Here is a 57,671-nt window from a genome sequence, read left to right on the forward strand (position 1 = left end):
TCGGTAATGACACTTAATACATTTCCTAAGTGATTGCTTAATTCATAACGCTTATCTCCTACTTCATTGGTAAACATTTCTGCTAGTGCAGTCTCTTCATCAGTAGTTTTAATACGTTTTTCCTCTAATCCTAATCGGCTGCTACCGTAAATATGATGCTCTGTTAAGAATACGCCTTCTTCATTACCTACCATTCCTTCTACGGGTGCAATCTTTGCTACGATATCTGCTCCAGACTTCAAATGCGTATTAGGTCGTAAAGTAATACCATTTCCTGCCGTGTAACTTACCATAGCTGTTGCTTCTACCACCACTTCTTCAGCCTCTGTACCCACAGTGATCATATCTACTGCTCTGTACTCTTGGTTATCTGCAATATTCTCACCTTTTTGTTCTAGCTCTATTGGATTTACTTCTGGATTTGGTATCCCATCAGAATAAGTATCGTACACAGCCATCGTATTTCCTTGTGCGTCTCTTACATAAAGCGTAGTCTTATTCTCTGGCATCACGGTTTTAGAAATACGGTTTCCTAATCCGTCATATCCAAAACTAATGGTAGTTCCATCATTCTTGGTTACCTTCCTTACTTTACCATCTACACGCCATTCTATTACAAGACCTTCTGCCTTATCTTCTATCAATTGTCCGATCTCGTCATAGATATAATTATCTAGTTCCTGTCCGCTATCGATATCTTTATCATATACTGCATCTATGCTCGGATCATCATATACAGAGCGTAACTGATTGGATAGTTTGTATTTTTTCTTGGTAACAGGATCTACAGTAGCCTCTTCATTGTAATTGTATGTAAAATTATCCATCACCGCACCTGTGTGATCCGTACGCATTAATTTTTCTAAATTTCCATTATTATCGTAGTCATACGTAGTATTATAATTTTCATTGCCACTACCATCATACCCTTGCATTTGTTTGATACGGTTAAGCTGATCGTATTCATATTCATTACGCTGTAATCCCAGCATGGACTCATCATTATCAATCAAACTGGTAATCATCTGTTTGATATTACCATTGTATAGATTCTTACCTGCAGTATTGCCATTGGCAAAAGCTGTAGTACTTGTGTTTCCTACAGAGGTATAATCTCCAGGCCTTGTTGAATCTGTAGCTCCGTAATAGCTAAGAGAGAATCCCATTGCATCTTTGGCAACTTTAGATCCGGCTGCACCATCATTACCCAGATCATAATCCGGAGAAAGGGTTTCTGAGTTTACTCCTTTTAACCAACCTTGTAAGGTGTAGGCGTAATCCATACCTTGTACTTTGGCATTACCCAGTTCGGTTCTGGCTAATGGTCCGTGTGCAAAATACTGATAGGACGCATCTTTCTCCCAGATCATATTATCATCAGAGGTCTGTACGTTAACGATACGATTATCAGCATCATATTCATATTTATGGATGAACTGATCCGGTTTTCCTTTTTGATAAATCACGCGCTGTACATTGCCACTAATCAGGTCATATTCATATTCAAGATTCTTTATTCCGGATATGCTATTTGTAGGGTCTATAGCCATTTGCTTGTTATGCTGTACTACCTCTTTTACATTCCCATGGATATCATACGCATAGAAAATCGCGTTATTATATTGCCTGGTTAAGGTCCCTGGTTCAACAGCATCAAAATAGTAGATACCGGTTACCCTGTTTCTGGAATTATCAACCAGATCATCGTTAGCGTCTGCAACCGTATTAAAAATAGCAGCTGCATTAAAAACCGGTGTGCTATAGATGGTTCTGGTTACCTCTACCTGGTTATCAGAAATATTTTTTGGATAATTATCCTCCAGTCTATTAAGAACCCTTTCATTTTCATCAGTGTTCATTAGTATCCCCGTGCTTTCTTCTATAGCCAAATTAACTTTTGGAATCATTTCTCCTGCTTCGGTAATACGTCCTAACCCATCATAGGTTGTATAACTAAAGGTATTATCTTCTTTTTGTCTTGCATTTTGTGAGGCAATAATTCTACCCAGATCGTCATAGGCAAAACGAGTTATTCCACCATCAGGAGTGTATTGCCATACTAATTGATTAAGTGAGTTGTACTTATACTCGGTTACCAAACGGTGGTTAGGCAATAACGCTGGATTTTCTGTAGCATTGTTTAAAGCTCGGTGCTCATTAATCTGTGCGTGAATCCCGTTTGCATCGAGTTCGTCTTTGGTAAAACGATCGATTCCTGCAGGTGGTACTGTCTGTGTCAAATTACCTGACTGGTCATAATAGTATAAGGTATATTGATACTCCTTATCAAAATAACGCATAGTGAATGCCTCATTAACATTTTTTAAAGCAGCTTTTAGATATGCTTTTTTAAAGGCCAATCGTTTGGCATCCAGAAAATTATTATAGCTATCTGCATTATAAGTTTCGCTTACATTAAGAATAAATTCCTCACAGTCATTTTCATTATCAATAATATCCACCTCTACATCAGGAATTACGGTGATCACTGCAGGCTGACAAGGCAGTTCGTTCTCTGTTAAGTACTCTCCTACAAAATCTACCCAGCTATCTGCATTATCCCCATTTAGCCTTACCTCATCGAAATATGCATCAATCACTCTTTGCGTTGCACTACTTCCAAAATTAAGTCCAGAAGAGGCAAATTCTGCGATAGTCAGAAATTGTAAACTCTCGATCGTGTCGATTTCCAATCTATCAATATAGTATTTATAATCTTCGGTAATTACAGCATATCTGATATCACAGAAATACTCTTGTGTATATAGTTCTGGTAAGGTATAGTCCTGTATACCATTAGCCACGCTTTGTAATACTTGATACGCATCTGTACAACTTACCGGTGCTACGGTTTCAGGAATACACGGTAGACAAGATCCTGGTTCATCTTCGTCTCCTAAGGCTTTTGTACTAAAAGCGAAAGATCTGGATAAAGATTGTTCTTCTGGACATTCTGGAGCAAAAAATCTAGCGGAAGCACCAGCCCCAAAAGGCACTGTTCTTTTGTATTCAGTAGAAATTCTAATTTCTACAGTTCTAATATCATTTGAGTTAGAAATAGGGGTGTATTCTAAATTAAATCTACTTGGGTTACTAAAAGAGCTTGTTCTATTTATGAAATTATAACTATCATTTAATATACCAGAATCAACTGTAAATCTAATACTTAAATTATTTCCTTCATTATCAATATCGTTTATTCTTAGATAATAAAAATCTATCTGGGATGGACTTTTAAACCAGTATACTTGAGATCTATCTAAATATCTTTTTATTGTTTCTGTATTATAAAATTCACAACTATTGGTTGAAGCACAATAATTTATCATGCTCTCATATATGTATTGTTGAAGAAATTCGTTATACTCATTATAAGAAGATAAGTTTACTGGTGTTTCGCTATTAAAATCTCCTCTTGACATTAATTCGTTCAAAAATGGTATCCAATTGTCAATAAAACCATCCAAAAGAGTATTATTACTATTATCACAGTATAAATCTAAAATATCTGGTTCTTCCTCCAAGATATCGAAAAGATCACACTCGAAATAAGTTGGTTGGTTGAAACTATTATCGGCATCTTCTAACAATAATGCTAAAGAATCATAAATTAGAGTGCTATTATCCAATTTAGTAAAATTGGCATCTAATTGACCTAAGGCAGCTCCTCCTCTGGGATCATTTTCATCCTTAAACTTTAATGAATTTAGCGTATTTATAGTATTAAGACCTTCAGTAGTTTCATTAATAAAGTAGACCAATCTGAAATCATAACTTCCTAAACTTATAGTTTGTACCCCTCCGTCTGAATTTAGTCTAGAACCATTCCAAGTGACCAAGGATAAATCGCGGAAATCCACGTCCGAAATTCCACTTGAAACACAATCATTTGTTCGACAATAGGTTCTTAAATTTGCAGTAATGAAATTTTGTAAAAATTGATTGTATTCAGGATATCCTGATAAACTTACATCATCCCTGTAAAAATCTCCTCTGGACAATAATGCATTCATTAAATTTTTAAAATGGAATGCTACTTCAGGTTTTAAAGTAGTTGCTCCTTCTTCACAAGTTAAGAAGTCATTAGGGTCTGTAGGATCTCCACTATCATCTATAACTCCACAACAGGAGAAATTTAGTAGTGTTTTGGCTTCTTTAAAAATTCTACCTTCTATTTTAACCTTAGAAAAGTTAGCATCCAGATAAGTTAAATTAGCAACATTAGATAATCCGCTAAAATTATTAATTGTTTCTCCTATAAATACCCCACTAATCAAATAATCTGATCCAGAAGGTAAATTACCATCCAATATGTAGGTGAGATAGGTCTCTGAATCTGTTTCTATATAACAAGTATTACCAACTGCTCTCCAGTATACATTCTGACCATTAGGAATCTCAAAGAACTCCGGTAGATAGCTGTTTTTATATTCGCTCAAATTCGTGATTTCGTATTCAGAATTTCCGATATTTCCGTTCTGTACCAATGCATTCATCAGTTTTATTAATGCCGATTTAAAACGAGGTTGCTTATCACAATCATTAAACACAGAAGTACCATCTGCTCCGGATCCTAAATCCTGACCAATATCATTACCAGAATTATTAATGGAACATTGTCCTATTCTAGCCTGTGTAGTACCAGATAGCACTATTTCTTCAAAAGAACCGTCGGTGGCATTCGAAGCTTGTACTCTTGCCAAAATTTGGAAACCAAAGGTCTCAGTAGTTGCATTATATGAACCATCCACGTAATACATATTAGTCATACTGGTAATAAACCATTGGTTATTGTATCCATATCCACTCCAAGAATAATTCGAAGAGTTTGCTGTTGCTATTGTTAAGGTTATCGGAGTTCCATTATCGAAAGTTAAGGACAAGGTATTACCATTTGTAGTTCCAGCTACATCAAACGCACCCACCGGAAGTGTACCACCCAAATCTTCAAACAAATCCTTACTTAAATACTGCCCTTTATACGGACGAGTACCTACTAAAGAAACCGGCTCCTGGTTATCATCTAATTCTGTAGCTAATCCATTAAGATATAATTCCATGTCTCTAGCCATTGGGCATAGACCTGTATTGATATAATATTCATAATTGGCCTGATTAATAGTTTCTTGCACCACATCTGCTGTATCTTGCCCCGAATTGTATAAATCATCGATTGGCGGAAAGCGTTTTTCTTTCTCCAAGTACAAATCATTTCCGTTCGAATTACACAAATTATTAGATGGTTGGTTAAACAATCCATTTATAGCACCTGACTGAGGATAATCTGAAATTACAGCCACTAATGATGCAGGCGCCTCATCAACACCAATACAGGTATTGTAGAACCCATTATTATATGCATACAAAGAAGATAAAACGAACTGAATCTTTTGTTTTAATGCCAGATAGTAGGATCTATAGGTCTGCCATACTCTATTTTTATCTTCTGGCGAAAGCTTAGAACCAGATAAAAAATCTCTTAAATCATTAAATCTAGTGAAATCATTAGTACAATCTGACACACTGTTACATACCGCCGTGTTATAAGCCACCTGAAGCATAAAGGTTCCAAAATTATCATAATCATTATTTAATGCGTGCTCCATTAAAGCATTTCGATTGACATAACTCGAACTGGAATTATTCTCATCGATAGCTTGAATTGATCGTTTAAAATAAGGATCGTTGTTAACCAGAATGTACGGTCCTGCAAAAATATCAAATCCTGTTCTTGTTGCTTCTTCATAAGTTTGTAGCCCCATGATGTAATTATTAAAACCATCACTATTCATTCTGGCACTACCGATAGCACCAATCTCTGCACAAACCGCAAAAGAATATTCCAGATAAGTATATTCTGGATGATATATGATCAACGATTCTCCCCAGGAATCTTGCCAATAACTTCTTAATTCATTTATATCCGTGAAAGCAATAAATTGGGGTTCTACATTGTAATAACCTTCTTGCCCTGTAGGTTCTAAATCAAAATCTATTTCTGGATTATCGATTAATGCGGGTTCAAAAACATTATCTCCTAAATCTTTTACTCGGATATAACTGATAAAACCATTTTCATCATAAAAGTGCCCTTTATCAGATCCTAGATCCTTTTCATAGTGAAATGGATTTCTCCAGCTATTTCCATTAGCACTGAATAATATGTTATCTTCTTTGAAAATGCTTAAAGGTTCTAAATTTTCCCAGGTTTGTAGTGTTTCATCTTCTAATACATCTTCGATAAACTGCATTCCGTATTGACCGGCAATACTCATATCTTTTATGAGTCCATCTTTATCATTACTACACGATATTGAGTTTTTGATGACCTCATCTTGATCTCCAGTTCCATCGGTACTAATACCATCAGTTCCAAAGGTTTCTTCACAAGCGGCCAACAATAAATCAAATTCTCTTGTAAAACGCTGTTCTAATAAATCAAGTTCCTCATTGCTGGAGAAGTTTTCGTAGGCTTTTAACTGTTGTTCTACATACGTATTTCTGGCATCAACGACTGTTTCTCCATTCAATATTGCGTTAATACAACTTTCTTTATCTTCTATCGAACATCCTTCTAAGCTTGCTTCCGGAGAAAATGGGGATGGGTCAATATAACATTCCAGATTATTCTCATCAGTAATTCTGGCAATATAATCCTCTGCATATTCTTCTAACTTTTCTTTGTTTATTTTTAACAACTTTGCAATACCAAAAGAACCAGCTTCCATATCTTCTACCTCTTCTTCTAGAGAGAATAATGATAATCCGTTTTCAGTGGATACGGTCTCATTAATTGAATTTGCTAACAGAGACTCTCCTATATCATTCATTACATCTAACTGTAGATCATACACATAAGAATATCCATTAGTACCGTCTGCGCACTCATCGGTGAATTTTAATTCTTTTACATCCAACGTATACTTAAAGAAATAATCTGTAAAATCCGCCGCATTTACCTGTTGGGTTGCATAGAACTTAGCATCCTCTAACGCTCCAAAATTTCCTGTAACGTAGTTGGAGTTACTTTTGGGATCTTCAAAAAGATCAAATGTGATTTGTTCGTGCAGATCATTATTAGTTTCATCAAACAGGGGAATCAAACTTGGAGGACTTCCTCCGGCTAATGCAGTGGCAATTGTTCTCCCCTGCGGATCTATATAACTAATACTTGACTGTCCGTTAGGATCGATAACCACATTTTTCTTATAATGAATCTCATTACCTACGTTATAACCAAAAAGTCTATTTAACTCTTTTTGTTTTGGTTTTCCGTAATAGTAACGCATTTCGTGCTTCGTTCCTAACTGATGATCTGCTCCGACTCCTCCTTTTCTTTTGATACGTCCTGTATTATCAGAAATATACTCAATTTGCGAAAATGGTTTTCCGCTTGCCTGAGCGATACGATCTCTAAAAATAGTGGCAATATCATTATTTATTGAGTAATATTTACTCGCTCCCGAAGCATCGGACATACGGGTTGTCTTAACTTCATTAGGAGATATTTTATCTTCAGTATCAAAATCCTGATAACTATATGGTGCATTGGTTTCGTTTAAGTTGAAATTATCATAATAGCGTATTTCATTTTCATTTACCGGAACTGGTAAAACTTCTATCGCCGGTCTTCCCTGAGCATCATAGATTACCTCTCCGATAATTGCATGGTCATCACTATTGATTTTAGTTACTGTTTGCCGGTTCCTTAGGGTACCATCAAAGTAACTTACCACTTCTTTCTTCTTCCCTTCTTCCGCATAACTGGCCTGAAACTGCCAGTTTTTATTATTCTCATGATCCTGAGTCACTTCTACCACATGTGGCCATTGATCAACTTTTTGTTTTTCATCCAGTCCGCTACTCCACTGACCATACTTATATTTTGAAATATCTTCAAGATATTTACCTACAGCACGAACTCTGAAAATGATATAACCTTTTGAATAAATAAGCGGAATGGAATACGTTGTTTCATCCGTTTGTATTCTAGTATTATCTAATTCGAAATCTCTATTGGATAAATCAATTTGGTCCGGACGTAGAGGGGTAGTAAAATCTTTTGAATAACTATCTACCCAAGTCCATTCTACATCATAACCTACAGCACCAGTTACCGGAAACCAGCTTATCTTAATTTCTTTATCAGTGGCAATATCTTGTGCCGTCGGTAAAGAAACTTGTGGAGTATTTGTAGGATCTAGGTTATAGTAACGATCAGCATTAAAACCAACAGTTAGTGATACATTTTCGGGTATTGAAACATCGGTTTGTAGAGCACTATCTGTATCAATATTTTTATATGTTGTTTTCGTAATTCTCACGGTTGCTCCGTAAACATCTCTTAACAAATGTTTATTTACATTCGTAAAACTTCCTCCAGAGCCAGGTATATTGCTACTTTCTACTTCTAAAACTACTGTTTTAGCCGGTTCTCCTTCGGGAAATAAGGGAGTGATTTCTAATTCCATAGAAAACTTAAACCAAGATGCAACACCTAATTGCTCGTTGACATTTAGTGCTATATATGTCCTAGGATTTACATCCTTGATATCATCATTAGGTAATACAGATTCCTCGAAAACAAATGTTGCATTAGAATTATCTATAATATCGTTAAGCTGACCTGCTGTATACACATCTTCATTCTGAGCGTAACCAATACTGCCGATTGCCAATAACAGTAATAATAATGCTTTATGTAAATTCTTAGTATTCATATTGTTGTATAGTGAGAATTACTATTTATATTTTATTTATTAGATAGGTTTACTACCTTATATCCTTTATATTTTTTGACAGAAGTCATATTGCTTCCAGACCCTTGTACATAATTACTTACTTTATCATTCACCTTGTCTGACATAGTAAGATCGTGTGTAAAGGTTATCTCCAATCTTCCAAAATCTTGTTCTGTTTTTCCATCTTCTATCTTAAAAGGTAATTCCCTGCTAAGAAATAACACTTGTTTTTCCACAAAATGATAATCTTTATTGATATATAATAGGATCTTATCACAAGGAACAAAGGTTGCAGAAGGCTTCACAATTAATTCACAAATCCATTGTTTTTCATTGCTTTTTAAAGAAGCACCTTCATAATATTTCAGAAATCCATTGATATCAATCGGAGTAGATACACCTCTTGAAATTTTATTATATTCAATGGCTTTACTATCGTGGTCAATTACTAAACGAACCTCAGAGAATTCAACAACTTCAGAATTTAATAATTCAAGTTTGGAATACCTTTTATCTTTTGTAAAGTTTCCGCTGTAGCTTTCTGATATATTGTTTCCTGTTTTTCCTCTTAATAGCGTTTGTTTTATTGCTACATTATACCTCGATGTAGTATCGTAAAAACTTGTTACTTTCTCCAAAATTGGTTTTATATCGTTTTTCTCTTGTCCGAAAAAGACCAAAGGAGTTAACAGTATAAAAAAGACTAAATAATATGTTTTCGTTCTATTCATAACAATACAGCTACTAATTATTATTTAATTTAGAATTCCCTGATCTGGTTTCCTGGATTGTATATACTCCTCTTTCTGTTTCTTTCTTCACCCGAATTAGACCACCTTCTTTATCGTATTCGTAAAAAGTAGCGTAATTATTCTCATCCAGTTCTGACTGTAAACGTTGTGTCTCAGGATCATACACAAAAGTTTTCATATTACTATCAAATGGGTGGAATCTAATATCATCAAAGTATACATTCAGATTGGTATCTTCACTTTGAAGAGAAATAGTCATAAATTCTGCATTATTTGGTATTCTAAAATCTGCGGAAATACGTTGCCAACCATCAATGATATTTCCTTTTGGCCTAAAACTTATAGAAGCCCCATCTGGTAATTCTTTTCCTTCTCTATCCGTATAGGTAATGTTTAATAAAGAATTGGCATACGTCATAGCCTGATAATCAGGATCAGGAACGTATGTATTGAAGTCTACAGATTCTTTTAAAACATTAGAAACCGGAATACTCTGAGTATAATTTATGCTTATGGGAATAATCACTATTACAGTGTTATAAGTGAAGTTAGTATTTACACATAAACCTTCTGTACACGTCTGTACACCGGTAAAATCAATACTTATAGTATCTTCATTTCCAATAATTGGAAAACTATAGTAGATATTATTGGATGTAAAACTATTTAAGGGAGTTTTATATGAAAAAGTAGTTTCACCTTCTTCATCAAAGGAAAACGAAAAACCTACCGTTCTTACAAACCCACCTTGATCCTCTTTGACCGGTTTCAGATTATAAATCGTAAGGTTATCAATACCTGTAGTTTTAATATAAGGAACTAAGTCATCATAGGTTCTGTCCTCCGGAGAAGGTATGTAAACCGGCGGAACCGGAGTCTGAGTAACAATAATATCCTTTAGTTCATTTAGAAGCTTTGCAAAAAGCTCACTTATCTCAGAATAATTTTTTGTTTCTGTAGAAGCTATAGTAACTCCATTTTCTCTTACCCATCCACTCACTACATATTTATCACCGGGTTGCGGTCTAAATTTCTCACAACTGAAATATTGCGGTGGTAATTCAGGAAGGATTCGTACACGTACGACTAAACGGTCAATACTTCTACAAGTTCCAGAAACACTAGTTTGATCTGCATAGTATATACCTCCATCTTCCAAAGGTTCATCAAGAGATAGTTGAACTCCATTACCATCATACCATATAACACCAGTACCGATTGCTACAAGATTTCTAACCGTTGCTCCATCGTTAGTATAGATTGTTTGTTCTGAAGCTCCAATAGGAGCTGATACAGATATAAGAGAAACATATACAGAGATTCTCTCCGAAACTGAGTTGTCACCAGTATTCTGGCTTACATAATAAAATCCAGAATTCTCTATTCTGGTATCTTCACTTAAAGCAGTATCCGAATCTATTGAATCGTACCAACTGATAGTGTATGAAGGATCTGAAGGAATAGCGACTAAATCACCTATTGTTGGTGAATCAGAAGCACATAAAACTTGTATTCCGTCTACATCAAGAGGACTTAATTTTATTTCTACTTCAACTGCTAATCTACAATCTAATCCATTGTGACCTGCATAATATGTATAGCCATTAATTAATTCTACATTCTCCTGCAATGGTATTTGATCCATTGGAGAAGAAAACCATTGCACATTATTACCTGTTACTTCTAAATCTGCAACAGTAGGATTATTTGAAACATCAAAAACCTGGAGGGTATTTCCTGAAGGGATTCCTTCATTTATAATTACACGTACGGGTTTTCTTCCTGTAAATTGAGAACTTTCTGCCCAGTATACATTTGTTGAAGGAATTCCGTTTCCGCCAACCAAAAGAATATCTTCTGGAGAGTATTGATACCCATTCACCTCACTACTATACCATAAAACATCTGTTGCTCCCTCTGGTGGCAATAAATCACCAACCGTGGGATCATCAAACATACTACAAAAACTTTGCGTATCATAAACTATGTCATCCGGACATCCTGTATCATTACCAGTTAATTGTGATAGTTTAATCCCATCAATTAACATATACACATATGTAGTAGATTTCGTCTTATTTGTAGAAGAAGCATTAAACTCTAGTTTAGCTTCTGTGGTGTTAGCAATAAAATCTAATGTCGATTTCTGCCATACAGGATTTTCTGTAACCACCATATATGCAGAATATTGAATTTGATCTCCAAAAATTACTTTCCATCTTGCTTCTTCAAGTCCTTCTGTGGCATTAAAATTACCAGTCACATTAGATTGATAAAACTCAATTCTATATGTTTCTCCTATATTAAGTCCATTAAGATTAGTATAAAAAGATTCTAACTCATTAGTATTTAAAGATTTTGCAATTGCACCCGCAGCAACTCCGTTATCCGGAGAAGGTTGAAGATTCTTTGCAATACCACTATGCGATGCGTTAAATGGAAACTTCCAGGTATCAGCAGAACCTTTTCCATTAATCCATTGTCCACAGGTAACATTGCTGTTATGCCCATAAGTACTGGCTATAGATTCGCAATTTTCAAAAGATCCATCAACATACTGATCGAGTATATTACAATCCGTAACCACACCTTCGATTCTTACTGCTACACGGAGTCTACATTTACTATTTCCATTTGCTGCGTAGTAATATGTATTATGTACTAAAGGTGTATCATTAGATAGAGTAACTTCACCATTTTCCGAAAGATACCATTGGATATTAAGTCCTGTTACTTGTAAGTCCGCTACTGTAGGCGCATCTGCTTCATCAAAAATCTGAATTGTATCTCCTGTTGGTACTTGATCATCCAAAATTATACTTACCGGTACTCTTGGAAGTGATGGATTGGCATCTGATTGCGCCCACCATATTGCGGATTCCAGAATTACATATTCTGGAAACACAAGTGCCTTATCCAATTCGGTCCTATGCCAGGAGGCCGTACTTCCTAGAAATGGTGATTGTAAATCTCCAATAGTTACATCACCGTTGAGTATACAGAAACGTTGGATTGCTATATCATCACATTTTTCTTTGATAATAATCTGCACCGCTACTCTTGGGTTTGAAGAGCTTCCTTCTGCCCAAAGTGTAACAGTTTCGGTAATCTGCATTGCAGATGGTAACGGAGCACCACCCGTTTCATTTTCAAACCAAGCAATAGAATTTGGGAAAGGAGACTCTAGGTCATTAATGGTAACAATACCATTTTCTATACAAAATTCCTGAATTAAATTATCAAGACAATCGGCTCCTTCTTTAATAACAATTCTAACTTCTACACGAGGGTTCGAAGAGCTTCCTTCTGCCCAAAGTGTCACAGTTTCAGTAATCTCCATTGCAGATGGTAGCGGAGCGCCACCAGTTTCATTTTCAAACCAGGCAATAGAATTTGGGAAAGGAGACTCTAAATCATTAATTGTCGGTACTCCCTCAGAAAGACAAAATTCTTGTATTAATGGATCAATAGGATCACAATTCTGTTTGATTACTTTGATTCCATCAATTAAAAGATTATAATAAAATACATTCTCTACAACATTTATTAAAGATCCAAATGATGAAAAACTTAACTCTTGTTGTGTAGCTGTAGGGACAAATGTAATCTCTTGTTTCTCCCATACCAAAGGAACCGAAATAGCAGAAATTGACTGGATCGGAATTAAATCACTACTTTTTGTTTCACTTCCAAAACTTACATTCCATTGTGCTAAAATATTTTCTGAATTTGGAACGGTTGTATTCCCTAAAACATCAAAACTACCTCCTTGTGACTGGTAAAAACTTATGGTATATGTCTTACCAATTTCAAGATTATTTAATGTGGTTTTAAAACCTTGTCTTTTGGTTAAGTTTGATGTTCCTCTTCCATGAGTAACTAATGCTGATGCAAAGATTCCTCCATCAGGTGACTGTCTTGCATGGGATGTCATTACTGGATTTAGATCACTTACCGGATCGCTCAAATCTACAATCCAAGTACTTGGTGAAGAAAGACTGTTGATCGGTTCCCATCCACTGCACTCAATATTATTATTGTAACCAGATTGTGTGGATCCAGATACTAAAGCACAATCTTGGAAACTTCCATCTACAACACCCTCTAATACATCACAATCTCCATCTTCCGATGTATCAATAGTTACCAAAACCTTTAGCCTACAAATGCTACTGCCTTCTGCAGCATAATAAGAGGCGTTACTGATTAGTTCAGTACTACTAGCCAAAGGAATCTCTCCTGATTCTGAAGAATACCACTGAATATTAGAACCTGTAGCTTGTAAATCAGCTACTGTTGGATTATTAACAGCATTAAATATCTGAGTAGATGGACCCGCTGGAGTTCCACTTTCTAAAATCACCTTCACTCCAGCTCGTGGTAATAAAGGATTATTGTTAGAGCGTGCCCAATAAACAAAATCATTAACCAATGGTTCGTCTGGTAAAAATGCCGCATCACTATTTTCTCCGGTAAACCAGGTAACTGTAGTATTAGGTATTGGAGATATTAAATCGGCAACAGTAGCTGGTGTTTCGTTGTCTGCACAAAAACGTTGTTCTGTTATATCATTGGTACAATCTCCACCAACTTTAGTAACTTTTATACCATCAATTAATATATGGTAAAGTACTTGGGTATCAAAATTCCCTAATTCTGTAGCTTTTGATGGGAAGAAATCAATCTCTTCATTTGTTCCGGTTGCTGTGAAGCTCATCTTTATTAGATCCCATTTAGGAGCAACATCGATTTTTTCCATATCTTCAATTATCATCAAAGGAGCCGCTTTAGCAGTGCCACTTAAGCCTCCCCATCGAACCGCCCACGAATTACTGACCAAAGAAGTACCAGCACCCTTGCTACCTCCATTAGACTGGTAAAATGAAACCTCATACTCAGCTCCTATCTCTAAATTCTGCAAGGTCGTTTTTAGACCTGACAGGTATCCAACAGGACTGTTTTCTGTTATGTTTATTCTAAACGATGCAAAAGCAGCGCCATTTGGAGAAGGTTCTAATAAATTAGTTATTTCAACATTTTGATTAGAATCAACCAGCGGGCTTATTTTCCAAGTAGAAAGTAAATTATTTAAATTAATGGGATTCCAATTGCTACAGTCTACAGTATAATTAGGCTCTTCGTAATTTGTTACGGAGGCCACGCCGAAGCAGCTTTCAAAACTTCCATCAGCAACACCTTCTAATACATCACAATCTCCGTCGTCGACTGTATTAATAGTTACTAAAATCTGTAACCTACAAATGCTACTACCTTCTGCGGCATAATAAGAGGTATTACTGATTAGTTCAGTACTACTAGCCAAAGGAATCTCTCCTGATTCTGAAGAATACCACTGAATATTAGAACCTGTAGCTTGTAAATCAGCTACTGTTGGATTATTAACAGCATTAAATATCTGAGTAGATGGACCCGCTGGAGTTCCACTTTCTAAAATCACCTTCACTCCAGCTCGTGGTAATAAAGGATTATTGTTAGAGCGTGCCCAATAAATAAAATCATTAACCAATGGTTCGTCTGGTAAAAAGGCCGCATCACTATTTTCTTCGGTAAACCAGGTAACTGTAGTATTAGGTATTGGAGATATTAGATCACCAACAGTAGCTGGTGCTTCATTGTCTGCGCAAAAACGTTGTTCAGTTATATCATTGGCACAATCTCCACCAACATTAGTAACTTTTATACCATCAATAAGCATATAGTATTGTGTGAAAGATTGCATGTCATTACGAGAAAAGTTAGGTGTAAATGATAAATTCAATGATGTAGTTTGAGCAGTAAATTCCATAACAACCTCTTCCCACAAAGGAGATTCTATTGGGAATAATGGATTACTATTTTTCTCTTGATTTTCAAATTTAACTGTCCACCAACCACTACCATCTGCAATTGAAGATATATATGTGGAACCATTTGCTTGATAAAAACTTATTTTATAAGTACTACCAATTTTTAAATCCGTTAATGAAGTATAAAAACCGACTGATTCCCCATTTATAATGTTCAGTATATTAGACTGCATCCCTGCAAAAACTCCTCCATTAGGAGAGCTCACCACATTAGTTGAAATTGGTCTACGATTATTTAAAGGATTTGAACTAAGTTGTACTGGTGCTATCCAGGTATTAGTTAGTCCATCTGGATCTATCCAATTACTGCAAATAACCTCATCATTACCATTATAATTCCCACCAGTGCTAGCTACACTTGCACAGCTTTCAAAACTCCCATCAGCAATGCCTTCTAATACATCACAACCATCAGGATCTGTATTTCCTAATACTAATGTTATTTTGTTTCTGGTTAAAGTTAATCCATCAATCACACTATTAGTTGCTGTAAAGTAGTATTCGCCAAGATCAGAAGCTGTAATGTTATCAATGGTGATTTGCGGTAATGTAGTTTCTATAAGTACGTCTGTACCTTTATACCAAGTATAGGTGTTGTTAATACTTGTTAATTGAGTGGTTGATAAAGTTACAGATCCTCCTAATTGTACTTCTATGGTTTGTTCCTGATCTACCTTAGCCTGGGGGGAATATGTAAAGCCTGTAAGATTATTTTTTAAAGAGACATAATATGATTCAAAATCGCTAAACACAAAATTGTTAGTATTAATTCCTAAAGAATTTAATACATCATTAGTTGCAGACAATTCTAAACCACTTGGAATGGGTCCAGATAAGTTGTTATCATTTAATACGAAAGTGACCAACTTTGGCAAATCTCCTAAAGATAAGGGTAAAGAGCCTGATAATTGATTTCTTGACAAATACAAGGCTACTAACTGTGATAGGTTACCTAAACTTTCTGGTATTTCTCCAGTAATCATATTTTCTTCAACCGATAAAAATGTTAGGTTAGATAGCTGTCCCAAAGAATCAGGAATACTACTACTTAAAGAATTTTTAGATAGATTAATAACTGTTAATTGAGAAAGGTTTCCTAATTCAGAAGGTATCGCTCCAATTAATCCATTCTGATTTAAATACAAATATCTTAAACTCCTTAATAAACCTAACTCTCCAGGAATAAAACTTGTCAAGTTATTATTTGATAAGTTCAAATAATCCAGATTAATTAATTGGCTAATTTCTACCGGAATTTCATCTTCAAAATTATTCTCTGACAAATCTAGATAGGTTAATAAAGTAAAGTAACCTATATCTACCGTATCAATTGACCCAGAAAAATTGTTTTGTCTAAGATTTAAAATTCCCAACTTTTCATTCTGAGAAATAACTCTGGATAACTCCCCAGAAAAATTATTTGCACTTAAGTTTAGAACCTCAAGATTTCTTAAAGTACCTATCTCACTTAAATCACCTTTTAAAGAATTTGTCTCTAAATTTAAATTCACTAAGCTCGATAAATCTCCAAAAATCACTGTAGAAATATCACCAAGAAGGTTATTGGATCTAAGGTCTAATTCTGTTACTTTTCCATCAACCACAGTTACTCCATACCAATCACAAACGGGTGCATCGGTTAACCAATTGGTATTATTAATCCAATTAGCACCGTCAGTACTATTATATAAATCAATTAATGCCTGCTTTTCTGCAGCCGAAACTCCACAGGTATCTTCTGTTACTGTAAGGGTGATTGGATTACGCTCTAACGTAAGTCCGGTAACTACTGTATTAGTAGCTGTAAAATGGTATACGCCAGCATCTGCCGTAGTAGCATTGGTGATCACATAATCCCTTAATCCTCCGGCATCAGTGTCAATCATAATACCATCCTTAAACCAACGATATTGATTGTTAGCACTTGTTAATGCAGTACTTGTCAATGTAATCGAACCGCCTTCGGTAACGTCCAAGGTTTCCGTTTGGTCTACTTTGGCTTGAGGGGCGTATCTAAAATCCAAATTTGAAACAGGTTGAAATAGTTCGAATTTGGGCTCAAAATTTGAAAAAACAAAACCATTATTGTGCAAGTAGAGAGCCGTTTGTAAATTACTTAAATCAAAAAGATGGCTTATTTCTCCTCTAAACTTGTTATCATTAAGTCTTAAATCTGTCAGACCAGATAAATTGAGAATTTCTTCATCAATAAATCCTTCAAAATTATTCCTACCGAGATCTATTCGCGTAATTGTAGGAATTTGAAATATTTCATTGGGTATCTCACCACTAAGAATATTACTCCTTAAATGCAAAAATTGTAAATTAACTAACTTTCTAATATTAGGTGAAATATTACCAGAAAGGCTATTGGAATAAAGCCTTAAAATTTCAAGATATTCTAAGTTATAAATTGAGTCTGAAATTTCACCTGTTAGATTATTACCATTAAGATCTAGCCAAACAATCTTAGCATCTCTAACAGTCACCCCATACCAATCACAAACCGGAGCATCTGTTAACCAATTGGTATTATTCGTCCAGTTAGCACCATCTGTACTATTATATAAATCAATTAATGCTTGTTTTTCTGATTCAGAAACACCACAAGTATCTACTACCGGTGTTACTGTGAGTGTGATTGGGTTACGTTCTAGAGTAAGATCTGCTACCACACTATTAGTCGCTGTAAAATGATACACACCTGCATCTGCTTCTGATGCATCTGTGATTACTAAATCTTTGCTGGTTGCTCCTGTGATTTCGGTAGTCGTACCATTAACAGTTTTATACCATTGGTAACTATTATTTTCACTTGTTAATGCAGTACTTGTTAAAGTAATTGTACCATTTTCTTCTACAGAAAGTGTTTCGGTTTGGTCTACTTTGGCTTGAGGTGAGTACCTGAAAGTGGTTAGTTTATTTTTTAACGCATCAAACTCGGCTTCCATTTCTTCAAAAACAAAATTGTTTTCCTGAATACTTAAAGTTTTAAAAGAAGTTACTTCTTTTAAACTTGGCGGAATAGCACCTTCCAAAAAATTACTATTAACATTTAGAGCAGTTAATCTGGGCAGAGAACCAATTTCATTGGGAATCACTCCAGTTATTCTATTATTATTTAAGTATATAAAGGTAGTTTTGAAAAAATTTCCAATAGAAACAGGTATAGTTCCTTCTAAGTTATTGTAACCTAAGTTTAGAACTATGATATTACGTAAACTACCTATATCATTTGGTATACTTCCTTCAATCTGATTTTCATGAAGATATAAATATTCTAATCTCAAAAGTGAAGTAATACTACTTGGGATTGCCCCTGTAAGATTGTTATCATTTAAATAAAAGTTAGTAAGATTTGTTAAATTCCCAATGCTCTGTGGTATCGCTCCTGTTAGTGAATTGGAGTTTAAATAAAGTTTTTTGAGATTAGATAGAGATCCTATCTCATTAGGTATCATACCATTTAGCTTGTTTAATGCTAATGATAAATATTCTATTGATGTTAAATCCTGAATAGTTGATGGAATTTGACCTACCAAGTTATTATTTCCTAACCTTAATTCTATTACCTTTCCATCTACAACCGTTACTCCATACCAATCACAAACCGGAGCATCTGTTAACCAATTGGTATTATTCGTCCAATTAGAACCATCTGTGCTATTATATAAATCAATTAATGCTTGCTTTTCTGATTCAGAAACTCCACAGGTGTTTGCATTTATTGTTATTAATGTAGATTCCTGTGTTAACGTTACACCTGGGAACGTAGGGTTAGTAATTTGTAGTTTGTAGATTCCCGCATCATCTACATCTATATTTTCTTTACTATAATCTTTGCTAGTAATCCCTGTAGTAACAAATGTAGCTCCACCATCATCCGATTTAAACCATGCGTATTGATTATTGGCTTCTAATAATCGTTCATTTGCTAAAATTGTTAAAGTATCGCCTTGTGAGATTGTTTGATCCGGTGCAGCTTCCAAAGGGGCTTGAAAGTTATACGAAAAGGCTGCATCATTATAAGATGCTTGAAAATCATCGAATACAAAATTGTTATGAAACACAAAAACCTTTGTTAAAGAACTAACCCCAAACAGAGGAAGCTTTCCAGAAAATTTGTTGTTATTTATATGAAAATCTCTCATTAAACTAGAATCAGTAAATATATCTGGAATTTGGCCTTCCAAATTATTCTCACTAAAATCTAATCTTATTAACTTTTCAAGTTTTGGCCCTACTGGTATTGAACCAAAAATTTGATTTCTTTCTATGTATAGTCTTTCAATATTCAAAAGCTTTGTAAAGCCATAAGCTGGAAATTCACCATTTAACTCATTATCTTGTACATATAAGTTTTGCAGGTTTGGCATGTATTTACCAAAATCAAAAACACCTGTTAAACCGTTATTACTTATAATCAACTTTGTTAAACTAGTATTTACATAATCAAAATCAGTAGTAAACTCTTCGGTAAGATTACAACTCCAAACTTCCAATGAACTTATATTTGGCAACTCAAACAAAAAAGAGACACCACCAGTTATACCTATATTACCACCTAAACTAAGTGCAATTATATTGGTTAAATTAGAAAATGTAGATGGTATATCCCCTTCTAATTTATTACTGGCAAGACTTAAATTATTTAAATTAGTAAGATTACCGATACTTTCTGGTAACACTCCGCTAATCTCATTACCATATAGGTAAAGTAATTTTAAATTAGACAAATTACCTATCTGATCCGGGATAGTAGAAGAGATACTATTAGTATTTAAATGTAATTGCTCTAAGTTTATTAAGTCACCAATTTCATTAGGTAATACACCTACAAGATTATTATCACCTAAAAACAACCTTGTTACTTTACAATCCTCTACTATTACCCCTGCCCACTCAGAAACTGGCTCATTAGATAACCAGTTAACATTGTTGGTCCAGTTTGCTCCGTCTGTACTATTAAATAATGCTACCAACGCCGCTTTTTCTTCCGCAGATACACAATCCGCAACACCTTCTGTAACTGTTAAGGTAATCGGATTACGTTCTAAAGTTAGATCAGTTAGGACACTATTAGTCGCGGTAAAATAATATGCTCCTGCATTCGTAGCTGATGCATTTTCAATTACTAAATCTTTGTTTGTTGCTCCAGAAATTGCAACACCATCTTTAAACCATTGATAACTATTATTTGGACTTGTAAGTTCTGCAGTTGTTAAAGTAATAGATTCTCCCGTCCTTATAGATACCGCTTCTATTTCATCTACTTTGGCTTGAGGGTTGTATGCATATGTTCGGAAAGAACTTAAATAATCTGGATGTTCACTTTCAAAATTTGAAAAAACATATTGGTTATTCTGAATCTGGAAGGATGATAAACTTGGTAAGTCTTTTATACTCTTAGGAATATCTCCGGATAATTGATTGTTATGCAAATAAAGTCCCGTTAATGTAGTAAGGTTTCCAATCTCTGTTGGCACGGATCCAGATAGCTCATTAAACGATAAAACCAATTCACTGATATTTGGTAAAGATCCTAGAGATGCCGGAATTGATCCTGAAAGCTTGTTATTATAAACATGTATTCTAATTAAAGCTGTCATTTGTCCCATTTCTGTAGGAATAGGACCAGACAGTTGATTATCTTGTATGTAAAGAGATGTCAAACTACCTAATTGCCCAATCTCTGAGGGGATTCGACCAGATAATTCATTATAAGATGCGACCATCTCTCTAAGGTTTAATAAATTACCTATAGTAGCTGGTATAGAACCAGTAAGTCGATTAGTATGAATATATAAATGAGTTAAGCTAGTCATCTGCCCTAATTCATTAGGGATTTCCCCTTCTAATTGGTTCTGATTAAGATACAACGATTCTAAACTAGATAATTGACCAAAACTTGTAGGTATTGTTCCCGTAAGTCGGTTTACACTAAAATTTAATCCTATAAGATTTTGTAAATTACCCAATTCACTAGGAATAGACCCTGTCAATGCATTATAGTTAAGATCTATTATTATTAATTTTAATAAATTACCTAAAGTAGCAGGTATTTCTCCTCCTATTGCATTTCTAAATAAGATAAGACGTTCCAGGTTACTAAGGTTACCAAGAGATGCCGGAATAGTACCTGATAATTGATTTGCGAATAAAGACAGGTTTATTAAATTCGATAAATTCCCCAAAGATGATGGAATATTGCCTGTAAAACCATTAGAACCTAAATTCAACACTTTGAGTGCTGCCATACTACCAATTGATTGCGGAATGTCTCCAGTAATGGCATTACGTTCTAACGTAAAAGTTTCAACATTTACAAGGTTGTCGAATACATCAGGAAGTGGTCCTCTGATCCTATTGATTACCATTACGATACTCTTAAGGTGAATTAGATTTCCAAAAGTCGCCGGAATCGCGCCATCAAGTCCATTATTAGAAAAACTCAATCCGGTTACCTTACCATCAACCACAGTAACTCCTGCCCAATCACAAACCGGAGCGTCTGTTAACCAGTTGGTATTATTAGTCCAGTTAGGACCATCTGTGCTATTATATAAATCAATTAATGCTTGTTTTTCTGCTTCTGATACCCCACAACCGATCTCTAACGTTATTGGATTACGTGTTAAAGTAAGATCAGTTATACCACTATTAGTAGCTGTAAAATAATATACTCCTGTATCTGTATCTTTAGCACTACTGATCACTAAATTTTTATTAGTGGCGCCTGGAATTGCTACATTATTTTTATACCATTGGTAACTATTATTAGTGCTCGTTAGATCATTACTGGACAAAGTAATAGCTTCTCCTGCTGCTATAGAGATAGTTTCAATCTCATCAACCTTAGCTTGTGTTAGGTAATTGAAAGCTGTAAGATCACTTTGATAAACAGGGAACTCTGCTTCAAAATCATTAAATACAAAATTGTTCCTGTCTAATGTTAATGTATTTAATATATCGGATGATGCCAATATTCCAAAATTAGCTGGCACTGATCCTGATAATTGATTCGTAGATAAACCTAAAGTAGTTAGTTTTGTTAAATTACCTAATTCTGCAGGAATACTACCGCTAAATTGATTTCTATACAGTTGTAAAACTTTTAAGTTTGATAGATTACCAAAGGTGTTTGGTATTTCGCCTGTAAAAGCATTACTGGATAAATCCAAAGTTTCCAAGTTTATTAAACTACCTAATTCTGGCGGAATAGTACCACTTAATGGATTACGTGCTACACTTAAGCTTGTTAAATTAGTCATCATCCCCAATTCTGAAGGAATAGATCCGGTTAACTGATTTAAGCTTAAATTAAGTGCTGTTAAATTAGCAAGGTTGCTTAATGATGCTGGAATAGTTCCCGACAACGCATTTCTAGTTAACCCTAGCTGTGTCAACGCAGTAAGGTTTCCTATTTCTGCAGGAATAGATCCATCTAGCAGATTTATTGCCAAATTCAAATAAGTAAGGGATGTCAAATTCCCTAAAGATGCAGGAATATCACCAGTAAATTTATTACTTGAAAGATCAAGCGAGGTTAAATTTGTTAAGTTACTTAGTTCTTCAGGTATTGTTCCGCTTAATCCATTACGCGCCAAACTTAAATTGGTCAAATTGGTCATTGTCGTTAGCGCAGTTGGGATGGATCCGGTTAATTGATTCAAACTTAGGTTAAGCGCTGTTAAATTTACAAGATTACTCAAGGATGCGGGAATAGATCCTGTCAAGGCATTTCTAGTTAAGCCCAATTGTGTTAAACCAACTAGATTACCAAGTTCTACAGGTATGACACCATCAAGATTATTTACTGACAGATTTAAATACGTAAGCAATGTTAAATTCCCTAAAGACGCAGGAACATCTCCAGTCAATATGTTTCCTCCAAGATCTAGAGATTGTAATTTTGTTAAATTACCAATCGTAGAAGGAATATTTCCTGATAAACCATAGCTTCGGGTAATAGTCAGGGCTGTCAGATGTACTAAATCTCCAATTGAATTAGGCAACGAACCAGCAACTCCTCCTCCAAAAAGATAGATTCTTGTCACTTTATTATCAACAACCGTCACTCCAAACCAATCACTCACCGGTGATGCAGGATCATTAACTAACCAAGGACGATCTCCTGATAAAGTATTCGCCCAATTATCACCATCCGTAGCATTGTATAAATCAATTAACGCCTGACGCTCTGCTGGAGATACCTGAGCTATTAGAGTATTGGATATCATACTCATTATACATATTAGTATGAGAATACTTTTTACTCTGTATGTAATATATGTTAAGTCTTTCATATATCTTTTTTGATGTTTTTTTCTTAGTAACATTTTTTAATTAATTGGAAGCCAAACAGGTGCAACATTTTGACAACCTGCATATCCAACCACCTTAAGATCAATAGAAGTACCTTGAATTGGTTCTAAAGTAGATTTATGAAGTAACACAAACTCTAATCTCCAGATGTTTTTTTTACTTGGATTACCATTTTTCCCTTCTGCAACATCAAAATCATATTCAATGTATTTTGTTCCTGCTGCACTTAAGACTATTTCTCTATTTTTAAAAATCAATACATCTCCTTTATTTAATCCTTCATGGGTAAATAAAAGTCTATCATTAAATCTAACTGCCATTTGTCTAAACCCCGTTTCATGCACTACAAAAGCAAAATAAACATCATCTTTAGGTGTACCATTAATGGTAAATTTAGCAGTCCTACCATGACAGGTATGGCCTGTATTTATATTACTTTTCGAGTATACACCTTTAATTATTGGTTCTGACATATCATCACACTCATCACCAATACCATCTCCATCATAATCTGCTTGATCCGGATTATAATTATATGGACAATTGTCCGCAGGATTAACTACATCATTTATAACCTCTTCTATATTTGTGATTCCATCCTCATCAGGATCCATATCCTCAACTAACTCACCTATTAAACTTGTGGTTTGATCAGCACTACCATTACTACCCTTTGGGATCAGAAGGCTGGTACGACCTGAATGGGATTTTTCCTCAGAAACAACTATCCCTCCAGCTCCATCTCTGTCAATGGCTTCACGGAAATTAAAATGATGACCTAAAGCATTTCTGAAATAAGAGTCTTCGAAATTATCCGCTCCCATATATCGATATCTACTATTAGAAGTAACAGCAGTCGGTAATGTGAAATTATATCCGTACTGAGCAGAAGAATATCTATCCAGTGCATCTTTATTCTCTATTTCTGCTCCGTAAGGACTGTATTGTGTTACCTCACTGGCAAAGGTCCATTGTTTGGAATTATCAGGTACGATCATTTTCCAAGCTCCACCTTCTAGTTTGTAAAAAGGTTCAAAACTTTTAAAATATCCTTCTCTCCTATTAAACGCTTCGTTACTCTGCCCCTCTGCTATTTTAGATCGTTCTACTAAATAGGCATATGATTTTTTTGCTCTCCATTCTCCTTTTATATTTTCGATATAAGGATTGAATGTATAATCTCTAATGTCCACTTTATCCAAATCATCCGCATGTAAACTTTTTAAATCGCCCTCGCATTGAGCATTCCAAAAGTCATCATACTCAACAGCACTTGCATTTATTATCCTAAGATTATTGGTTGAAGTGTCATCAGCTTGTATAAAATCTTCATTAGTAATAGTAGATCCAATCTTAGCTTCTATTGGATTCTTCATCATAGTAATTGATGCCATATTTGCAGATTGCTGATTACGATAACCTGATCGAATTACTTTAAAATCAATAGTTCCATTGATAGTGTCATCATCGTTTAGTAGCTCTCCTTTTCTATTCATTAAGTAAACTCCATTTGATCCATTAAAACCAACTACCCAAGCACGCATTGATTTTGATCCTGCATCAATCAATAATTCATCACCCTCAGCCATAAAATCTTTTACATTTGGATAAGTAAAAAATTCACCAGATTTTCCCAATTTACCCTTGGCTCCAATATTTCTAGAGGCTTGCGCCATATTCTTATAACTCCAATACGCTGGGAAATTGAAATTATAATATTGGTCATCATATTCATTAACCGTCTTTGTTAAAAGTACTTGACCGGTAGAGGCATCCCAAGCTTCATTTACAGTACTTACTTGTGATCCTAAATCTTTGGCAATTTTTTCCTTTAGAATTCCAGTTGTATGAATAACCTTTGTGGTCGTAGTAGTATGCAACGTAGATATAATTTCAGATCTCTCTGGTGGAGCTGTAGGAATTATCAGTGGGAAAATACCGATAAACAATGTAGCCACGTTACCCTGAATACCAAACACTGTAGATTTAGAATAATTTTCTCTAAAATCATTAATCACATCATAATGAACTCCAATTTCTCTTTTAACAACAGATCCATCTTTTGCAATGGTGACAAGGTTGTTATCTAATTTGCTTTCATCTTCACTACTCGTACTATATTTATAGTCCACTCCAGATATAAACTCGTCATACTCATTATAAACACTTTGCGATTTTGTTTTACCATTCATATCATTGGTATGAACCACAAATCCTTGTGATAACGTAAGTTCTGATTTTACAGAGACTTTCAATCCAAAAAGTCCTTTTAAAACATTAGCTACAACTTCTTTATCATTAGATTTCCAGTTAGCAGGATTGTCAATATCGGTATAATCTGCAATTGTAGGAAAGTCATTAGAGGTAAAAAACTCATTAACCACTTTACCGGTAGCATGCTGCTTTATATTTTCTGATGGATTATAGTTTTTAACCGTTACCCTACTATAGGTAATGGTTGGTGACGGAAAAAATGACTCTCCAAAAGGCTTCTCCACATAATTTACCTCTTCAGGTCTTACCTTATCACCCCTATTATAGAATGGTTCTACAAAAGGATTTTCTTTACTTCCCAAAGGTTCGTATGTGGCAACTCCACTAGACGTTCCATCTTCCGCTAATGTATAATCATATAACTGACCATATTTTTTAGCATAGCGATCAATATTGTCGTCAGTGCTACTTACGTTTAGCATTTTATCCCATTGGTCTTCTAACAATAATTGTTTTACTCTAACACCGCCCCCTAACTTTTTACCATTAGGATGCTGTAGACGTATCCAGGATTTTTCCGGAATAAAACGTCTCGAGTGTAGCTCCTGATCCCTAAGTACTCCATTTGGGCCTTTAAAAATTTCAATAATTCCTCCAAAACTTTTAATTAGTTCCTGAGCTATATCTGCAGGGTTTTGAGGATCATTAGCCAGTTTCATTCCATAGGCTAATCTATTAAGGAATTTTCTTCCAAAATACCAACCTGCTTTTGATATTGGGTTTACATTTTTTCCACTACCATTGATACCGCCTTCTAAATCAGACATTCGCATCGGAATTGCGACTTTCTTCTTCCCTGAAACACTTGATGGAAGGATGATATTATCAGTTAAAGCTTCTTGATCAATTCTAAAATATCCGGTTACATAATCAAATTCATTTTTAGAAAAAACAGGACCATTGGTAAGTCCTCCAGGTTTAGACATATTCATCATAAACTTGAAGAATACCGGTTTATCAATATACTCGCCCAAATATCTTGTTTTAAAATCATTAATGGTATTTACCTGATCATCAACTTCTACAATTAAATACTTAGCATCAGAAGTACCGTTATAAGATCCTGGAGTATACAAGGTGTCATCAATAGTTCCATTAAGCGTTTTACTTGCTCCAAGCACTTTAAACATTTGCATAGCTTTTCGCTTTTGTACATATTGATAGTCATCGGATTCATACGTCATTTGCAAACGACCACCAGATGGTAATTCTACCGAAGTTAGACTCCAAGCCTGTGCGAATAAATCCTGTTGTCCCTGATTACCTTGTTCTACATACGGAAACTCTGGCGCAGTAATGTCGTCATTTACATCACAACCGCCTTGATTGGGCTTATAATTACCCCAAATATCATAACCTTTTAAATTATAATCAGGATTAGAAGCATTATCCTGTATCCATTTACCATCTTCATTATAGGAACCTGTTCCGTAGTTAAAGGTATATGGAGTATATGTACCCATTTTAGAATCACGGTACGTGAAGTACACTTTTTTTAGTGTAAGCTTACCCTTATTTGCTAGTTCTTCTTTTTCTTCATCATAATAATCAAGTTCATTATCGTCTAATTTACCGCCAAGATTATTAGGGATTCCCTGACATTGAGAATAATCATAGATAAAATGTGCTCTCTTGATTGCTGAGGTCTCTTCTCCATACTTTATATATTCAGGTTTTGAATACAAAGAAATACTATCTATTTTTTGCATATGGGCAGAATTAGCAACATCTCCTCCTCCCTTTTCATCTTTTACACCACGACCATCTTTTCTATCTGATAAATGGAAAACTGCCACGTGAGTCTTAGTCTCAATAGTTTTAATGTATTTGATCTCTTTTTTACCATATACATAACTTCCTTTTTGATCCTCTTTATCTGAGTTTAATCCCGCATTGAAAGAAGCATCCTCATAAGGTACACGCCATTGATACTCATCTTCAGTAGTTTCGTAGTTAAATTTTGTATACGCTCCAAAATCATCATCGGTTGGTCCATCTCCTTTTCTATCTTCATAATCCGATGATAATACACTGGACAACAAGTACGTATGTGCAAAATCTGGAGTAGCAATCTTATTAAAATAATGATCCTGACCACTTCGATTATTTTTAGTATTCTCATCCCCTGTTATTGGTACACTCCCTAAAGAACAATTACCGGCTGCTCTAACAGCAAAAGAAACTTCTTCTTTATCTAGGTTGTAAGCGGTTTCTCCATAGGTATAAGTAGAACCATCAGCTTGCAGTATTTTCATACCTGCTTTGTGATGCGGTTTTGCGTGTGTATTCGCTGTAAAAGTTCCAAGACCAAATTTCTTTACATCGCTTACTGTTACCGGCTGTATAGATTGATTTCGAATTTCTCTTTTCTTTCTTTGAATAGGTTGATTAAAAACTACCTCATCATAATTATAGTTCACACCATCATTTTGGAAATTTTTAACTCTATATCGATTGGCAGCAAACTTTCCATAACTATTATTTCTTCCCAGAGTGCCTGTATTTCCTCCTGGTTGATCAATGGCCAATGCCATCGCATTATAACCTCCTAGAGTGTTTTGAAACAATTCTTTTTCCTGATCTACAGATAATTCGCCTATTGATTTAAAATATACTTTCTCATATGTTGGATTGTCTAAAGCTCTTTCTTTTAAGAATTGAGTAGCGTTTGTTTCCCAAACTCCAGTATGACTCTCAGAAGGAGAGTTTTTATAATCCAACCCAATATGAATACCTGATCCCGGTTCAATTTCACCTCCTCCGGAATTACTATTGCTTTCATCACTTACAAATTGATCATAGATATACCCGGTCTGACTTCTAAAAGGGCGAAACATTCCTCCTATTCCCTGACCGTTAATATTATATATATCATAAGAATAGTTTACCATTGGCAGAACACGCGTATTTTTGCTTACGATATCTTCTTTCTCTCTGTTAAAATCTAAAATATCATTACGAGTAGCGTTCTCTGTAAACTCATAACCATAAGCTTTTTCTACATTTTCTTTTCTTGCCAGACTTTGTTTGTTTCCATAAGCAGTTACACCTACTTCTCCATCAACTCCCCAAAGATCTCCACCCACTGAAATACCAAATGTTAATCCCGTATTTTTAAATGATGTCCTCTTAGCAGGAGTAAAAGTAGTATTCAAAAATGATACACTTCCTGATCCAGAAAGACCTGCTTTTACTCCAAAATTTTGTTTAGAGCTATTATTAGTAGCATGCTTTGTAATAGAAGCGCTCATATTAAAAGATGTTAGCCCTTGTCTGGAATTAAAAGGAACACCAAAATTTACACCTCCTGTTAGAGCTTCATTTGCATACTTATCCTTTCCTCCTTTTCCTGCACTTATACTAACATTAGGAGTCACTGTTGCTCCATCAGATGCTGAGGAAGTTAAATTCATCCCAACACTCACGTGATCTGAAACGGCAAAATTTAAACCGAATGATGGCTTAAAAGTGATCCCGTGATAGTTATTATGCTGAATGGTAAGTCCCGCTCCGCCTCTTAATGCCTCGATACCAAATATCTGAGCATTTACATCTACAGTTGCACCAATGGTAAGGTTATCTTTTAGATTGTTTTCATACCTAATTTCATCTCCGTCAAAATCATCCGGAATACCACGTACTTGTCTATTGATCTGACCAACACTAAGATTCCATCCTAACCCTACCCAAGAAGATTCCTGATCCATATTTACCCCAGAATTATAAGCTAGGTTTAATGGATATCCTCCTACATCCATTACCGGAATGTTATAATTAAAATCTCCTGAAGACAAATCCACCATATCAGAGGTCCCAATAGGTGTAAATGCATTAAATTCTGGTTGAGAAGGGCCACTGGTTAATGCAAATAATTGCATAGGTTGTGCCATCTGTACAATCATCTGAATTGCCAAATAACTCGCAATAACTTTTGTAACCTTACTTTTTCGTATCGTGTTGATCATATCACTTAGTGTGTTATAATTTTATAACTTAATAGGTGTTTCTTTGAAATTAAATTTCATTAAACCGTTACCAAACAAATTGTCCTGGTAAATCAGTTTTATATTTTCTTCTTCCGGAATATTACCAAAATGAAGTAGTAATCTCTTAAAAGGTGCCACTTTGAAATTACGCTCGAACGTTACTCCGGAGCAATTGATGGTATCGCCTGATTGTGTTACCGCCTTAAAATCCTTTTCTATATAAAAAGACATATACTTTACAGAGGATTCATAATCCCTGCTTGTATATATATCTTTCAATAAATCATCCTTATTTTCGTGCTGAAACTCTATCTCGATGATGCGCTCATTTTTAAACGACTCATAAATAGAATCTACTTTTTGTAAATCGTTATTTCCTTCATTTTTTAGAATATAATATTGTAATGGAACCAGTGTAGCCTTGTATTCTATATCCGAAAACGAGTGCGAAACTGATTTAGATTTCCAACCAGATTGCTCCAGATTATATAGCTTATATTCTGCAGCAGCTATTGGTTCCTTTTTTTCTTTTTGACAGGATAAGACCAGTAATATCCCGATCAAAAAGAAAACAAATTCCTTTTTGAGTATCATAATTCTAAAAATTGTGATTTAATTTACGGGATTACTTTTGTAGTAATTTTTCTAGCTTTTGTAAGCGTTTTTCTAACGCGTCATTTGCTTCTTTCTGCTCTTTTATCGCTTTTTCCTGTGCAATGGTGTATAATGTAAGTTCCTCTACTTTTTCTAGCAACTTCATATTCATCTCCTTCAGGTTCACACCTTGTGCTTCCATTTCTGATGCAGATGGAATATTCGGCAAGTGTCCTTCTTGATCAATATAATCCTCAACTTCTTTTAAAGTTTTCAATTTATAGTCTTCATAGAATACATAATCAGGCGCAAGGACTCCCAGAAGGTCAACTTTTACTTCCTGTACATGTACTTTACCTTTTACTGTAAGTGCGTATCCAGGATCCTCTTCTGTAGTACCGATAGCGATTCTACCATTGGTATAAATGGCGTTTTCGATCATAGCGGTTCCATCTTTAACCACTAATTTATGGCCTTGATCTAATAAATATCCTCCCCAACTTCCGATCACCATTCTTGAATCTGGTTGCACCATATGCAGCCATTTAATATCATTATCAGTCGGATTATTAGAATTATCTGGCGTAAAGTTTCCCGTTTTTAAAATTTCATCTCCTTTTGGGTCACTAACAAAAAACCTAGTTTCTTTATCAAAAGAAGATACGTAGAAAAATGGTTTTTCTCCGTTAGCTACTGATAGCTCTGCTCCTTCTGGCAAAGTAGCAGTTGCCGGAAAATCACTAAACGTTAATTTTCTTTTTTGATATCCTTCTTCATCCGTACTTGCTATCTTACCTGCGGATAGAGCCATACTATATTTGCCCCAATCTTTATAATATGTGGCATTAGTAGCAGCTTCAGTATCTAACGCTTCAAAAATTCCTCCATTAGCAAATACACTCCCATCTATACTAGCGCTTCCACCCACAGCAAAATTATATCCATCTGGAATAATATTGGTGTTAACACCTAATTGATCTGTAGCAAAGTCTCCGTAGATTAAAGGTATTTCAGAACCATCATTATGTATAAATAGTTTATTATCTCCTTGAATCGTTTCTCCTGCTCTATTACCAATATAAACATTACCGTTGCCAGTAGTATTATTAAGACCAGCACTGGCACCTACAAATACGTTATTTAAACCAGAGGTGTTATTTGTTCCGGCATCTGTCCCCACAAAAACATTACTAGGATCAATATTACCGTTTCCATTTCCATTATTACCAGTGGCATTACCGTTTCTATTACCTCGTCCATTTCCTTGTGCAACTAGCAAATTACTAGTTATAACAAATATCATTAAAAGTAGTTTTTTAATCATCCCTTTATAATTATTTTAGTTTTTGGTCTTTATTAATTCCCTTCGTATTTCGTATTAGCATATTCCAATACGGTTTCTGTAATATCGATTCCATCCTGAGCAAACATAATATTGCCGTTACCTTGTGTTCCCAAGATAATTTTATATTGATTTGCTTCTCCATATTCCTTTATATATTGATTTAATCGATTCCAAACTTGTTGACTCACTTCTTTAGAAAAATATTCATTCATTTTTCTTAGTTCCTGATCTTCCGATCTTAACTGAGTTTCTAATACGGTTGTTTTTTCTGTATTGTTCTGCTCTTTAAAGATGGAGTAAATGGTATACAGACTGTCTAGTTTTTTCTTTTGCTTTGTAATTTTATCATTATTGATTTTCCCAAGATCCTTGGACATGTTGAATCCATTAAACAATGTAACATTGTCTACATAAACAACGTTAGATTGGGATTTATTTAGAAAACAAAATGATATTAAAGAGAATACGGTAATTAAAAGCAAGACATTGCATATTACCAGCAAAGTAGTGTAATTTCTTTTCAAGATGGTTAATTTTTATTTTGGGCAGGGCAAATATATGTTAAAAAAATTAAAAAAATACGTTAATACCGTAAGTATTTATTAACAATAAATTATTCGTAAATCTTTAGTTTAAAACAGACAATTCCCTTAAATTTTTAAGTTTTTTATTCCAAATTATGCAATAGCTTCAATTAAAAATGACCTATTATTACATGTATCTATATCTTAGTGTCATAAGGAATACAAATGTTACCGTGAAAATTCATTTTTTTTTCAAAAAAATAACAATTCGTATGAAAACGCGGTCATTTTCTAATACATACCTTTATAACTAGTTCTGTTTTCTAAAATCTTTGGTATCTTTTCCAAATTGAATGGATATCATATCTTCAGAAATATTCTTAATTATAATATCTTGTATTTTCGCTCCATTACGAACACGTTTTAAAGTGCCGTTTACTCTAAGTAATCCAAGTCTCGATGTACTTTCTTTAGATTTTATAAACCCTAAATATTCAATTCTAGGCCAATTCTTTGAAACAGGCATTTTAGGCCGAGATACTTTTTGAGGTCGAGAAGGTGCAGATACTACCGACTTTCTTTTACTTATTGTTTTTCCTAAAAAAGGATCCCTAGTTGGTATATTAAGATTAAAAGTATCCTTTTTTCGTAATAATATTTTGGGAGGACTAACAAGTGCATCTGCGGTTACCACCACATCATTGGTTAAAAAATATGGAGCAGCAAACTTATAAAGCACCACTCCCCAAATCAGAGCAACCGCAATAATTAAAACTTTATTAATCTTTTTCTTTTGCATTAATTCACATTAAATTGACCAGTGCTGTTATAATCTCCTGTGTTTCCTGCTTCATCAAGCCCTCTAACTCTCCAATAATATGTTCCTGCCGTATCAAATGTATTTGAGAAGCTTCCTGCAGCATTACTATCTGATAAAACAACATTGCTAAAATTTTCATCCGAAGCGATCTGAATAGTTCCTGTGATACCCGATTGAATTACTCCAGTATCATTATCAAAATTCCAAGTAAAACTAACTTCCTGACTCGTTGTGAAGTTTTGTCCTACTGTTGGAGTTACCAGATTTGGTGCTGATGGATTTTCTGTATCTATAAAAAATGTTCTACGGAAATAATCAGTAAAACTGGTATCATTTTCTGCGCTTACTTGCCAGATATATTCTGCATCTTCTGTTATGGTTGTATTACCTATAGTAATTGATGTATCCACCACATTTTCATCTTCAAAAACTACTGTTTCAGTTGTGCCTTCTACCTTTAGTATTTGAAATTTATAAAAAGTTGCTGTACTTATTCCTTGCCAGGAAAATGTTATTGCTACATCATTAGTATATAAGTTATTCAGAGGATTATTTAACAATACTGTTTGCCCTGAAAGATCTGTAGAGGAAATTACAGAAAATGCAGCATTAAAAGAATATGCTGTTTGATAGGCAAAATTTTCTCCTCTTACTCTCCATTGATATTCCCCCGGATTCATAGCATAATTAAAAACTGAAGTATTTACCAGAGAGTCTAAAATGATGCTGTTCAATGCTACATTATTAATTTGTATTCTATACTCATCTGCTCCATCGATTGGATTCCATCTAAACTGAACAGAATTCCCTTCAATCTGTGTCATATCCTGTGGAGCTACAGTTGTTATTAGGTCATTAGTGATATCATCTTCAATAATATCATCACATCCTATAAAAAAACTTATACATACTATGGTTATATACCTAACGTATTTTCTCATAATTCTGAAATATAATTTGTTCAAATAATTTTTTTCTTCTCGTTCTTGGTTCTTTTTCAATATAAAACTTAAGGCTTACTACCCTGGAAAAATCAAACATTTTCTCATAGTCATAGGTAGTGTTTAGCAGTTCTCCATAACTACCCGTTAGAATCAATCGATTTGTATAAATATTGAAATATTCATCACTAGCTTTGTGAATTGCTTCTAGTTTTACTAACTGTGTATCTCTATTTATCCCGTTAAATGTATTCAGAATTTCCTGCTGAACTATGTCTGGATTAGCAACCTCTTTACCGATTAGTTTATCCAGATATGATACCTCTGCAATTAGATTGGTAATACGTTGCTGTGAATTACTAACTTTCTCTAATTTCATCTTAGATTCTTCTAATAACTGAGCAGCATCTAAGGTCATACTAAACGATCGCTTATAAGCAGTTATACCCAAGACCACCATTAGTGCTAGTAGTGCAAAAAACTTCTTTTTATAGGATAGATTTTCAAACATCGAATTTCAATATTAATTTGATTCTAAAAGAATTTGTTCTGTTCTCTCTTTGAAAATCAATAATTTCTAAGTTATTGATCCAAGGTTGCGCTTTAAGTTTCTGTATCCAGGATGTGAATTGAGCATTTGATGAAGCAGTTCCTTCTAGTTCTATCACGTTATTACTAAAGTTAATTCGCTGTTCTGCCTTAATCTTTGCGGTCGTTGGAAATATGTTTAATACTTTCAGATTGATTTCTCCAGGAACTTCTTTAGTTATCTCGGATATATAAAAACTTAAAAAGTTACTATCACTAAGACCGGATTGTTTTAATATCGCTTCTTTATTCTCTTTATCTTTTTCTAAAGAAATTAATTTAGAATAGGCAACATTTTGTTCTCCTAACTCTACTTGTATTTTGTGATGTGCTTCTTGATAATGACCTAATAGAAGATAGCTTATTAATAATGAAACTAAGAAAAACGAAAGTGTACATATTCCAACAATATTGAATGCTTTTTTATAGGTAAATTCTTCCCTTCTGGACAACATGGTATCAGTCTCGGAACTCATCGCTTCATTTGGATATAAATAATGAAGGACATTTGCAAAACAAAGGATATCTACATTAGACAAATTTTCATCGCCAATTACATACTCAATACTATCTTGCTCTTCTCTTTTTTTGAAATCCACTAAGGATGCTCCTTCAAAATATAAGATAATATTTTTAGTTTGTAACACTTTTTCTTCCATTAGAGGTCGAACTGAAGTTATGACAAAAGGACCAATAGAAAAATCAACTATAGTAATCTGAGCTTTATCGAATAACTCAATTTCTGTATCTACAATTTCTTTTCTGGCTACAGAAGCATATATTTCTCCCTCTTGTCGATATTCTTGCCAATAAAAATCATCCGGGTCGGCGTTGAACAATATTTTAGATTGATATCCTGTATCATTTTTTACTTTCTTAGATAAAATTCCCTGACCTGTTATAGAGAGTATAACGGGTTTGTTTTTAGAAAGCTTAGCTACTAAATCCTCAAAGCTTGAAGTAGTATAGCGATCTATAATGGTGATACTATTTTTTTTCTTCTGAATTTCGACCAAACTAAATTCCTTCTGATCAGTATCTAAATGAATCTGAACAGACTGGATCTTGTTTCCTAAAAGGATATTATTTAGAAGTTTCTGGATCATTAGTAAATTACTGTAGGCTTTATAAATACGTGTAATTTGGATTTATCTCTGGCTTTTCTTTTACTACTAAAAAACCATTTGATAATTGGTATTCTCGATAATACAGGAGTACCGCTACCTGAGTTCTCTCGCTCTAGTTCATCTAATCCTCCTAACAATATCATTTCATTATTTCGCACTCTTATCAGTGATTCGAATTTCTGAGTGGATTTACTAGGTGGTGCACTTTCTCCTGCTCTTCCTAAAAATGCACTTTTCTCTACTGCAATTTCTAAAGTTACGTGTTCATCAAGAGAAACAAAGGGTTTTATATTTACGCTTAGGTTTGCCTCCGTTGGTTTCCATTGACCGGATTGCAAAATATTATCATTGACACCAGTATTAATCAACCTATTGGTTTGCTCAAAATAGTAATCTGTTTCTCCAATAGAAATACTTGCTTCGTGACCGCTCAATGTGGCTATCTTTGGAGTAGACTTAAGATTTACAATAGAATTGTTTTCTAATGCAGTTAGGTTGGCATAGAAATTTTTAGTGACTTTACCAATGTTAATAATACCAAGTCCATTGAAAGCATCTATTAATTGGTTAATTGTACCCGAATTTATTGTTACATCAGTATTAGGAAAAACATTTCCTTGTGTTTTTACATCCTCAGATCCATCGCCAAGAATTGCCTGTAAACCTGTCTGAATATCGTAAGACTTATTATACTGAACAACTAGTACTTCTATTTGCACTAAAGGAACTACTTTATCCAACTTTCGGATAACTTGAGCCAGCTCTACGATCACCGGTTTGGATCCGGAAACCAACATCCCGTTAAGCTCTACAAACTCCTGAATTTCGACATCTTGAGTTAAAGATTTAGGTAATGTGGCTAATACGGACTCAATAGTTCTATTCTCCAACTGAATTAACTCTGTTGCTCTTAAACCAGCTGTTGTTTCTTTTCCTATTAGATAAAATTCATCTGATTTGTTTACTGCAAACTTTTTTCCTCTAAATACGTGTTGTAATAAATTATCAAAATCTATTTCTTCAGAAAAAATGGTCGTGATAATTTCATCAGGTTTGTCATACATAGTATATCCAAGTTGTAACAATTCTGCTGCTTTCATTATGATTTCTGTAGCATTAGCATCATAGGCTTTTATGCTTAAATACCCATTATCTTTTAATTTGATATCTAAATCTCCAGAAATATTTTTGTTAGAAGCTCTTGATGATCTTCTTCTGCTACCAGTTCTATTTGTATTATTTGCAGTGTTTTGAACTTCTACATCTTTTGATAGAAAATAAAAACCATTATCATCTTGTTCTGAAATTAACTGATTTGATTTAGCAATCATATCAATTACCTGATCAAATGGCCTATTAATAATGTAGGCAGAAACGCTCATATTCTTAACATCCGGAGCCAGTACGATATTCTTATTTGACAATTCTGTAATCTTTGCTGCTACAGACGATAAAGAGTCATTTTTTAGCTTAACAGAAAGGAAATCATTTTGTTTGCTATATCGAATGTCTAATTCTTTTTTTGGCTTTGGTTTAGGCGTTTCTTTAAATATTTCTCTTTGTTTAAAAACAATAATATTGTTCATAAACTCTACTTCCAGATCATAGGTCCTAATTAGAAAAAGGTATACGTCTTTTACTTTTACATCATAAAAGTTACTGGTTACCATTTGATTAAGATCAGGATCTGCTACTACATTAAGTTTATGTTCTTCTCCCAATGAAGTAATTATCTCAAAAAGTGTTAAACCAGAAACATCCAATTGGGTAACTTCTTCTAAACCAATCTTTGTTTTGGCGATTTCTTCTAGCTTTTCTTCAATGGTAACTGCTGTGTTCTGAGCGCACAGTACATTGATTATTAGTATAAAGCCAATTAATAGTATTCTTTTTATCATCCCTTATTTTTCTATAATAATTGAGTATACCTCCTCAATAGACGTTATTCCGTTTTGTACTAATCGTATGGCTTTCCCCGACAAGCTCGATGTAGTGTAATCTGAAATGGATTCTTCCAGATTTGTTGAATTTTTCTTTATTTCCTGGGCTAACTCACTATCAATAGGTATAATCTCATAAATTGCAGTTCTTCCTTTGTAACCAGTATAATGGCAATGTTCGCAACCTTTAGAAATCCAATGTTCTTTTAACCCGATAAAAGCTTCATTTTTATATTCGTCCCCTTTTAAAACTGAATGTTCCTTACAAGAATCACAAAGTTTTCGTACCAGTCGTTGTGCAACAGAAATCTTTAGCGTTTCTGCTATAAGAAAAGCAGGCACTCCCATATCAATTAATCTCGAAATTGTTCCTAAAGCAGAATTTGTATGTATCGTAGACAATACTAAATGTCCTGTAAGACTAGCTCTAATTGCCATCTCAGCCGTTGCTCCATCTCTTATCTCTCCAAGCATAATAATATCCGGATCTTGTCTAAGAAATGTTTTAAGTGCACTGGTAAATGTTAATCCTATATCTTCTCTTAATTGTACTTGATTTATTCCCTTTAATGTATATTCGATAGGATCTTCTACGGTAACGATATTGCTGGTAACTTTATTTAATTCTTTTAGACTGGCATATAAAGTTGTTGTCTTACCGGATCCTGTAGGACCACTAATAAGGATAATTCCTTTGGATGCTTTTAACGCTTCCTGATATAACTCCTTTTCTTTCTGCTCCATTCCCAGCTTATCCATACTTAGATGTGCAGTATCTCTCCCTAGTATCCGCATTACGATTTTTTCACCGTGTAACGTGGGAAGAATAGAAACCCTTATATCAAAATCATCATAATTAATTCGTCCGTCCTGAGGCAATCTTTTCTCAGTTATATCTAGATTCGATTTTATTTTGATTTTATTGACTAATTCCAGGTAATTTTCTTTTTCTACTTTATATTTTTCGGTAAGCTTTCCATCTATTCTATATCTAATTCTGGCTTCGTCTTTAAAAACTTCAAAATGAATATCACTACTTCCTATTGATTTGGCCTCAAAGATGAGTTCTTCTAGAAAATCCTGAGATGTTGATCTAAAACTTTCTGTTTTAGATGTATTCTCAGTATTACCACTATTACCGGTTCTATAATATAAAATTAAAGCTCTATTAATTGTATCTGCAGAAACGGGGTGTAATTCTATAGTCTTACCTAAGATTAACTCTAACTCCTCTTTTACAGCTTCTTTTGCTGCAGTTTCTTTTATAAAAAGACTTAGTTGGTTACCCTTATCTTCTTTTGGAACAATTTGATAATTATGCGCCAAATCTGCATTGATGATTTGCTGCTCTTCTGTAGTTAATATAATTTCTTTTACTATATCCATAATTAATTCAAAAGATTAGTAAAGAACACATCAAAACCTGCACTATAACTAGCGATTTTGAGTATAATTAAATACAAGGCTAAAAGACCTGCTAAAGGCACCAAATCTGTTTTGACAACTAGTTTTATTATTAAAAATCCAACTATTGAAAATAACATCCCTGTTATAAAAAATAAAATATAATTGTGTAAGGAGAAAAAAGGAATTACAGCAACAAAGAATAGCACATCCCCCAATCCCATATTTCTTTTAAAAGGATTCGTAAATCTTTTGTTCTTTGCTGATAAATAAAGATATAAACCTCCAAAAGTAATTATCAGAAAAGCCAAGCTATACAACAAATTAATTACACTATAGCCATTTCTGAAATAGGAAATTAACCCAAAAATTAAAATCAAAATTGGCAATGAAATATGAATAGCTCTAAGCTTTAAATCCTGAATAAATACCAATGTAAATAATAGTATTATGATTATTTGAATAACAGTATCCAACGAATTAGTCTTTAACTGTTTCTTTTAATGTCTTTTTTTGATCAATCTCCCAGGTATTATAATTACCGTCATCATCAAAATCAGATAAAGAAGTTGCAGTGGCTTTAAATGAATTGGTCGAAGCCTCTATAATTTCTATTCTATATACCGCTTGCCCTCCTTGCTCTATAGTCAATGCAGGTTCAAAACCTAATTCATCAAAATCAGCTGTATATTTAGAATGTCTGAAAAAGTAGTTTTTCTCTAATCCGTATAAGTGATTTAACATACTCTGTGCCTCTATAGATTTAGCTTGGGTGATAACAGAAGTCTGACTAGGAAGTACCATGAGAAGTAAAATACCGATAATACAAAGTACAATCAATATTTCGGTCATAGAATATGCCGCAGCATACCAGTTGTTTTTGCGTTTCATAGGCTTGTTATGTAATCTTAATGAATTCATTAAGATTGATTTAGGGTTTGCAAAAGTATTAAATTGTGTTAACAAAATCTAAATTTTTTAGTTTCCATTTATAATTTTACTCAGATCGAACATTGGTGCATACATAGCTACCATTATCAGACCTACAATTAAGCCTATGATAATAATTATCAACGGCTCCAGAACTACTCCAATCATTTTGGTTTTATGTTCTACTTCTTCATCATATTCATCCGCCAGTCTAGAAAACATGGTATCCAATTCGTTAATTTCTTCTGCTACTTCTACCATAGAAATTAATTTATACTCATAAATCTTGTGTTTTTTCATAGCTGCCGCGAAAGGGATTCCTTTAATCACATCATTTCTAATAGGGTCAATTGAAGACTCGATTGGATAAAAACCGATCATTTTCTTCACCATATCCAGCGATTCTGTCAAGGAAGTTTTTGAAGTCAATAATAGATCTAAAAACTGACAATACCTCGCCAAATACACCATTTTGACTAGTCTCCCGAAAAAAGGAATTCTTAGAATGATTTTTGATTTAATATTTCTAAAAGAAGGATTCTGACCATAAATTTTCACCAAAAACATACTGGTGATAATAAGCAATAAAATGACCACAAATATTGTTGGAAATTTCTCGGATAAAACGATTATATTTTTTGTCAATGCGGGAAGATCTCCATCAAATTGATTAAAAACCGACTTAAACATTGGCACCACATAGGTTAACATAAAATACAAAACTCCAACAGTCAACACCAAAACGAATGAAGGATAGGTAATCACTGAGATAATTTGTTTTCTCAATTTGATCTGACGTTTAAAATATTTGTGTAATTCTAAGAGTACAGTATCTAATTTTTTTGTTTCCTCTCCTATCTTAATACTAAAATATTCATACGATGAAAAGAGTCCGGTATCCTCTAAAGCTTCGTAAAAGCTTTTACCTTTTACAATCTTGGCTTTTAATTCTAAGATTAAATCTTTTAGGTGTTTCTTTTTTTGTTGATTCGCCAATATCTCTAAAGATGTTTTGAAATCGACCCCGGCATTAAGAAGTGTTGACAAATCTTTATACAAAACTTCTTTCTCTTTTGCTCCTAATTTTTTGGAAAAACTGAATTCTTGATTAAAGAAATTGCCAAGAGAAGATGGTTTATTATCCGTCTTTATATTTGGTTTATTATGGATTTTACTTACATCAATTCCCATTACAATTTTAATTTAAAATTAGGAGCATAGTCCTTAGTAATTATAAACTCTATTGGTTCATCAAATAGAGTCGTTCCTATACTCATTTTAGTAACAAGATCTTCTTTTGTAATACTATTAAAATCTGTTGATATCTTAATTTTTTTTATTGGCAAAGTATCCAGCATTTCAATCTGCCTTCTAATTAGAAACTTGTCTGTAATTTTATATTCTATTTCTTTATTGTTATATGCAATCACTTTAAATCCTTTATAAGATTTTACAATTCTCTCTGCATTAAAAAAATCGGTTCTTAGTTGCACATAACTTGTTGTTAATTCATTTTGTTCATCTATAGAAGCTTGGTAGTTTATAACCTGTTTTACGAATGAGGCATAGGCAAAGTATATTAAACCCATTATGATTGACATAATGGTCAGATTAATTAACATTTCTAATATGGTAAATGCTTTTACCTTACTCATCGTTTTTTTTATTGACTAACAAATAGTTATATATAATTGTATCCGAAGCTGTTTGTACGATAAACTTTATATTTTTCAACTCCTTATTACTTTGAAAATCTTCAACTTTCTTTTTAATCGAATATGTTTTAAACTCATATAATTCATCATCAAAATCATTCGAAATTTTCGCATTATCATATAATTCCGCGACTTTAAACTTCATTTTATAAGTGTTCAAAGATGAACTGCTGTTTAAAACAGCTGCATACAATCTAATAGCCACTAATAAGCAGGTAGCAATGATCGTAATTGCTATTACAGATTCAATTAATGAACTTCCTTTAAGGAAATATTTATTGTATGTTTTTAATTCTTTCAAGTCTGTTTTCTCCTGTATTTCCAAATAATGGCAATCTCACAAAGTTGTTTGGTAGTTCGGATGCGTCAATTACTCCATTTAGGATAACATCGGCATACTTAGAACTTCTGGTTTCTAATTGTAATTTATGCGTATATAAAGAACCAATAATACTTCCCTTTAATTCCATAATACCATTACAATAAACATCTCCAACTACTAATGAATTTTTATCAATAGAAACGAAATTGTTTTGCTTTTCTCTAAAACTAGAGCCGTTGATCACAATCCCACCATAAATCTCAACATCCTCTGCTATTTTAATCTTCTTTTCATAATCCCTGGTTGACGCTTCAATTACAATACAAGATGGATATCGCAATTTTACATCGGATTCTATATCTACTTCTTTATCTGCATAAATTTGTAAGCTCCCTTCAAAACCTTCCTCTAGAACTACTTTTGGTGCTTGAATAATAACATCTTCAATTTTTGATGTATCATTAATCCGAACAGTATCTCTGGATTTAAAGATGAAGTTACCCTTGATATTTAATCTATCCAGTGATTCTCCTTTATCCAAATAAACTATTGCAGTCTGCTGGTCGAATCCGCGATAGATTGGTTGGTTTTCTTTTAATTTAGATAAAGTAGTTTCTATAGTATTTTTTGGATATTCTAATTTTGGTGAAGTTATTTTAGGTAAATTCTGAGATGAAACAGTAATATTTCCCTCTAATTTTGGATTGTTAGCTTGTTGATTACCCAAAATATTCACTACTTTATATCTTTTCTTTGGGAGCCTCACATTTCCTTTGATCTTGGTAGTTCCTGAAATTTTTAGTTCTTCTCCAAAATCACATAAATACAGTGCTAATGGGTTTATATCAGCAACCTCACCTATTATATAATTTCTATCAATAGTATCTTTTTTAAAAAATGCTTTACCTAATAATTTAGAGTACATTCCCCATCGTTCTTTTGTGAACTCACACAATAATCCATCACCAAACAGATCGACTTGCTGCATACTGGTTTTTTCAAAAGATTTAGGGTTCAACAAAAAATAATTAAAACAAGAAGTACAACGATCTATAAGCTGTTCTTTTACAGATTGTCGGGTTGCTAACGTTTTATTGATAGTAAAAATGTATATAAGTCCGCCACTGAGAATGGCAATAATCAAACACACGTAAATAGCATATAATAAAGAACCTGCTTTTAGCATTTACTTATTGTTTTTTGGAAGTGTTTTTTTTACCAGCTTCTTTCTTTTTTGCTAACTCTTTACGCTTTTTTTCTATTTCTTTCTTTTGCTTTCTTAGCTCTTTTTCTTTCTTTTCCTTCTCTTTTTCTTCAGGTGTTTTCTTTTTAAAAATGTTTTTGAAAAAGTCTTTTGTTTTTCCTACAAAACTCTTCTTTTCATTTTTATCATTCTTTTCTTCTTCAGCAATTTCTTCTTTAATTACTTTTTCTCCTCTTTTGAAATATAATGTGTCGTTGGTATGATGGGTAATCCATCTACCATGTTTTTTATTATTTTTATATTTTCCGCTAACTAACAGAACTCCTGATTCTGTAAACTCCTGATATGATCCGGAAAGAAACCCTTTTTGCCAATTCGATATCTTTTTAATTTTTCCGTTTTCATACCAATTCTTCCAGGTATCATCTTTAAGACCATAATGAAATTCACCCTGTTCAGCGATTCCGTTCTTTCTATAGGTCTTGTTATATTGTCCGTGTAAAATCTGACCATCTCCACCCCCAAAAGAAGAATGAATTTTCCCACTTTTATACCAATAATATTCTTTTAAATTTTCGTAATTGGATGTATTTTTACTAGAAACGTAAAATGTGTAATTATAGTCATCATCAGAAATAACCTTTCTATTTATATCCTTATTGATATATTGTGTAGATCCGAATAGTAAAATTAGCGTAAATAATAATTTCATTTTGGGTAAATTTTAGGGTTTGCAAAGAAACTACTTTCATTCGAAAAAAAGAACAAAAAAATGCAGTTTTTTGATAATCAGTTATATACATAAAAATCTGACTACGGTACACATACCCCTATATAACCGTAGCCATTGATTTTTCGGCAATTGTTTATCCAAATCATATGCCTACCATAATCATTAAATTAAACTATTACTATATACATGTGTCGTAAAGGATTGTTTTGTTACCTCGCTTTCTCATCTTTTTTTGATTTTTTTTAAATCTGGACAAATTACAACTTCCAAAAATCGATATTAAATAATGATCTTTTCTTCCTGTCTTTTGTAATAATGAGAATTAAAGCTGAAACTACGTTTTGAGTTTCTAAATCGTAAGTAATCAGGCAACTTCTTCGCCTGTTGAAGCTTCCCAGATCATAAACCACTCTTCATCTGTGATTTCTACAGAGAGTGACTCTACTGCTGAATGTATACGACTTATTTTGGTAGAACCGATCACCGGTAATATCCCCGAAGGATGCTTTAACAACCAAGAGGTTAATATTTGATCTGCAGATGCATCATACTTGTCTGCTAGGACATTAACAACTTTATTGATTCTTACAACCTGCTCACCAGGTTCTTTTGAAAAAAACTTCCCTCCGGCTAAAGTAGAATATGCCATTGGTTTTATATCAAACTTTATACATTGATCTAGAGTACCATCAATAAATGGTGCTAAATGCAGCGGAGAAATTTCAATTTGATTGGTTTGTAATGGAAAAAAAGATTGTAACATATCAAATTGAGAAGTAGTGAAATTTGACACTCCAAAATGCAACACCTTGCCGCTAGATCTTAATGTATCAAAAGCTTCTGCTATTTCTTGAGGATTCATCAAAGGGCTTGGTCTGTGAATCAACAGCATATCAATATGATCTGTTTGTAAATTTTTTAGTGATTGTTCGGTAGAATCTATGATATAATTCTTGGTGGTCTTATAAGATTTTATCTGGTTATCAGGTCTATTGGGAGTAACCAATTTTATTCCACATTTAGTAACAAGCTGAATCTTTTCTCTAAGAGAACTATTATTCTTTAAAGCATTCCCGAATAAGGTTTCTGTAGTGTAATGTCCATAAATATCGGCATGATCAAAGGTAGTTACTCCGATAGAAAGACAATCTTCAATAAGCTTTTGAGATTCATTAGGGGTAAGATTAGCTCCCCATTCTCCCCAATTCATACAACCGGCTACTATTCGTGAAAATAACGGCCCGTTCTCTGAAACCTTTGTATTCATTTTATTTAATTTTTAGACTTTAACTTAATACGAATCAATAATTAATTGCCTCATAAATCAATCGCTGAATTTCTGATCTAATATCATTTGATATCAATTTACGATTAGCAGAATCCGGAAAAGTACGGTTGCTCAAGAACACGTAAATTATTTCTTCATCAGGATCCGCCCATGTAAACGTACCTGTAAAACCACTGTGACCATAGCTATTCATTGATATACAACCACAGGTCGGGCCAACATCTCCTAATTGTGGTTTATCAAAACCTACCCCTCTTCTTACATCTTTATCACAATAAGTACAGGTATTAAATTCTTCAATGGTTTGGCTACTTATATATTGTTTTCCTCCATAATATCCACCATTAAGATACATCTGCATCATTTTTGTAACATCGTTTGCATTAGCAAATAAACCGGCATGACCTCCAATACCTCCAAACATGGCTGCACCTTGATCATGAACATATCCGTGAATAATTTCTTTTCTATATGCTTGATCGTTCTCTGTAGGGACAATACGTTTTTTATCAAATTTATTCAATGGTAAATATCCCATATTGCTTGCCCCCATCGCTTTGTAAAGATGTTGTTGTGTCAAAGCATCCAAATTATTCCCATAGTGTTCTTCTATAAATGATTTCATTAAATAATACGGAAGATCACTATATTTATAACTAAGCCGATTTCTTAATTCACTGTCTTTTATCCTCGCCATAAGAGAATCTTTCATATCGCTTCTCAGGTATAAATTACCAGTTACTTTAATATTAAAATCATCAGAAGGTCTGTTTCTATAGTACTTTCTATCTGGTTTTGAGGTAACAGTATCCAGTGTCTTTAAATAAAAAGGAATCCACGCTCTTAATCGTGCATAATGCGACAGCATGGATCGAACTGTTATATCTTTTTTGTTAGAATCACTAAAAGAAGGTAGCATTTCTCCTACTCTGGTCTCCAGAGATAAAATCCCTTTATCTTTTAGCTCCATTGTTAATGGTAGTGTAGAAAGAATTTTAGTTAAGGATGCAAGGTCATAAATATCCGAACTTTTTACCTTCCTAGATTTTGCGTAGGTGTGATATCCATAATTCTTATTAAAAACCACCTTACCTTTTCTCGCTACGATAAGTTGTAAACCAGGTGTCATTTCTTCTCTTAAAGCTATATTAACTATTGAATCAATACGCTCTAATTTGTGAGAATTCATACCTACAGTCTCGGGGATACCATACGTAAGACGTTTTAATGATCTTGTTTCCAATCCTATTCCTAAAGGAAAATCTTCACCTAGGCTTACCGGAAGTTTCCCTTTTGCTTCTATGGCACCGAAAAGTAACTGTGCAGCTTTTTGCTGAGCAACAGGACTATTTTGATACGCCATTAAAATACCTTCAAAATTGGTAGTGGTCTGAAGATCTAACATTGCATATGGTTTGGAAAAAACACTTAGCACAGTATTATTAAGCCTTGCGATCTCATATAACCACACCAATTCTTTATCCTTAAACTTATACTCTTTCCAAGGATTGTCATTAGATTTATGCAAACCAACAATAACGTAATTATAATTACGCAACTGATCTAAAATATCCGGTAGTTGATTGCCTTGTACCCAATCAACTTTCGTATACTTATTTAGCTCTTCTAAAAAGACTTCTCCAGAATCATCTCCCAGCGAGACATATGCTACTTTTTTGAGGTCTAAATTTTTAACAGGTAGGATAGCCCTGTCGTTTTTAATTAAGGTTAATGAGTTTTCTACTAATTTATGATGTAGCACCTCATTAGCAATACTATTCAGTTCTTCAACAAGATATTCTGTTTTTACAGGCTTGTATTTATGAAGCCCTGCTTTATACTTGGCTAATAGAATCTTTTTAACAGAGATGGACAAGCGTTCTTCTGTGATTTCTCCAGCGTAATAGGCAGAAACAATTTTTTGAGATGCTAATGGAACATCTTCTGATATTAGAAGAATATCATTTCCTGCTTTAAACGCAGCAAGATCAATATCACCGGGAGCTTTAAAATCTGAAGCTCCTTTCATATTCAAAGCATCTGTAATAATCAATCCTTTAAAAGCCAGGCTGTCCTGTAAAATGTTAGTTACTACATTCTCAGAAATTGACGACGGATATCCTGATCTGGGTTCTAGACTAGGAATATTAAGATGGGCAACCATCACACTGGACAAACCATCTGCGATCAGTTTTCGATAAGGATACAATTCGATACTATCTATTCTTTTTTGATCAAAATTGATAGTTGGTAATGTTTTATGAGAGTCGCTGTCCGTATCACCGTGACCCGGAAAGTGTTTTGCACTAGCCAGCACACCTTCTTTTTGCATTCCTTTCATAAAAGCCAATGCTTTTTCTGTGACATTATCTTTATCCTCTCCAAAAGAACGATTTCCGATTATTGGATTTTTAGGATTAGTATTCATATCAACAACCGGAGCAAAATTAATATGAACTCCTAATCGTTTGCAATGTTTCGCTATTTGCCTACCCGTTTCTTCTACTAAATTATTATCCTGAATAGCACCTAGGGTCATATTCCAAGGAAATGCTTTGGTAGAATCCAGCCTCATAGCCAAACCCCATTCTGCATCCATACCAATCAGTAGAGGAACCTTAGAAAGCTCTTGATACTCATTATTTAACTTTGCCTGTCGCTGTGGTCCTCCTTTGGAAAAGATGATACCACCAATGTGATATTCCTCAATTAGCTTTTTTATCTTATCTGTCTCTTTCTTAGGTTTCGAAGAAAAAACATCTACCATAAACAACTGACCAACCTTTTCTTTTAAAGTCATTTTGTTGTAAATGCTATCTACCCAAAATTTTTGAGCATTATATTCTTTTTCAACGATTAGTGGATTTAATTGCCTCTCATCTACTTTAAGGAGCAATGCAAGGGAGTCGGATTCATTATTACTAATAGAATCTTCGATCTTTATCACATCAGATTGTTGAGAAAAAGCCGATAATGTGAAAATAAAAATTATACAGGAAAGGTATTTTATAAAAGTATAATGCACAAAAACTAATTTAAAAAACGATTATGCCAACTTTCTTTAGCCGGAACTTCCCAATCTGTCTTATATTCGGCAATATTAGTGACTAAATTATTAAACACTATGGTATTGGGAGATACAGATCTATTTTTTGCCATTTTCCTAAAATCGGTAAGTGATTTATACGCAACATACTCCCCTTGTTTATAAGACACATTCATCTTATCCATTAAATCCACATTGTAATCACTTTCTAGTTTCTGGATAAAACGCACTGAAGCATCTATAGAGCAACCTGTTGCTTGATTAAGATCCTGATCTAGTGCTATAGTTATGAATCTCTTATACTTTATATCGTATCCCGCTTTTAGATCTGCACCGTGTGCAGTCCATTGGGTAATAAAGGTATCTAATCTTTCTTTTATTTGTTCTAACTCCTCCGAAGTAAAGGATCTATTGGCTTGATATATCCAAATTCTTGAAGTATCCGGAAGCTCATTAAAATCTACTAACATCTGCTTTCTTTTTATTTTCTAAAATAACAAAAACTATTTCGAATTGTTGCAATAAAAAAGAGTTAATATGAACAAACATATCAACTCTTTCTTTATTATATATAGTGTTTTAAAAATACTCTTATAAATCTTGAGCATTTGCAATCAATTCTGCCACATCCATCACTTCGATGCTATCTTCTTTCTCTTTATTTTTAACACCATCGGTCATCATTGTATTGCAAAAAGGACATCCAGCAGCGATGATATCCGGTTTTGTCTCCAGCGCATCCTCTGTTCTTTCGATATTGACATCTTTATTTCCTGGTTCCGGCTCCTTGAACATTTGTGCTCCTCCTGCTCCGCAACACAGACCATTGCGTTTACAACGTTTCATTTCTACAAGTTCCACTTCTAGCTTTCTAAGAAGATCTCTGGGAGCTTCATATACATTATTTGCTCTACCTAAGTAACATGGATCGTGAAAAGTTATTCTTTTCCCTTTAAACTTACCTCCTTCAACGGTTAATCTTCCTTCATCTAAAAGTGATTTAAGAAATTGCGTATGATGCATTACTTCATAGTCACCGCCTAATGCAGGATATTCATTTTTTAACGTATTGAAACAATGAGGACAAGCTGTAACTACCTTTTTGATTTCGTAGGCATTCATTACCTCTATATTGGTAACTGCCTGCATCTGAAACAAAAATTCATTACCTGATCTCTTGGCCGGATCACCAGTACAGCTTTCCTCTGTACCTAATACAGCAAAGTCTACATTGGCATTATGAAGCAACTTAACAAAAGCCTTAGTAATTTTCTTGGCTCTGTCATCAAAACTACCTGCACAGCCTACCCAAAATAAAACTTCTGGCTTTTTTCCTTCAGCCATATACTCTGCCATTGTTGGCACCTTTACTGTTTCACTCATATGTATATACTATTTATATATGTAATGGATTTATGGTTTGAAAAAAATCATAACCAAAAATCAATATTTAATCATGTTTACCGTCGTCAAAAACTTCGATAGTCACTACTCTTTCTACTAATTCAGTAAATTTACCGGTATAGCGAGTAGCTTTTACCAAGTGATTGTCGATCCAATGATAGTTTCCTCCTCTTGGTTTTCCCATTAAAAGACTGTGATATTTAAATCCGTGGGTGTTTAACCAAGTCTCTGTCACTTCTCTATGATCTTCTGTTCTGGACGTGAAAAAACATATAATATGTCCTTCGTCAAACCACTTATTCAATGTAACTAATGCATCCGGGAACGGTGCACATGTAACCATTCTCTCTGGCTCTTCATTAGGAACATCTTCAGTGATCGTTCCATCAATATCGATAAGATAGTTTTTAATTCCTTCTGGCAAAACAGGACTAATATGCTCTCCTGCTTCTACCTTATCATGCAATAATTTCTCTACTTCTTCCTTCTTCATAATTTCTAAATTCTCTTAATTTTTTAAAAAAGTTTATGGTTAATAGTTATGGTTAATGAAATTAATTTTTACTCTTGACTCCAGTTCAATCTATCCATTTGGTTAAATGGCCAAGGAGCTCCATTATTTTCTATGTTCGACATCATATTATTAAGGTCTGATGGCGCAGCACTTTGTTCCATTACTAAATATCTTCTCATATCCAGAATAATAGACAATGGACTAATACTTACCGGACATGCTTCTACACACGCATTACAACTTGTACAGGCCCATAATTCTTCCGGAGTTATGTAGTCATTTAATAATTTCTTACCATCATCGACAAAACTACCGTTCTTGTCAATATTATCTCCTACTTCTTGTAGACGATCTCTGGTATCCATCATAATTTTTCTAGGCGACAACTTCTTACCTGTCTGGTTTGCGGGGCATTCGCTTGTACAACGTCCACACTCTGTACAGGTATATGAATTCAATAATTGTACCCAGTTAAGATCTGTTACATCAGAGGCTCCAAATGTTGAAGGTTCAGCTTCTGATTCGTCTTCTGCAGGAGCTGCAAACGGATCAGCATTAGGATCCATCATTAGCATCACCTCTTTGGTCACAGCTTCTAAATTATCCATTTGTCCTTTGGGTTGCAAGTCTCCATAATACGTATTTGGAAATGCTAATAGGATATGCAGGTGTTTAGAAAAGTACAGGTAATTCAGAAATATTAAAATTCCAATAATATGCATCCACCAAGCGCCTCGTTCGATAAGAATTATAGTTCCCTCTTCCATTCCGTTAAATAAAGGAGAGATAAATTGACTTATAGGATATGCTCCAGCTTTGATATAATGTTCTGCACCTAAACTTTGTAGCTGTAAATCCGCTGCATTCATAGTAAGAAACAGTGTCATTAACACAACCTCAAAATACAAAATAATATTTCCATCGTTCTTTGGCCAACCTTTTAATGTTTTAAAGCGTCTAATATTAATTACATTTCTCCTTATCCAAAAGATGAAAACACTTACTAGTACTAAAAGTGCCAAAATTTCGAACGAACCGATCAAGAAATCATAAAATCCTCCTAAGAAGGCAAATATTCTGTGTGTCCCTAAAATACCATCAATGATAATTTCGAGTACTTCAATATTGATAATAATAAATCCTAAATACACTACCACATGCAATATTCCCGCAATAGGTCTTCTTACCATTTTAGATTGTCCAAAAGCAATACGCATCATATTATTGAAACGCTCTTTCTTATTATCCGTTCGATCCACATCCTTACCCAATCGAATATTTCGAATGATTTTACGAATGTTTTTAGTAAAATATCCAATCCCTGCTATTAAAGCGATTACAAATATGATATTAGGAATATATTGCATAGTCTATTAGTAGTTAGTTTATTGAGTCTGTTGGTTTCACGTATGGTTTATTCTTTTTCCCGAAAACAGAAATGTTTACATATCGTGTTGGATTTAATCGAAGGTCCTGTAGCAGTAACTCCAGTTCTTTGCTGGCTTTTTCTAAATTACCATATAACTTATCATCCTTCAATAATTTCCCTGCAGTTCCGTTTCCTACTTCTAAATCTTTAGAAATTTTTTCAAAATTAGCTAAAACTCCGTCTAAATCATTAACCAGTTTTCCAATATTAACTTTTGATAAAGAATCCGAGAACTGGTTAAGGTTCGTTGACATTTTATCTAGATTAGAAAGCGTACTATTTAATTTTGTTTCGTTACCCGACAAAATATTATTCAAAGCTCCGGATGCTCCTTTGAAGTTTTTGATGGTAACACTTAGATCTGCAAATATTGTATTCAGATTATTTTTATTGTCAACGGATAGAATTTCATTAACAGAGGTTAAAAGGGTATCCGCATCCTTGATCGCTGATTCTAATTTGAGCTGAAGCGGTGTTAGCTGTTCATTAACTAACTCTAGTAATCCAGCCTTCACTTGTCCTGGCAATGTATCCTGATCCTTTGCTTCCAGACCTTGTTCATAAATTGGATTAATGGCCAACGATTTCCCACCGATCAAATCTCCACCATATACCATCGCTACGCTATTTCTGGAAAAAGTAAAATCACTACTTACATTGAACTCAACCACAAGGTTTCCTTTTTTATCCGCAAAATTGATAGAGACTACTTTACCTACAACCAAACCATTGATAGTTACAGGAGAAGAAGGTATCAAGCCCTCTACATTATCATAGACGGCATAAAAAGTACGATCACTCTCTAAAAGGTTTTTACCCTTCAAAAAACTATAACCAAAAATCAGAAGTGCTATAGCAGATAGTGCTAGAATTCCTGTTTTAACTTCTCGAGTAAATTTCAAAATAGCATATATTTAGGACACAAATTTAGAATAAAAAATATACTTCCAAAGATTATTAACGAACGAATTATCAGTATTTATTTAGATTAATTCGATGAAGTATCTGTTTTTAATGCTTCAGTAAGCGGAATTATTTCATTATCCTTAAAAGCAACTACAAAGCAAGCCGTATATCCTTTCTCTACTGCTACGCTCTTTAACTCCTTGATTAAATTATAATTAGACGTGCTACCAAAGTAATATTTATACAATTCACCAAACTGAACCTTGGATAACTGATCTAGTCCATTAAAATTTTGAGCTTCTAATTCTATATCGTTTGATCCTGCTGCGATTTGTACTTTAAAAGTGACTCCGTTGTATAACTGCTCTCCTACAACCTTGGTTATCGAATCATTATTCACGATTTCAGGAATTTCAGGAGTTTTAGGTTCCGGAACATAATAGGTGGCATCCAAACTCTCTTTATAATCAACAATCGAGGTTATTATTGACTTTGCCATTTCTTCCTGACCTTTTTTAGAATTTAGATACTTTCCTTCTTTGTTATTGGTAAGAAATCCTAATTCTATAAGTACACTTGGCATATATGTTTGGTGTAATACCACAAAACCAGCTTGTTTTACTCCTCTACTCTTTCGTTTTAAAGTTTTATTGAATCGATTCTGCACAAAACTCGCCAACGTAAGGCTTTGATCAAGGTATTCTTCTTGCATCAATGTTAATCCTATAATAGATTCGGGAGAATTAGGATCAAAACCGTCATAGTTTGCCTCATAATTATCTTCTAATAAAATAACAGAATTTTCATTTTTTGCTACATTAAAGTTTTCATCATTTGCGTGCAAACCCAGTACAAATGTTTCTGTACCATATGCTTGAGAATGATGAGAATTGCAATGAACAGACACAAATAAATCAGCTTTTGCTTTGTTTGCAATTTTTCCTCTTTCGTGTAATTCGATAAATTTATCAGTCTTTCTGGTATATACTACTTTAAATCGATCATCTTTTTCTAAAGCTTCCCCTACCGCCAGAACCACTTTTAAAGAAATATCTTTTTCTTTATATCCGTTACCTCTATTTCCCGGATCATGTCCTCCGTGACCAGCATCTAATACCACCACAAATTTCTCTTTATTACTGCTTTCTGAAACAGATACCGAAAATGCAGATAGCACCAATACTAATACAATCGACAAAGAGCTATATATTATTTTCTTCTTCATAATTATGCAAAATTATCACTTAGCTTGAAACATTACCAAATTGTTTCAGTATTTAGTATAATAATTCTAAAATCATACGGTTATGATCTTAGAAATTACCATATCAGTTTTTATTTAAAATAACGTAAGAGTACTGTATTTGATATAAATATTTATTTTTTTCTCATTTACAATCTCTACATAAAAAATATATGTAATTTTGGCACTTCAAAAACTAAGCCATAGTTTTACAAAAATAGGATTTAAACCATTGCAAACAACGGTACGTAACATACTTTATTCACTAAGTTTTTCACTATTTTGCATTTGTTATACAACTGCACAAGAGTTTGATAAAACTACTGCGAAACCAGTTCCTATTCAAAAAGACTCTGTTAATTTGACTAAGAAAAAGGCAAATCCGAAATCCGAGGTGCTGCAAAATGAAAAAGATCAGGACACTACAAAAAAGGATACAGCCGTTGAACCTCCTCAGTTATTGACTGATAAAGTTAAATATAAGTCTACGGATTATATGAGACTTAGTCGTAGAGAAAACAAAATGTATCTCTATAACGAAGCTGAAATTATATATGGCGAAATGCAAATTAATGCAGGTCTGATTATTGTAGACAATGCTAAAAATGAGGTATATGCTTATGGAATTAAAGATTCTGTTGGTGATTATACCCAAACACCTATTTTTAAACAAGCTCAGAATGTGGTAGAACCAGATTCTATTCGTTTTAATTTTGACACAGAGAAAGCACTTATTTATAACTCCCGAACAAAACAGGGTGAAATGAATGTAAAAGGTGAAGTTTCAAAGAGAGTTAACGACTCTGTGATCTATATGAGTAACGTAAAATTCACGACTGCTGAAGATATTGACAATGCGGATTATTACTTTTATGCAAGAAGAATAAAATTAGTTCCAAAAAAGAAGATCGTTACTGGTTTAGTAAATATGTTTATTGCGGATGTTCCAACACCTCTTGGATTGCCTTTTGGTTATTTTCCCTTACAAGAAAAAAGAACTTCGGGTTTTATCATTCCTAGTTACGGAGAAGAAAACAACAGAGGGTATTTTTTACAAAATGGCGGATATTACTTTGCTTTAAGTGATTATGCCGATTTAACTGTAACGGGAGATTATTATACGAATGGTAGTTATACACTTCTTACAGAATCTGCTTATGCAGTGCGTTATAAATACAGAGGTAATCTTCGTTTTAGGTTTGAAAACAACTTAACTAGCGAGAGAGGTTTTCCTGATTTTGCACAAAGAACGACCTATAACATTCAATGGACTCATGCGCAGGATGCCAAATCAAATCCAAATTCCAGATTTTCTGCTTCTGTAAACTTTGGTAGTAGTGATTTCTTTCAGCAATCTACCAATCAACTGAATACAGGAAATTTCCTGAATAATCAGCTTAGTTCTTCTATTTCGTATGCTAAAACTTTTCAGGGAGATCCTCAGGTTAATTTAAATATAGCTGCTACCCATAACTCTAATACCAATACCGGGGAAGTAAACTTATCGCTCCCTAATGTCAATGCCAGCATGTCCAGAATATTTCCGTTTGCACCAAAAGTAGGTGTCAAAAAAGGAATTATTCATAACATAAATACACAATATAACTTTAGAGGAGAAAACAGAATTAATACGACGGATGAAGATCTTTTTAAAGCTGAGATGTTTAACGATGCTAGGATTGGAATGCAACACTCCATCCCGATTAGTACTAATTTTAAAATTTTTAAATATCTAAGTGCAACCATGGGAACCAGTTTTCAGGAAAACTGGGTATTTGAGACAATTGAACAACGTTTTGATGAGGATGCTAATGATGGTGCCGGAGAAGTAGTAAGAGACACCATTGCAGGCTTTGACGCTTTTAGGACTTACAATTTTTCCGCTAGTTTAGGAACAACGATCTACGGAACGTTTAATTTTAAAAAAGATAAAAAGATACAGGCAATTCGCCATACGATGCGACCATCTGTTAGCTATAGTATCAATCCGGCCTTTGACCAATTTTATGATACTTATAGAAGATCTGCAGAAGATGATCCCGACACACCAGATATAGAAACGTTTGAAGATGTTGAGTACTCAAGATTTGAAGGAGGTTTCTTTGGTGCTCCAAGTAATACTTTTTCGAGTAGTATTGGATTTTCATTAAGCAATAACCTGGAAGCTAAAGTAAGAAGCAAGGATACTACTGCTACTGAACCCAAAAAGGTGGTGTTATTGAATAATTTAAATTTTAGAACAGCTTATAATATTGCAGGAGATTCTCTTCAATTAAGCCCGATATCCATAACCGGAAATATCCCAATCATCGAAAACAAACTGGATATTAATTTTAGTACAGAGTTAGATCCATATGCTTTAGATAATAACAATCGTAAAATTGATGTTTGGAACATTGATAATGGAGGTAGCTTATTCAGATTAACCAGAGCTAGTGCCAATTTTGGATACTCTTTTTCTAGTAAAGATTTTGAAAAAGGAAAATCTAACGAAGACCCATTAACCAACCCAACCCTTCAAAATGGTGGTAGACCGGATAATTTATTTGGCGGTGGAACTGACTTTAGAGAAGAGCAAACCTATCGTAAGCAAGATGATAGTGATAGAGAAAAGAAAGATATCAAAAATTACAATTACAAAATCCCTTGGTCTTTACGTTTGTCATATACCGTGAATTACAGTAATAATGCCCGGCAAAATGAAATATCATCACATTCTATTATGTTCTCGGGTGATGTAGAATTAGCACCAAAATGGACCGTTGGAGTTTCCTCTGGATATGATCTAAAAAATCCTGGATTTACGTTCACTAATTTAAGATTTAAAAGAGATTTGGATAGTTGGACTATGAATTTTAATTGGATTCCATTTAGCGAGCGAACCTCTTGGAATTTCTTTATCGGAATCTCGTCTTCCGTGCTTAGCGATATCAAATATGATAAAAGACGTGAACCGGACCGACAGCTTTAATATAGGTTTGAGGTTTGAGATTTGAGGTTTGACCCTTCGACACGCTCAGGGTATAGGTTTGAGGAATTAAATTTATGAAATCTTTATAAACAATAACACTTTACACATCATGAAAAAAATAATAACTACCTCTAAGGCGCCTGCACCAATCGGCCCTTATAACCAAGCAATTCTCAACGGTAATACACTGTATACTTCTGGTCAAATAGCCATTAATCCCGAAACTGGAGAATTAGTTCTAGATGATATCAAAATAGAAGCAGAACAAGTAATGCAAAATCTTAAAGCGATTTTAGATGAAGTAGATATGACTTTCGAAAATGTTATCAAAACGACTATCTTCTTAAGTGATATGAATAATTTTTCTAAAGTAAATGAAGTTTACGGAAGTTATTTTAATGAAGATACGGCACCTGCCAGAGAAACTGTTGCTGTGGCAGCTTTACCTAAATTTGTAAATGTCGAAATATCAGTAATCGCTGTAAAATAAATACTTAGATTACACAAATACATAAAACTCAAGCATATTCTGCTTGAGTTTTTTATTTTTACAAATGCTTGATTTCACAATTAACTCTCCGGACAGTCTATCTAAACTCATCAAAGAAAAAGAGATTGTTTCTTGGCAAGAACTGGTTACTTATGTTAAAAACATTCCTTACGGCAGAAACTCTAATCGTACTGACTCCAGACTAGTACTCACAGAGAACAAAGGAACCTGTAGCTCTAAACATGCAT

At 33.9% G+C, this 57,671-nt stretch carries 31 protein-coding genes (1 of these 31 only partly in view); 3 read left to right on the top strand and 28 right to left on the bottom strand.

What is annotated here, in order from left to right; translation table 11 throughout:
• The 28 genes from ACFSR1_RS04265 to ACFSR1_RS04400 all read right to left on the bottom strand — a co-directional run.
• Positions 1–8,720: DUF6443 domain-containing protein (locus ACFSR1_RS04265; RefSeq protein WP_378289974.1), on the bottom strand; the 8,720-nt coding region annotated here is incomplete at its 3' end.
• A gap of 32 nt (positions 8,721–8,752) precedes the next feature.
• On the bottom strand, positions 8,753–9,472 hold the full coding sequence (locus tag ACFSR1_RS04270; protein ID WP_378289976.1) for a hypothetical protein: 720 nt from the start codon (positions 9,470–9,472) through the stop codon (positions 8,753–8,755).
• A gap of 13 nt (positions 9,473–9,485) precedes the next feature.
• Complete coding sequence (locus ACFSR1_RS04275; RefSeq protein WP_378289978.1) at positions 9,486–23,666, bottom strand: leucine-rich repeat domain-containing protein; 14,181 nt, start codon at positions 23,664–23,666, stop codon at positions 9,486–9,488.
• Positions 23,667–23,702: 36 nt separating this feature from the next.
• Complete coding sequence (locus ACFSR1_RS04280; RefSeq protein ID WP_378289981.1) at positions 23,703–29,924, bottom strand: hypothetical protein; 6,222 nt, start codon at positions 29,922–29,924, stop codon at positions 23,703–23,705.
• Positions 29,925–29,945: 21 nt separating this feature from the next.
• Positions 29,946–30,539 carry a hypothetical protein gene (locus ACFSR1_RS04285; RefSeq protein WP_378289983.1) on the bottom strand — a complete coding sequence of 198 codons (594 nt, stop codon included), beginning with the start codon at positions 30,537–30,539 and terminating at the stop codon, positions 29,946–29,948.
• Between the two features lie 31 nt (positions 30,540–30,570).
• Positions 30,571–31,842 (bottom strand): hypothetical protein, encoded by a 1,272-nt coding sequence (locus ACFSR1_RS04290; RefSeq protein WP_378289985.1) that lies wholly within the window; start codon positions 31,840–31,842, stop codon positions 30,571–30,573.
• A gap of 53 nt (positions 31,843–31,895) precedes the next feature.
• Positions 31,896–32,261 (bottom strand): OmpH family outer membrane protein, encoded by a 366-nt coding sequence (locus tag ACFSR1_RS04295; RefSeq protein ID WP_378289987.1) that lies wholly within the window; start codon positions 32,259–32,261, stop codon positions 31,896–31,898.
• A 457-nt stretch (positions 32,262–32,718) separates the two neighbouring features.
• Positions 32,719–33,207 (bottom strand): hypothetical protein, encoded by a 489-nt coding sequence (locus tag ACFSR1_RS04300; protein ID WP_378289989.1) that lies wholly within the window; start codon positions 33,205–33,207, stop codon positions 32,719–32,721.
• A complete protein-coding gene (locus ACFSR1_RS04305; RefSeq protein WP_378289991.1) occupies positions 33,207–34,169 on the bottom strand; it encodes a hypothetical protein in 963 nt (320 codons plus the stop codon). The genes ACFSR1_RS04300 and ACFSR1_RS04305 overlap by 1 nt, the downstream gene beginning before the upstream one ends.
• Entirely contained in the window at positions 34,153–34,680 is a 528-nt protein-coding gene (locus ACFSR1_RS04310) for a hypothetical protein (protein WP_378289993.1), read from the bottom strand. The genes ACFSR1_RS04305 and ACFSR1_RS04310 overlap by 17 nt, the downstream gene beginning before the upstream one ends.
• The gene (locus ACFSR1_RS04315) at positions 34,673–35,863 is read right to left on the bottom strand and encodes a PilN domain-containing protein (protein ID WP_378289995.1); all 1,191 of its coding nucleotides are present in this window, start codon (positions 35,861–35,863) and stop codon (positions 34,673–34,675) included. The genes ACFSR1_RS04310 and ACFSR1_RS04315 overlap by 8 nt, the downstream gene beginning before the upstream one ends.
• On the bottom strand, positions 35,863–37,782 hold the full coding sequence (locus ACFSR1_RS04320; RefSeq protein ID WP_378289997.1) for a type II secretion system protein GspD: 1,920 nt from the start codon (positions 37,780–37,782) through the stop codon (positions 35,863–35,865). Before ACFSR1_RS04320 ends, ACFSR1_RS04315 begins: the two co-directional genes overlap by 1 nt.
• Before the next feature lie 3 nt (positions 37,783–37,785).
• Entirely contained in the window at positions 37,786–39,210 is a 1,425-nt protein-coding gene (locus ACFSR1_RS04325) for a GspE/PulE family protein (RefSeq protein WP_378289999.1), read from the bottom strand.
• A gap of 2 nt (positions 39,211–39,212) precedes the next feature.
• Entirely contained in the window at positions 39,213–39,704 is a 492-nt protein-coding gene (locus tag ACFSR1_RS04330; RefSeq protein ID WP_378290001.1) for a prepilin peptidase, read from the bottom strand.
• A 4-nt stretch (positions 39,705–39,708) separates the two neighbouring features.
• Positions 39,709–40,149 carry a type IV pilin protein gene (locus tag ACFSR1_RS04335; RefSeq protein WP_378175232.1) on the bottom strand — a complete coding sequence of 147 codons (441 nt, stop codon included), beginning with the start codon at positions 40,147–40,149 and terminating at the stop codon, positions 39,709–39,711.
• Positions 40,150–40,206: 57 nt separating this feature from the next.
• On the bottom strand, positions 40,207–41,349 hold the full coding sequence (locus ACFSR1_RS04340; RefSeq protein WP_378290003.1) for a type II secretion system F family protein: 1,143 nt from the start codon (positions 41,347–41,349) through the stop codon (positions 40,207–40,209).
• Positions 41,349–41,813 carry a PulJ/GspJ family protein gene (locus ACFSR1_RS04345; protein WP_378290005.1) on the bottom strand — a complete coding sequence of 155 codons (465 nt, stop codon included), beginning with the start codon at positions 41,811–41,813 and terminating at the stop codon, positions 41,349–41,351. Before ACFSR1_RS04345 ends, ACFSR1_RS04340 begins: the two co-directional genes overlap by 1 nt.
• Positions 41,806–42,174 carry a type IV pilus modification PilV family protein gene (locus ACFSR1_RS04350; RefSeq protein ID WP_378290007.1) on the bottom strand — a complete coding sequence of 123 codons (369 nt, stop codon included), beginning with the start codon at positions 42,172–42,174 and terminating at the stop codon, positions 41,806–41,808. Before ACFSR1_RS04350 ends, ACFSR1_RS04345 begins: the two co-directional genes overlap by 8 nt.
• Complete coding sequence (locus tag ACFSR1_RS04355) at positions 42,149–43,381, bottom strand: hypothetical protein (RefSeq protein WP_378290008.1); 1,233 nt, start codon at positions 43,379–43,381, stop codon at positions 42,149–42,151. Before ACFSR1_RS04355 ends, ACFSR1_RS04350 begins: the two co-directional genes overlap by 26 nt.
• 4 nt (positions 43,382–43,385) lie before the next feature.
• Entirely contained in the window at positions 43,386–44,111 is a 726-nt protein-coding gene (locus ACFSR1_RS04360; protein ID WP_378290010.1) for a toxin-antitoxin system YwqK family antitoxin, read from the bottom strand.
• 385 nt (positions 44,112–44,496) lie between these two features.
• Positions 44,497–45,399, bottom strand: coding sequence for an aldo/keto reductase (locus ACFSR1_RS04365; protein WP_378290012.1), 903 nt, complete (start codon positions 45,397–45,399; stop codon positions 44,497–44,499).
• 34 nt (positions 45,400–45,433) lie between these two features.
• Positions 45,434–48,367, bottom strand: a complete 2,934-nt coding sequence (locus ACFSR1_RS04370; protein WP_378290014.1) for a glycoside hydrolase family 3 N-terminal domain-containing protein — start codon at positions 48,365–48,367, stop codon at positions 45,434–45,436.
• An 83-nt stretch (positions 48,368–48,450) separates the two neighbouring features.
• Positions 48,451–48,936 (bottom strand): ABC transporter ATPase, encoded by a 486-nt coding sequence (locus tag ACFSR1_RS04375; protein WP_378290016.1) that lies wholly within the window; start codon positions 48,934–48,936, stop codon positions 48,451–48,453.
• 121 nt (positions 48,937–49,057) lie between these two features.
• Complete coding sequence (locus tag ACFSR1_RS04380; RefSeq protein ID WP_378175255.1) at positions 49,058–49,849, bottom strand: (Fe-S)-binding protein; 792 nt, start codon at positions 49,847–49,849, stop codon at positions 49,058–49,060.
• Between the two features lie 67 nt (positions 49,850–49,916).
• Positions 49,917–50,363 (bottom strand): LNS2 domain-containing protein, encoded by a 447-nt coding sequence (locus ACFSR1_RS04385; protein ID WP_378290018.1) that lies wholly within the window; start codon positions 50,361–50,363, stop codon positions 49,917–49,919.
• A 68-nt stretch (positions 50,364–50,431) separates the two neighbouring features.
• On the bottom strand, positions 50,432–51,751 hold the full coding sequence (locus ACFSR1_RS04390; protein ID WP_378290020.1) for a 4Fe-4S dicluster domain-containing protein: 1,320 nt from the start codon (positions 51,749–51,751) through the stop codon (positions 50,432–50,434).
• A 13-nt stretch (positions 51,752–51,764) separates the two neighbouring features.
• Positions 51,765–52,715, bottom strand: coding sequence for an MlaD family protein (locus tag ACFSR1_RS04395; protein ID WP_378290022.1), 951 nt, complete (start codon positions 52,713–52,715; stop codon positions 51,765–51,767).
• An 86-nt stretch (positions 52,716–52,801) separates the two neighbouring features.
• Positions 52,802–53,944 (bottom strand): N-acetylmuramoyl-L-alanine amidase family protein, encoded by a 1,143-nt coding sequence (locus ACFSR1_RS04400; RefSeq protein ID WP_378290024.1) that lies wholly within the window; start codon positions 53,942–53,944, stop codon positions 52,802–52,804.
• 199 nt (positions 53,945–54,143) lie between these two features.
• Here ACFSR1_RS04400 and ACFSR1_RS04405 point away from each other — a divergent pair, with 199 nt between their 5' ends.
• The 3 genes from ACFSR1_RS04405 to ACFSR1_RS04415 all read left to right on the top strand — a co-directional run.
• Positions 54,144–56,933 (top strand): putative LPS assembly protein LptD, encoded by a 2,790-nt coding sequence (locus ACFSR1_RS04405; RefSeq protein WP_378290026.1) that lies wholly within the window; start codon positions 54,144–54,146, stop codon positions 56,931–56,933.
• A 109-nt stretch (positions 56,934–57,042) separates the two neighbouring features.
• Positions 57,043–57,423, top strand: coding sequence for a RidA family protein (locus tag ACFSR1_RS04410; protein ID WP_378290028.1), 381 nt, complete (start codon positions 57,043–57,045; stop codon positions 57,421–57,423).
• A 64-nt stretch (positions 57,424–57,487) separates the two neighbouring features.
• Positions 57,488–57,671: the beginning of a hypothetical protein gene (locus tag ACFSR1_RS04415; RefSeq protein ID WP_378290030.1), read on the top strand. Its footprint extends 377 nt past the window's final position; the window shows 184 of its 561 coding nt (coding positions 1–184); it begins with the start codon at positions 57,488–57,490; the stop codon falls past the right edge of the window.

The organism is Aquimarina rubra, assembly GCF_042684305.1.
Taxonomy (GTDB): domain Bacteria; phylum Bacteroidota; class Bacteroidia; order Flavobacteriales; family Flavobacteriaceae; genus Aquimarina; species Aquimarina rubra.

What these genes read in the sequence shown, in the direction of transcription:
- ACFSR1_RS04270 (WP_378289976.1), bottom strand. Translation starts at nt 9,472, where the DNA reads ATGAATAGAACGAAAACATATTATTTAGTCTTTTTTATACTGTTAACT.
- ACFSR1_RS04275 (WP_378289978.1), bottom strand. Translation starts at nt 23,666, where the DNA reads ATGAAAGACTTAACATATATTACATACAGAGTAAAAAGTATTCTCATA.
- ACFSR1_RS04280 (WP_378289981.1), bottom strand. Translation starts at nt 29,924, where the DNA reads ATGATCAACACGATACGAAAAAGTAAGGTTACAAAAGTTATTGCGAGT.
- ACFSR1_RS04285 (WP_378289983.1), bottom strand. Translation starts at nt 30,539, where the DNA reads ATGATACTCAAAAAGGAATTTGTTTTCTTTTTGATCGGGATATTACTG.
- ACFSR1_RS04290 (WP_378289985.1), bottom strand. Translation starts at nt 31,842, where the DNA reads ATGATATTTGTTATAACTAGTAATTTGCTAGTTGCACAAGGAAATGGA.
- ACFSR1_RS04295 (WP_378289987.1), bottom strand. Translation starts at nt 32,261, where the DNA reads ATGTCCAAGGATCTTGGGAAAATCAATAATGATAAAATTACAAAGCAA.
- ACFSR1_RS04300 (WP_378289989.1), bottom strand. Translation starts at nt 33,207, where the DNA reads ATGCAAAAGAAAAAGATTAATAAAGTTTTAATTATTGCGGTTGCTCTG.
- ACFSR1_RS04305 (WP_378289991.1), bottom strand. Translation starts at nt 34,169, where the DNA reads ATGAGAAAATACGTTAGGTATATAACCATAGTATGTATAAGTTTTTTT.
- ACFSR1_RS04310 (WP_378289993.1), bottom strand. Translation starts at nt 34,680, where the DNA reads ATGTTTGAAAATCTATCCTATAAAAAGAAGTTTTTTGCACTACTAGCA.
- ACFSR1_RS04315 (WP_378289995.1), bottom strand. Translation starts at nt 35,863, where the DNA reads ATGATCCAGAAACTTCTAAATAATATCCTTTTAGGAAACAAGATCCAG.
- ACFSR1_RS04320 (WP_378289997.1), bottom strand. Translation starts at nt 37,782, where the DNA reads ATGATAAAAAGAATACTATTAATTGGCTTTATACTAATAATCAATGTA.
- ACFSR1_RS04325 (WP_378289999.1), bottom strand. Translation starts at nt 39,210, where the DNA reads ATGGATATAGTAAAAGAAATTATATTAACTACAGAAGAGCAGCAAATC.
- ACFSR1_RS04335 (WP_378175232.1), bottom strand. Translation starts at nt 40,149, where the DNA reads ATGAATTCATTAAGATTACATAACAAGCCTATGAAACGCAAAAACAAC.
- ACFSR1_RS04340 (WP_378290003.1), bottom strand. Translation starts at nt 41,349, where the DNA reads ATGGGAATTGATGTAAGTAAAATCCATAATAAACCAAATATAAAGACG.
- ACFSR1_RS04345 (WP_378290005.1), bottom strand. Translation starts at nt 41,813, where the DNA reads ATGAGTAAGGTAAAAGCATTTACCATATTAGAAATGTTAATTAATCTG.
- ACFSR1_RS04355 (WP_378290008.1), bottom strand. Translation starts at nt 43,381, where the DNA reads ATGCTAAAAGCAGGTTCTTTATTATATGCTATTTACGTGTGTTTGATT.
- ACFSR1_RS04360 (WP_378290010.1), bottom strand. Translation starts at nt 44,111, where the DNA reads ATGAAATTATTATTTACGCTAATTTTACTATTCGGATCTACACAATAT.
- ACFSR1_RS04365 (WP_378290012.1), bottom strand. Translation starts at nt 45,399, where the DNA reads ATGAATACAAAGGTTTCAGAGAACGGGCCGTTATTTTCACGAATAGTA.
- ACFSR1_RS04375 (WP_378290016.1), bottom strand. Translation starts at nt 48,936, where the DNA reads ATGTTAGTAGATTTTAATGAGCTTCCGGATACTTCAAGAATTTGGATA.
- ACFSR1_RS04380 (WP_378175255.1), bottom strand. Translation starts at nt 49,849, where the DNA reads ATGAGTGAAACAGTAAAGGTGCCAACAATGGCAGAGTATATGGCTGAA.
- ACFSR1_RS04385 (WP_378290018.1), bottom strand. Translation starts at nt 50,363, where the DNA reads ATGAAGAAGGAAGAAGTAGAGAAATTATTGCATGATAAGGTAGAAGCA.
- ACFSR1_RS04390 (WP_378290020.1), bottom strand. Translation starts at nt 51,751, where the DNA reads ATGCAATATATTCCTAATATCATATTTGTAATCGCTTTAATAGCAGGG.
- ACFSR1_RS04400 (WP_378290024.1), bottom strand. Translation starts at nt 53,944, where the DNA reads ATGAAGAAGAAAATAATATATAGCTCTTTGTCGATTGTATTAGTATTG.
- ACFSR1_RS04410 (WP_378290028.1), top strand. Translation starts at nt 57,043, where the DNA reads ATGAAAAAAATAATAACTACCTCTAAGGCGCCTGCACCAATCGGCCCT.